At 72.5% G+C, this 55,905-nt stretch carries 55 protein-coding genes (2 of these 55 cut by a window edge); 26 read left to right on the forward strand and 29 right to left on the reverse strand.

Features of this window, described 5'->3' with window-relative positions; genetic code table 11:
* The 4 genes from ACZ6TV_RS14460 to ACZ6TV_RS14475 all read right to left on the reverse strand — a co-directional run.
* On the reverse strand, positions 1-489 hold the 5' portion of the coding sequence (locus ACZ6TV_RS14460) for a VWA domain-containing protein (RefSeq protein ID WP_465297618.1). It extends 672 nt beyond the left edge of the window; only the first 489 of its 1,161 coding nucleotides appear in the window; the start codon lies at positions 487-489; its stop codon lies beyond the left edge, outside the window.
* Positions 490-491: 2 nt separating this feature from the next.
* Positions 492-1,415: an AAA family ATPase gene (locus ACZ6TV_RS14465; protein ID WP_465297619.1), complete on the reverse strand. Its 924-nt coding sequence runs from the start codon at positions 1,413-1,415 to the stop codon at positions 492-494.
* A 70-nt stretch (positions 1,416-1,485) separates the two neighbouring features.
* The gene (locus ACZ6TV_RS14470; protein ID WP_465297620.1) at positions 1,486-2,730 is read right to left on the reverse strand and encodes a S1 family peptidase; all 1,245 of its coding nucleotides are present in this window, start codon (positions 2,728-2,730) and stop codon (positions 1,486-1,488) included.
* A complete protein-coding gene (locus ACZ6TV_RS14475) occupies positions 2,730-3,071 on the reverse strand; it encodes a CU044_2847 family protein (RefSeq protein ID WP_465297621.1) in 342 nt (113 codons plus the stop codon). The genes ACZ6TV_RS14470 and ACZ6TV_RS14475 overlap by 1 nt, the downstream gene beginning before the upstream one ends.
* Before the next feature lie 251 nt (positions 3,072-3,322).
* Here ACZ6TV_RS14475 and ACZ6TV_RS14480 point away from each other — a divergent pair, with 251 nt between their 5' ends.
* The 4 genes from ACZ6TV_RS14480 to ACZ6TV_RS14495 all read left to right on the forward strand — a co-directional run bounded on the left by ACZ6TV_RS14480 (position 3,323) and on the right by ACZ6TV_RS14495 (position 9,103).
* Positions 3,323-4,417, forward strand: a complete 1,095-nt coding sequence (locus tag ACZ6TV_RS14480) for an FG-GAP repeat domain-containing protein (protein ID WP_465297622.1) — start codon at positions 3,323-3,325, stop codon at positions 4,415-4,417.
* 60 nt (positions 4,418-4,477) lie between these two features.
* Positions 4,478-7,048 (forward strand): NACHT domain-containing protein, encoded by a 2,571-nt coding sequence (locus ACZ6TV_RS14485; RefSeq protein ID WP_465297623.1) that lies wholly within the window; start codon positions 4,478-4,480, stop codon positions 7,046-7,048.
* A 251-nt stretch (positions 7,049-7,299) separates the two neighbouring features.
* Entirely contained in the window at positions 7,300-8,097 is a 798-nt protein-coding gene (locus ACZ6TV_RS14490) for an AraC family transcriptional regulator (protein WP_465297624.1), read from the forward strand.
* Between the two features lie 76 nt (positions 8,098-8,173).
* Positions 8,174-9,103, forward strand: coding sequence for an alpha/beta hydrolase (locus ACZ6TV_RS14495; RefSeq protein WP_465297625.1), 930 nt, complete (start codon positions 8,174-8,176; stop codon positions 9,101-9,103).
* Here the strand turns inward: ACZ6TV_RS14495 and ACZ6TV_RS14500 are convergent.
* Positions 9,071-9,934: an NmrA family NAD(P)-binding protein gene (locus tag ACZ6TV_RS14500; RefSeq protein WP_465297626.1), complete on the reverse strand. Its 864-nt coding sequence runs from the start codon at positions 9,932-9,934 to the stop codon at positions 9,071-9,073. The genes ACZ6TV_RS14495 and ACZ6TV_RS14500 overlap by 33 nt on opposite strands.
* 85 nt (positions 9,935-10,019) lie before the next feature.
* Here ACZ6TV_RS14500 and ACZ6TV_RS14505 point away from each other — a divergent pair, with 85 nt between their 5' ends.
* From ACZ6TV_RS14505 to ACZ6TV_RS14515, 3 genes are read left to right on the forward strand one after another with little or no spacing between them, the layout of a single operon-like run.
* On the forward strand, positions 10,020-10,706 hold the full coding sequence (locus ACZ6TV_RS14505) for a TetR/AcrR family transcriptional regulator (protein WP_465297627.1): 687 nt from the start codon (positions 10,020-10,022) through the stop codon (positions 10,704-10,706).
* A gap of 8 nt (positions 10,707-10,714) precedes the next feature.
* Positions 10,715-11,773, forward strand: a complete 1,059-nt coding sequence (locus ACZ6TV_RS14510) for a hypothetical protein (protein ID WP_465297628.1) — start codon at positions 10,715-10,717, stop codon at positions 11,771-11,773.
* Between the two features lie 7 nt (positions 11,774-11,780).
* The gene (locus ACZ6TV_RS14515) at positions 11,781-12,443 is read left to right on the forward strand and encodes a DNA alkylation repair protein (protein WP_465297629.1); all 663 of its coding nucleotides are present in this window, start codon (positions 11,781-11,783) and stop codon (positions 12,441-12,443) included.
* A gap of 54 nt (positions 12,444-12,497) precedes the next feature.
* Here the strand turns inward: ACZ6TV_RS14515 and ACZ6TV_RS14520 are convergent, their stop codons facing one another.
* Positions 12,498-13,067 (reverse strand): hypothetical protein, encoded by a 570-nt coding sequence (locus tag ACZ6TV_RS14520; protein WP_465297630.1) that lies wholly within the window; start codon positions 13,065-13,067, stop codon positions 12,498-12,500.
* A 128-nt stretch (positions 13,068-13,195) separates the two neighbouring features.
* Between ACZ6TV_RS14520 and ACZ6TV_RS14525 the strand changes: the two genes are divergently transcribed.
* Positions 13,196-15,199 (forward strand): DUF4132 domain-containing protein, encoded by a 2,004-nt coding sequence (locus ACZ6TV_RS14525; RefSeq protein ID WP_465297631.1) that lies wholly within the window; start codon positions 13,196-13,198, stop codon positions 15,197-15,199.
* On the opposite strand, the gene ACZ6TV_RS14530 is transcribed toward ACZ6TV_RS14525, so the two are convergent.
* The 7 genes from ACZ6TV_RS14530 to ACZ6TV_RS14560 all read right to left on the reverse strand — a co-directional run bounded on the left by ACZ6TV_RS14530 (position 15,167) and on the right by ACZ6TV_RS14560 (position 23,969).
* Entirely contained in the window at positions 15,167-16,393 is a 1,227-nt protein-coding gene (locus tag ACZ6TV_RS14530; protein WP_465297632.1) for a hypothetical protein, read from the reverse strand. The genes ACZ6TV_RS14525 and ACZ6TV_RS14530 overlap by 33 nt on opposite strands.
* A 165-nt stretch (positions 16,394-16,558) precedes the next feature.
* Positions 16,559-17,623 carry a glycoside hydrolase family 11 protein gene (locus ACZ6TV_RS14535; protein WP_465297633.1) on the reverse strand — a complete coding sequence of 355 codons (1,065 nt, stop codon included), beginning with the start codon at positions 17,621-17,623 and terminating at the stop codon, positions 16,559-16,561.
* Between the two features lie 187 nt (positions 17,624-17,810).
* Positions 17,811-18,803 (reverse strand): ABC transporter permease, encoded by a 993-nt coding sequence (locus tag ACZ6TV_RS14540; protein ID WP_465297634.1) that lies wholly within the window; start codon positions 18,801-18,803, stop codon positions 17,811-17,813.
* Positions 18,800-20,308: a sugar ABC transporter ATP-binding protein gene (locus ACZ6TV_RS14545; protein WP_465297635.1), complete on the reverse strand. Its 1,509-nt coding sequence runs from the start codon at positions 20,306-20,308 to the stop codon at positions 18,800-18,802. Before ACZ6TV_RS14545 ends, ACZ6TV_RS14540 begins: the two co-directional genes overlap by 4 nt.
* Positions 20,308-21,345 (reverse strand): sugar ABC transporter substrate-binding protein, encoded by a 1,038-nt coding sequence (locus ACZ6TV_RS14550; protein ID WP_465297636.1) that lies wholly within the window; start codon positions 21,343-21,345, stop codon positions 20,308-20,310. Before ACZ6TV_RS14550 ends, ACZ6TV_RS14545 begins: the two co-directional genes overlap by 1 nt.
* Positions 21,346-21,365: 20 nt before the next feature.
* Positions 21,366-22,682, reverse strand: a complete 1,317-nt coding sequence (locus ACZ6TV_RS14555; protein WP_465297637.1) for an enolase C-terminal domain-like protein — start codon at positions 22,680-22,682, stop codon at positions 21,366-21,368.
* A 477-nt stretch (positions 22,683-23,159) separates the two neighbouring features.
* Positions 23,160-23,969, reverse strand: a complete 810-nt coding sequence (locus tag ACZ6TV_RS14560; RefSeq protein WP_465297638.1) for a hypothetical protein — start codon at positions 23,967-23,969, stop codon at positions 23,160-23,162.
* 651 nt (positions 23,970-24,620) lie between these two features.
* Between ACZ6TV_RS14560 and ACZ6TV_RS14565 the strand changes: the two genes are divergently transcribed.
* On the forward strand, positions 24,621-26,153 hold the full coding sequence (locus ACZ6TV_RS14565; protein WP_465297639.1) for a penicillin-binding transpeptidase domain-containing protein: 1,533 nt from the start codon (positions 24,621-24,623) through the stop codon (positions 26,151-26,153).
* On the opposite strand, the gene ACZ6TV_RS14570 is transcribed toward ACZ6TV_RS14565, so the two are convergent.
* On the reverse strand, positions 26,150-26,794 hold the full coding sequence (locus tag ACZ6TV_RS14570) for a response regulator transcription factor (RefSeq protein ID WP_465297640.1): 645 nt from the start codon (positions 26,792-26,794) through the stop codon (positions 26,150-26,152). The genes ACZ6TV_RS14565 and ACZ6TV_RS14570 overlap by 4 nt on opposite strands.
* Complete coding sequence (locus ACZ6TV_RS14575) at positions 26,785-28,719, reverse strand: sensor histidine kinase (RefSeq protein WP_465297641.1); 1,935 nt, start codon at positions 28,717-28,719, stop codon at positions 26,785-26,787. The genes ACZ6TV_RS14570 and ACZ6TV_RS14575 overlap by 10 nt, the downstream gene beginning before the upstream one ends.
* A 138-nt stretch (positions 28,720-28,857) precedes the next feature.
* Between ACZ6TV_RS14575 and ACZ6TV_RS14580 the strand changes: the two genes are divergently transcribed.
* A complete protein-coding gene (locus ACZ6TV_RS14580) occupies positions 28,858-29,406 on the forward strand; it encodes a hypothetical protein (RefSeq protein WP_465297642.1) in 549 nt (182 codons plus the stop codon).
* Here ACZ6TV_RS14580 and ACZ6TV_RS14585 read toward each other — a convergent pair.
* Both ACZ6TV_RS14585 and ACZ6TV_RS14590 read right to left on the reverse strand, forming a co-directional pair.
* The gene (locus tag ACZ6TV_RS14585; protein WP_465297643.1) at positions 29,400-29,867 is read right to left on the reverse strand and encodes a hypothetical protein; all 468 of its coding nucleotides are present in this window, start codon (positions 29,865-29,867) and stop codon (positions 29,400-29,402) included. The genes ACZ6TV_RS14580 and ACZ6TV_RS14585 overlap by 7 nt on opposite strands.
* Before the next feature lie 95 nt (positions 29,868-29,962).
* Entirely contained in the window at positions 29,963-30,460 is a 498-nt protein-coding gene (locus tag ACZ6TV_RS14590) for a WapI family immunity protein (protein WP_465297644.1), read from the reverse strand.
* 129 nt (positions 30,461-30,589) lie between these two features.
* Between ACZ6TV_RS14590 and ACZ6TV_RS14595 the strand changes: the two genes are divergently transcribed.
* Both ACZ6TV_RS14595 and ACZ6TV_RS14600 read left to right on the forward strand, forming a co-directional pair.
* Positions 30,590-31,369 (forward strand): hypothetical protein, encoded by a 780-nt coding sequence (locus ACZ6TV_RS14595; protein ID WP_465297645.1) that lies wholly within the window; start codon positions 30,590-30,592, stop codon positions 31,367-31,369.
* 40 nt (positions 31,370-31,409) lie between these two features.
* Positions 31,410-31,880, forward strand: coding sequence for a hypothetical protein (locus tag ACZ6TV_RS14600; RefSeq protein ID WP_465297646.1), 471 nt, complete (start codon positions 31,410-31,412; stop codon positions 31,878-31,880).
* Between the two features lie 57 nt (positions 31,881-31,937).
* Here ACZ6TV_RS14600 and ACZ6TV_RS14605 read toward each other — a convergent pair whose 3' ends face one another.
* From ACZ6TV_RS14605 to ACZ6TV_RS14640, 8 genes are all read right to left on the reverse strand, one after another.
* Positions 31,938-33,026 carry an NHL repeat-containing protein gene (locus ACZ6TV_RS14605; RefSeq protein ID WP_465297647.1) on the reverse strand — a complete coding sequence of 363 codons (1,089 nt, stop codon included), beginning with the start codon at positions 33,024-33,026 and terminating at the stop codon, positions 31,938-31,940.
* A gap of 156 nt (positions 33,027-33,182) precedes the next feature.
* Positions 33,183-33,890: a Clp protease N-terminal domain-containing protein gene (locus ACZ6TV_RS14610; protein WP_465297648.1), complete on the reverse strand. Its 708-nt coding sequence runs from the start codon at positions 33,888-33,890 to the stop codon at positions 33,183-33,185.
* Between the two features lie 32 nt (positions 33,891-33,922).
* Entirely contained in the window at positions 33,923-34,504 is a 582-nt protein-coding gene (locus ACZ6TV_RS14615) for a dihydrofolate reductase family protein (RefSeq protein WP_465297649.1), read from the reverse strand.
* 56 nt (positions 34,505-34,560) lie between these two features.
* On the reverse strand, positions 34,561-35,469 hold the full coding sequence (locus ACZ6TV_RS14620; RefSeq protein WP_465297650.1) for a sigma-70 family RNA polymerase sigma factor: 909 nt from the start codon (positions 35,467-35,469) through the stop codon (positions 34,561-34,563).
* A 78-nt stretch (positions 35,470-35,547) separates the two neighbouring features.
* On the reverse strand, positions 35,548-35,892 hold the full coding sequence (locus tag ACZ6TV_RS14625; RefSeq protein WP_465297651.1) for a putative quinol monooxygenase: 345 nt from the start codon (positions 35,890-35,892) through the stop codon (positions 35,548-35,550).
* A 93-nt stretch (positions 35,893-35,985) separates the two neighbouring features.
* Complete coding sequence (locus ACZ6TV_RS14630; protein WP_465297652.1) at positions 35,986-37,428, reverse strand: MATE family efflux transporter; 1,443 nt, start codon at positions 37,426-37,428, stop codon at positions 35,986-35,988.
* 104 nt (positions 37,429-37,532) lie between these two features.
* The gene (locus ACZ6TV_RS14635) at positions 37,533-37,973 is read right to left on the reverse strand and encodes a MarR family winged helix-turn-helix transcriptional regulator (protein WP_465297653.1); all 441 of its coding nucleotides are present in this window, start codon (positions 37,971-37,973) and stop codon (positions 37,533-37,535) included.
* 88 nt (positions 37,974-38,061) lie between these two features.
* A complete protein-coding gene (locus tag ACZ6TV_RS14640) occupies positions 38,062-41,196 on the reverse strand; it encodes a glycosyl hydrolase family 95 catalytic domain-containing protein (protein WP_465297654.1) in 3,135 nt (1,044 codons plus the stop codon).
* A gap of 259 nt (positions 41,197-41,455) precedes the next feature.
* Between ACZ6TV_RS14640 and ACZ6TV_RS14645 the strand changes: the two genes are divergently transcribed.
* On the forward strand, positions 41,456-43,063 hold the full coding sequence (locus tag ACZ6TV_RS14645) for a methyl-accepting chemotaxis protein (RefSeq protein WP_465297655.1): 1,608 nt from the start codon (positions 41,456-41,458) through the stop codon (positions 43,061-43,063).
* 36 nt (positions 43,064-43,099) lie between these two features.
* Here ACZ6TV_RS14645 and ACZ6TV_RS14650 read toward each other — a convergent pair whose 3' ends face one another.
* On the reverse strand, positions 43,100-43,582 hold the full coding sequence (locus ACZ6TV_RS14650) for an SRPBCC domain-containing protein (RefSeq protein WP_465297656.1): 483 nt from the start codon (positions 43,580-43,582) through the stop codon (positions 43,100-43,102).
* Positions 43,579-43,902 carry an ArsR/SmtB family transcription factor gene (locus tag ACZ6TV_RS14655; RefSeq protein WP_465297657.1) on the reverse strand — a complete coding sequence of 108 codons (324 nt, stop codon included), beginning with the start codon at positions 43,900-43,902 and terminating at the stop codon, positions 43,579-43,581. Before ACZ6TV_RS14655 ends, ACZ6TV_RS14650 begins: the two co-directional genes overlap by 4 nt.
* Before the next feature lie 49 nt (positions 43,903-43,951).
* On the opposite strand from ACZ6TV_RS14655, the gene ACZ6TV_RS14660 reads away from it, so the two are divergent.
* Together ACZ6TV_RS14660 and ACZ6TV_RS14665 are read left to right on the forward strand one after the other, a co-directional pair.
* Complete coding sequence (locus ACZ6TV_RS14660; protein ID WP_465297658.1) at positions 43,952-45,229, forward strand: ankyrin repeat domain-containing protein; 1,278 nt, start codon at positions 43,952-43,954, stop codon at positions 45,227-45,229.
* Between the two features lie 125 nt (positions 45,230-45,354).
* Complete coding sequence (locus ACZ6TV_RS14665; protein ID WP_465297659.1) at positions 45,355-45,861, forward strand: GNAT family N-acetyltransferase; 507 nt, start codon at positions 45,355-45,357, stop codon at positions 45,859-45,861.
* Here the strand turns inward: ACZ6TV_RS14665 and ACZ6TV_RS14670 are convergent.
* Positions 45,831-46,487 carry a response regulator gene (locus ACZ6TV_RS14670; protein ID WP_465297660.1) on the reverse strand — a complete coding sequence of 219 codons (657 nt, stop codon included), beginning with the start codon at positions 46,485-46,487 and terminating at the stop codon, positions 45,831-45,833. The two genes, ACZ6TV_RS14665 and ACZ6TV_RS14670, sit on opposite strands and share 31 nt — an antisense overlap.
* On the reverse strand, positions 46,484-47,608 hold the full coding sequence (locus ACZ6TV_RS14675; protein ID WP_465297661.1) for a sensor histidine kinase: 1,125 nt from the start codon (positions 47,606-47,608) through the stop codon (positions 46,484-46,486). Before ACZ6TV_RS14675 ends, ACZ6TV_RS14670 begins: the two co-directional genes overlap by 4 nt.
* A 111-nt stretch (positions 47,609-47,719) precedes the next feature.
* Between ACZ6TV_RS14675 and ACZ6TV_RS14680 the strand changes: the two genes are divergently transcribed.
* From ACZ6TV_RS14680 to ACZ6TV_RS14730, 11 genes are all read left to right on the forward strand, one after another.
* Positions 47,720-48,268, forward strand: coding sequence for a hypothetical protein (locus tag ACZ6TV_RS14680; RefSeq protein ID WP_465297662.1), 549 nt, complete (start codon positions 47,720-47,722; stop codon positions 48,266-48,268).
* A 9-nt stretch (positions 48,269-48,277) separates the two neighbouring features.
* A complete protein-coding gene (locus ACZ6TV_RS14685; RefSeq protein WP_465297663.1) occupies positions 48,278-49,039 on the forward strand; it encodes a DeoR/GlpR family DNA-binding transcription regulator in 762 nt (253 codons plus the stop codon).
* Positions 49,036-49,989 (forward strand): 1-phosphofructokinase, encoded by a 954-nt coding sequence (gene pfkB / locus ACZ6TV_RS14690; protein ID WP_465297664.1) that lies wholly within the window; start codon positions 49,036-49,038, stop codon positions 49,987-49,989. Before ACZ6TV_RS14685 ends, pfkB begins: the two co-directional genes overlap by 4 nt.
* Before the next feature lie 12 nt (positions 49,990-50,001).
* Positions 50,002-51,150 carry a mannitol-specific PTS transporter subunit IIC gene (mtlA, locus tag ACZ6TV_RS14695; RefSeq protein ID WP_465297665.1) on the forward strand — a complete coding sequence of 383 codons (1,149 nt, stop codon included), beginning with the start codon at positions 50,002-50,004 and terminating at the stop codon, positions 51,148-51,150.
* A gap of 5 nt (positions 51,151-51,155) precedes the next feature.
* Positions 51,156-51,464 (forward strand): PTS lactose transporter subunit IIB, encoded by a 309-nt coding sequence (locus tag ACZ6TV_RS14700; RefSeq protein ID WP_465297666.1) that lies wholly within the window; start codon positions 51,156-51,158, stop codon positions 51,462-51,464.
* Positions 51,457-51,885, forward strand: a complete 429-nt coding sequence (locus ACZ6TV_RS14705; RefSeq protein ID WP_465297667.1) for a PTS mannitol transporter subunit IIA — start codon at positions 51,457-51,459, stop codon at positions 51,883-51,885. The genes ACZ6TV_RS14700 and ACZ6TV_RS14705 overlap by 8 nt, the downstream gene beginning before the upstream one ends.
* Complete coding sequence (locus ACZ6TV_RS14710) at positions 51,882-52,922, forward strand: zinc-dependent dehydrogenase (protein ID WP_465297668.1); 1,041 nt, start codon at positions 51,882-51,884, stop codon at positions 52,920-52,922. The genes ACZ6TV_RS14705 and ACZ6TV_RS14710 overlap by 4 nt, the downstream gene beginning before the upstream one ends.
* A gap of 10 nt (positions 52,923-52,932) precedes the next feature.
* Positions 52,933-53,208, forward strand: a complete 276-nt coding sequence (locus ACZ6TV_RS14715; protein ID WP_465297669.1) for an HPr family phosphocarrier protein — start codon at positions 52,933-52,935, stop codon at positions 53,206-53,208.
* The gene (gene ptsP, locus ACZ6TV_RS14720) at positions 53,201-54,832 is read left to right on the forward strand and encodes a phosphoenolpyruvate--protein phosphotransferase (protein ID WP_465297670.1); all 1,632 of its coding nucleotides are present in this window, start codon (positions 53,201-53,203) and stop codon (positions 54,830-54,832) included. The genes ACZ6TV_RS14715 and ptsP overlap by 8 nt, the downstream gene beginning before the upstream one ends.
* 87 nt (positions 54,833-54,919) lie before the next feature.
* A complete protein-coding gene (locus ACZ6TV_RS14725) occupies positions 54,920-55,114 on the forward strand; it encodes a hypothetical protein (protein WP_465297671.1) in 195 nt (64 codons plus the stop codon).
* 46 nt (positions 55,115-55,160) lie between these two features.
* Positions 55,161-55,905 carry the 5' portion of a hypothetical protein gene (locus ACZ6TV_RS14730; protein ID WP_465297672.1) on the forward strand. The gene runs 125 nt beyond the window's last position, so 745 of the gene's 870 nt are visible here — the first part of the coding sequence; it begins with the start codon at positions 55,161-55,163; the stop codon falls past the right edge of the window.

Consider the following 55,905-nt stretch of genomic DNA (forward strand, 5'->3'; position numbering starts at 1 on the left):
GTGCCGCGTCGGGCGGCGCAGCCCGCGCCACACCTGGACGATCTCGCGTTCGGTCAGCGGGTACTGCGGGGTCAGCACCAACCCGGTGGCCACCCGCCCGGTGCCCGGCGGCGCGGCCGGCAGATGCGGTCCCGGCGGTCCGGACGGCCCGGCAGGCTCGCCCGGCCCAGGGGCGGGCGCCGGGGCCACGGCGGGCGCCGGACCGTCCGCAATGGACGGATGGGCCGCCGCCGCGACCGCCGGTGCTGCGGCGACCGGCACGGCAAGGGTCCATTGTGGAGCTTCCACCCGGGCGAACGCCGCTCGCACCATGTCGGCCTCCGAGGCGGTCTTCGCCCACAGCATCACGCACAGCTCGGTCAGCGCCGCCGCCGACGTCCAGCCGAACCCGGCCGCCAGGGCCCGGCGCAACGCGTCGCAGTCGTCGACGCCGAGCGGCAGGCCCCGCCGCCGGAGCTGGTCGATGAGGGCGTGGACGAACGGCGGCACGCTCAGCGCTCCAGCCGCAGCGCGTCGGCGTGCTGCTTGATGAGCACCCCCGCGTAGGGCAGCCGGTCGCCCGGCCCGGCGCCGGGCGACGCGCCGACGGCCTGCAGGTAGCTGACCCAGTCCAGCAGCTCGCTCAGGCCGGGCTTCTTCGCCAGGTCCAGCGACCGCAGCCGTAGCAGCGTCTCGATCGCCGGCGCGCGGAGCCGCACGTCGCCGATGCCGTGCAGGGCGAGGATCGCGTCGAGCTCGTCGACGGCGTCGGGGAAGCGCACGTGGTGGAACACGCACCGGCGCAGGAACGCGGCCGGCAGTGCCTTCTCCTCGTTGTTCGTGACCACGATGACGGGCCGCAGGTCGGGCCGGTCCGCCGGGACGGCGTGCCGTCCGCCGCCGGCCTCGGGCACGTCGAACGCCAGCTGGTCGATCTCGCGCAGCAGGTCGTTGGGGAAGTCGATGTCGGCCTTGTCGATCTCGTCGATGAGGACCATCGACCGGCGGCCGTGCCCGGCGCGGACGATCGCCCGGCCGAGCGGACCCAGCCGCACGTAGTCGTTCTCGTCCGGGGCCTTACGACCGAAGCCGCGGCCGGCCTGCGTGTCGTACAGGCGGCGCACGGCGTCATAGGTGTACAGCAGGTCCTGGCCGCGGCTGGTCGACTTGACGTACGCCTCCTCCAGGGGGAGACCGAGCGCGTAGGACACGGCGTGCGCGAGCCGCGTCTTGCCCGCGCCCGGGTCGCCCTGCAGCAGCAGCGGCCGGCCGAGCGCGATCGCGACGTTGACCGCCTCCTCCAGCGCGGCGGACGCGCGGTACGGCTCCCGCTCCCGCGTCTCGAACCGCGCCTGCGGCTCCGGCCGGCCGGCCGCCTCGATCTGCCGCCGTTCCGGCAGCTCCGCGAGACGGTCGAACCGGACAGAGGTGTCCACCGAATGGCGTGTGCGCATCAAGACTCCCGGTCGAACCGTAGCGACGTGTCGACGCTGTGGCGGGTGAGCATCAGGCCTCCAGCTCCTCGAGGTAGCCACGCAGCTCGTCGGGCTCGTGGCGGACGCGGTCGATGCAGTCGGCGAGCTCCTCGTACGTGTAGCGCACGTCGAGGTCCTCGCCGATCCGCGCGACGATGTGCGCCGTCCACGCCGCCGCGAGGGGCCGCGGCCAGCGTTTGAACCCGGCGACGTGCACCGTCCACCGTTCCACGTCGTGGCGCGCGAAACGCGGCGGCGGCAGCGCCGTCACGCCGTCCGGGAAGCCGCCGTCCGGGACGCCGAGCAGGAAGAGCATGCACCAGCGTTTCGGTGTGCCGTACGCCTCCCGGACGCGGCGCACCAGCTCGGCGACGTCGGCGGCCGGGGTGCCCCGCACCGACACCGGGCAGATCACGGTCCGGGCCCGCAGCACGTCGGTGTAGCGGGTCACGGCCCGCACGGCCGTGTCGACGGAGTGCAGCTCGGCGCTCAGGTCCAGCCAGTGCTGCCGGGCGATGTCGCCCACGTACTGGCGCAGCCACGCGCACAGGTTCTCCACCACGGCCTGCTCGCCGGCGTCGACCCCGAACACGAGGACGCGCTGCCGGTCGCTGGCCGCCATCGTCTTGAGGATCGCGGTCTTGAGCAGGTCGAGGTCGAAATACGCCGTGTCCAGCAGCTGATGGACGGGCAGCGCCCGGTCCGCCCGGCCGACCGCCGCGCGCAGCCCGAACCTGCGGATGACGTGCGCGACCGGCACCGCGAACAGCACGTTGGCGGCCAGCCCGCCACGGCCCGCGTCGATCCGCTCGCGGACCTGCTCGACGAGCACCCCGACCACCGACCCGTCGACGGTCACCGCGCTGCCGGAGTAGCCGCGGTAGTCCCGCAGCGCCTCGGCGACGTGCAGCTGCAGCACCGTCATCTCCTCACCGCCCTGGTTGACGATGAGGTGGTCGGTGGCGGTCACCGTCCCGGTGAGCTGCGCGTCGTGGTCCTTCGGCCGGGCCGTCACCCGCCAGTCGGCGCGCAGCACCGCGTGCGTCAGCGCCGGCACGACCGCCAGGGACTCCACGACACGCAGCGTCGCCACGTCGATCGTCGGGTCGCGTTCGACGTGGTCGACCGGGAGTCGTACACCCGCCGCCGTGACGAACTCGAGATCCTCCGGCATCCGGTCCCGCACCACGTGGGCCGCGGTGGCGACGATCCGGTCCGTCAGGACGAACCCGCTGCCCAGGTCCCGGCCGCCGGCGAGGATGCGCCCGTCGATCATCAGCTCTGGCCGGTCTCACCGGCCTGGTCCGCGGCCGCCTTGCGGCGCAGCGTGACGGTCACCTCGAACGTGGCACCGGTCGTCGCGCGGGAGACGACGACGCCGGCCTCCGCGTTGAGCGTGACGCCGAACTTCGCCTGCAGCTCCGCGACCTCCCACCCGGACAGGTCGGGCGTGACGTTCGCGGCGACGGCCCGCACGCCGGCGACGACCGCCGACTGCACGTCGGAGATCCGGTCCCGCAGCCGCTCCACGGTCCCGTCCCCCCACGAGATCTCCCGCCCGCCACCGACCTCCACCACCTGCACCACAACACCGTCGGCCACCACCGCGTCGCTCATGGCCACACCGTACCGTCCGATGGATCGCCCTCACTATCGACGGTCCGGGTGGTCGGCGCGGTACGGGCGCCCGGCGGGCAAATGCGCTTCGCCTGAAAGGTCCGTTCTGTACAGTCGAATCAGCCGGTCACGGGGCACACCGACCCGCAGGCGCCGGCGCTGCACAGGCGTCATGTCGTGCCACGAAAGGCATCTGCCGTCGTCCCGGCCGGATCCGGCGGGAGGCATCAATCGTCGTGATCGGAGGATCGATGCCGCGTGCCCTCGTGCCACCGGCGCCGCCCTCTCCCACGAGCTGTCACTGGCCCGGTGGCGCGCCGCCGACCGGCCAGGACCCCCGCATCACCGTCGATGCGTTCACCGGCACGGCCGGGCTCGCCGTGCCGGTGCCGACCACCCCGGCCCGCGACGGCGACCTCGGGCTGGCGCTGACCTACGATTCGCGGGCCGGCAACGGCGACTACGGCATCGGCTTCGCCCTCGACGGACTCGGCCTGCCCGGCTTCCTGCTCGACACACCCGGCGCCGGCCTGTACTACCCGCCGCGCGGCGACGGGCACTACGGCGCGCCGCGCCCGCTGCCGGCCCTCCCCGACACCGCCGGTCCCGGCGTCGTCACCGACCTCGACGGCGACGGAGGCCTGCAGCTGCTCGTCGTCGAGCCGCAGGCCGCCGGGTACTTCCGCCGCGACGCCGGCACCTGGTCGGCGTTCACGCCGCTGAAGGCGACGCCGACGACGCTGACGGCGGCCCGCGGCGAACTCGTCGACCTCGACGGCGACGGCCGCGCCGAGCTGCTCTTCGTCGACCGGACCGGCCTCGTCGTCCACGACAGCCTCGGAACTGCCGGGTTCGGCCCGGCCCGGACCGTGCCGCGGGCGCCGGGCTTCCCCGCCGCGGGCGCGGGCTCGCCGGTGGAGACGGTGCGGTTCGCCGGGATGTTCGGCGACGGGCTCGACCACCGGGTCCGGGTCACCGACGGCGAGGTCCTGGTGTGGCCGAGCCTCGGCCACGGCCGGTTCGCGCCGCCGGCGCGGCTGGCCGGCTTCTCACTGCACCTGCAGACCCGGCCGGGCACCGCCGTCGCCGGCCGGCGACCGTTCCTCGGCCTCGACCTGGGCACCGGCCTCGCGACGAAGTTCGCTGTGAACGCGGCCGGCAACCACACCGCGACGGTCCCGGCGAAGCCCCGCACCGCGACGGTCGAAGGCCCGTCCACGCTCACCTTCACCCTCGCAGACACCCCACCTGACCTGCTCCGCGATGGCCGCCTCGACCCGTCCGCCCTCACCGACGCCGTGCTCGTGCTGACCTACCAGGGTCGCGTCGACTGGGCAGGCCACTGACCCGGACAGCGAGGTGAGGCCGAAGACCGGACGGTGATCCGCCGTCCGTCAGCAGTAGAGGTGCTGGTGCAGTGGTTCGCGGTGTCGTGGGAGTTCGTCCGTCAGCATGCGGGCTGGTTCGTCGGGGGAGGGCCCGTCCTGGCGCTGCTCGCTGCCCTGGGCCGCAGGCTGGTGCGTCGCGGACTCGGCATCGGCATCTGGGAGCTGCTGCTGGCACCGGTGCGCGCCGGCACCCGGGGGCGCATCCTCATCGTGGTCAACACCCGGCGGTATTGCCGCCGGCTGATCAACGACGAGCGCTTCGCCAAGCTGCTCGTGCCGGGGCAGCGCTCGATGCACGTCAAGGTCGACGACGTATTCGTCGACCTGCGCATGGACCGTGCCAGCAACCGGCAGACCGAGTTCACCAACACGACCCTGCTCGAAGCCGGATCGCGGCTGCGGGTCGTAGGCAACCCCGGCTCCGGCAAGACGTCCCTGGTGAAATGGACGCTGCGCAACGCCTGTCGGGTGGCACTGGAGCATCCGTTGCATTCCCGGCTGCCGGTGCACGTGGAGCTGCGGACCCTGCCCGGCCCGCCGGACACGGACGACGTCACCGAACTCGGCACGTGGCTGCTGGGCCTCGTACGCGACCAGGTTTCCCGGGTCGGCGGAGAACGGATGAGCGAATACTTCGACGGGTGCGTCGCCTCCTCCCAGAGCGGCGTGCTGCTGCTCCTGGACGGCCTTGATGAGGTCCGCGCCACCGACAGCGCCCGTGTCCTCGACGCTCTCAACGGACTCGGCCGCCTCCTCGCCGAACGGTCCGCCCGCAACACGATCGTCGTGACGATGCGCAGCCAGTTCCATGAGCAGACAAGCCGGCTGCTGGACGACGAGTATCCCGCCGCGCTGTGGGTGCGGCCCTTCACCCAGGCGGACATCTTCGAGTTCCTCACCAGGTGGTTTCCACGCCGGCACGGCGTCGACCCGGCAGCCGCGGAGATCTACGCGGAGCTCGCCGAACGGCAGAGCCTGCGCGCCATGTGCTCGACGCCGTTGATCCTCGCGATGTATGTGCGCCACCACAAGGGGACCGACAGCCTCGACATGCCCGACACCCGCTCCGGCTTCTACGCCGAGATCGTCAGGGAACTGCTGGTGCAACGCCGGATCCGTCAGCACGACGCCCACGACGCGTCTCGCACGGCGCTGCTCGAACAGCGCCAGACGATCCTCGGGACCGCCGCGTTCGAGAACATGATCGACCCGATGCAGCACACCAACCTGTTGTCCTGGAGCCGGACCGTCGCCATCACCGGTCAACACATCCACACCGGCGATCCCGCCGTCGTCCTGCGCGAACTCGAGGTGAGCACGGGCGTCTTCGCGCAGAGCCGGCTGGACGAGACGTACAACTTCATCCACCAGACCGTGTGCGAATACCTCGCCGCGTTCTGCGCGGCCCAGATCGATCCCGACGGCTGGGACCGTCTCATGGCCGCGCAGCGCGGCTTCATGGTGTCACCGGACGTCGCGGCAAGGACCAGGCTTATGGAGGTCATCCCGTTCGCGGTGGCGCTACTGCCGATCGCCCGCCGCCGAGCCGCGCTCGGCGACGTACTGGCGCTCGGCGACCGGGAGCTGTACGGCCGCTGCGTACTCCAGAGCCAGGTGTACGACCCGGACGGCTGGTCCCGCTACGTCCAGGACGAGTACGCGTTCGTCGCCTCGGGCGACGGTGGCACGTTCGGCAGCCAATGGCTGTCCCGCCTCCGGCTCTTTCAGCAGCTCAACAGCGCAGCGGCGGTGGTCTCCCGCGATCTGCGCCACCGGGTCGCCGCAGTTGCCATGGACGAGCTGTTCGCGGACATGGTCGGCGAGGACAAGCAGCGCCTTGTGCAGGTCTTCGTCGCCTACGCCGAGGAGGACCCGATCGGCGCCGTACGTCTTGCCGAGGTCTGCCACGTCGACATGACCAGGGAGGCGCCGGAGCTGCTCGTGGAATCCTGCGAGACCCCGGCGTTCCTGGCGATGGCGTTGGAGGACGTCCGTACCGGCAGGCGTGATCTCGGGACTTGGGCGCACGTCTTCGTCGAGGCCGCCATGCGCAGGCAACTGGTCGCGCAGACGATGCAGAATCTGCCGGCGTGGCCGTCGCTGGAGGCGGCATACGAGATGGTCCGGCCACGGTGGTCGGGACCGCGGATCGACGGGGTCGTGGACTGCCAGTCGGTCCTGCTCACGCTCGTCACCGCCCAGGAGAGCGAGGTGCACGGCTGGGCGTGGCGTATCAACCATGTCCGGTGCCTCAAACGCGCCGCGTTCTTCGCGAGATCCAGATGGCTCTGGTACCTGATGCCGGTGCTCGTCGTTCCGGAACTGGCGGGAGCCGCCTCGGTCGATGTGATCCGTCCCGGCAGCTTCTGGTGGACGGCATTTGTGTTGGTCATAGGCAGCATTACCATGTACGTCGGTATCTCAGGGGCGTTGGCTTCCGTGCTGTCGAGGGTGCTGGCAAACGTAGCCAGCACGGCGAACACGAGATTGCTGTTCGCCGGATGCACGATCATGTGGCCCGTGCTGCACTGGATGTTGCAGATTCGCCCGCGTGCGTCGTCGCTTTCACGCCTCCTGAGCAGGCCATGATGAGCCATGGGGCCGCGGTGCCTGTCTGACGTGCTGCCGCCGGCTCCGCAGCACACCAGAAACTCCGCAGCGGTCGTGCTCCTTGCGGCGGTCCTGGACCCGGAGGTCCGCGACGGTCCGTGGTGCCCGGCCGAACAAGGTTCCGAGGGCAAGGTCGACGCCGGCGAAGTGACCTTCGCGGGCGACCTGGAAGTCAGGGGCGCGCCGACTGGAGAGGCCACCGACCAGGCAGCGGGTCGTAGCATCGAAGGGTGCGAGCCGCAGCGCCCGGGTGGGGCATCGCCGTCCCGGCGCGACAGCCGGCGGGCGTGGCGATGGCGGGCTTCAGCGACCCGGCGAACGGGCTGGTCGACGTCGCGATGGTCCCGCATCCGGCGGTCATGGTGGCCTTCGACCTCGGCGACGTGCCGTTCGTCGTCGAGGACGGCGACGGCCGGCAGCAGCGCGGCCGCGTCGTCGCCGGGCTCGCGGTCCCCGGCACCAGGGCGAAAGGGCCGGCCGGGAGCTTCGAGTGCCTGCAGGTGCGGCTGTCGCCCGTGGTCGCGCACGCGGTCCTCGGCACCACCTCCGGGCTCGTCTCCCTCGACGACCTCTGGGGACGCGACGCCGAGCGGCTGCAGGAGCGGTTGCGGGCCGCCGGCTCGTGGCACGACCGGTTCGTGATCGTTTCGGATTCGCTGGTACGCCGCCTCGACGCCGGACGAACGGTGGACCCGGAGGTCGCGCACTGCTGGCGGCGGATGACCGCGAGCCGGGGCGCGGCACGGGTCGAGCCGCTGGCCGCGGAGGTCGGCTGGAGCCGCAAACGCCTGTGGTCCCGGTTCCGCTCGCAGATCGGCCTCACGCCGAAGCGCGCCGCGCAGCTCGTCCGCTTCGACCACGCGGCGCACCGCCTCGCCGCCGGGCAGCCCGCTGCCGCGGTGGCCGCGGACAGCGGCTACGCCGACCAGTCCCACCTGCACCGCGAGGTGATGGCGTTCACCGGGGCGACGCCCGCCATCGTGGCCGCCGCCCCGTTCCTCGCCGTCGACGCCACCGCCTGGCCGTGACCTCGCCGCCGCCCAGCTTCCCTCCGGGGAACATTCGTCCAAGCCACGGGCGGGCGCCGGCGGCGACAGTGGGGGCATGACAGGCAGAGCTCCGCTGGGCACCCGCATCCTCAGGGACGACCGGGACTGGGAGGCGCTGACCGCCGACGAGGTGACCGTGCTGCGGGACAGGGCCAACCGGGCCGCGTCGTCCCCGGCGGCGTGGATCGTCACCGGCCGGCCGGACCGTGCCGCCCGCATCGAGGACACCACGATCGACCTGCCCGGCCGGAGGCTGGCGTTGCGCGTACACCGGCCGAAACGCAGGACCGGGAAGCTGCCGCTGATCGTGTCGCTGCACGGTGGTGCCTTCATCGCCGGCACCGCCAGGCAGAACGACTGGCTCAACAGCCACCTCGCGGCCCGGTGCCCGGCGGTGGTGGTGTCGGTGGAGTACCGCCTCGCTCCGCAGCATCCGCTGCCGCGACCCGTCGACGACGGCTACGACACCCTCCTGCGGCTGTCCGGGGACGCCACCGCCGTCGCGGTCATGGGGGAGAGCGCCGGCGGGACGATCGCGGCGCTGATCGCCCTGCGGGCCCGCAAGGACGGACCGCCGTTGCGGGCCCAGGTGCTCAACTACCCGGCGCTGGACTGGACGGACACGATGACCGACTACCCGTCGGTCGCCGCGAACGCCGGCAACCCGACCCTGCCGTTGTCCCGGCTCCGCGCGGCCCGCGCGCTGAGTGTCCCGCCGGACCTCGACCCGCGCACCGTCTCGCCGCTCGCGTTCGACGGCTTCGCGGGGCTGCCACCTGCGCTGATCCTGACCGCCGGGCTGGACCCGCTCGCGGATCACGGGCGCAGGTATGCCGAACGGCTCCGCGACGCCGGCGTCGACGCCAGCCTGCGCTGCTACCCGAGGGCGACCCACGCGTTCCTCAGCACCCCTGGCGTGGTGCCGGCCGCCCGGGCCGCGCGCCGCGAGATCTCAGCCTTCCTGAGGTCCCTGCTGCACGATTAGGTCCCCGACGGTCCGCGGGGCGCGGCCGAGGAGGCGCCCCAGCGCCGGGTCGACGCCTGCGAAGCGGCCCTCCCGCGCCGCCTGGAAGATCGACAGCGTGAACCGGGCCATGAACTCCTGGGCGCCGGCGGCGACCCGCTCGGCGACGAAGTCCTCGTCGTCGACGACGACCCGGGTGATGTCGCGGCCGGTCAGCTCCGAGGCGGTCACGGCGATGTCGTCGAACGTGACCGCGCTCGGGGCGGTGAGCGTGACCGGGCCGTCGGACGCGGTCCCGCCGGCCAGGATGACCGCGGCCGCCTCGGCGGCGTCGGCGCGGTCGGTCCAGGAGACGGGGCCGTCCGCCGGGGCGGCGATGACGCCGGTCTCGCGCCACGGTCCGAGCAGCCACCCGAGGCTGTGCGCGTAGAACCCGTTGCGCAGGGACGTCCAGGCGACCCCGCGGTCCGCGAGCATCGCCTCGGTGGCCGCGTGGTGCCGGGCCGGCTGGAACGGGTTGCCGGACCCCGCTCCCTGATGGCTGGTGTACAGGATGCGCGATGCGCCCGCGGCGACGGCGGCCTCGATCGCGGTGCGGTGCAGGGCCACGGAGTCGCCGTGCGGGTCGTTGGAGGAGACGAGCAGGACCTGGTCGGCGCCCTCGAAGGAGTCGCGCAGGGCGGCCGGGTCGTCGTACGCCCCGCGCCGCACCCGCACGCCGCGGTCGGCGAAGTGCTGGGCCTTGCCGGTGTCGCGGACGCTGACGCCGATCCGGTCCGCCGGGACGAGCTTGAGCAGGTGCTCGACGGTGGCGCCGTTGAGTGCGCCGGTCGCGCCGGTGATGACGATCATGAGAGGACTCCCGATATCGACGATACGGATGTGCTGATATCAAGGATAGCATCACCGTTAGCTTGATCGTGATATCGTCGATATCGTGGATGAGGCACGCGAGCGGACCCGGACGCAGCTGGTCGAAGTCGCCGCCCGGCTCCTCGCCGAAGGCGGGCCCGACGCCGTGACCACCAGGTCCGTCGCGCTCGCCGCCGGCCTGCAGGCACCCGCGATCTACCGCCTGTTCGGCGACAAGGACGGGCTGCTCGACGCCGTCGTCGCGCACGGGCTCGCCACGTACACCGGGCAGAAGCGTCTCGACCCGGCCGCCGACCCCGTCGAGGCGCTGCGCGCCGGCTGGGACCTGCACGTCGGCTTCGGCGTGGCGAACCCGGAGCTGTTCCGCCTCATGCACACGGCCCGCCGCACCCCGGGCGGCCGCGCCGCCGTCGAGGCCGGTGAGCGGGTCCTGCGGGAGCGGGTGCACCGGGTCGCCGCCGCCGGCCGCCTGCGCGTCACCGAACGCCGCGCCACGGAGCTCATCCGCTCGACCGGCAACGGCGTCGTACACACCCTGATCGAGCAACCGGAGCACGAACGCGACCTCGGGCTCGCCGACACCGCCTGGGCCGCCGTGTGCGCTATCGTCCTCACTGAAGCGCCGGCGCTGGACACCGGCCCGTCAGCCGCGGCCGTCACGCTGCGCGCCGCCCTGCCCGACCTGCCCGGCTTCAGCCCCGCGGAGCGTTCACTGCTCGGCGAGTGGCTGGCCCGGATCGCCGAGGAGTAGTCACCAGCATGGCCCAGCCTTCACTCGCCGGACAGGTCGACGCGCTGCTCGCCGCGATGGCGGCCCGCGACGCGCAAGGCTTCATGGCCGCGATCCCCGCCATCGGGCAGGCGGTGCCCGACGCCGCACCCGAGGAGGTCCAGGCCGCGCTGATCCGGCTGCAGCCCGCCCTCGAGCTGCCCTTCGGCACCGCCGGCGACCTCGCCCAGCTGGTCGGCGCCATGGCCGGCTACGGCACCGACCCGACCGCCGTCGTGCCGATCCTCGTGGACCGCGCCGCGGAAGCCATGGAGTCCGCCGCCCGGTTCGCCGAGCTGTACCGTGCCGCCTTCCCCGCGCTGGGTGAGCCACCGCGACCCGACGAGCACGACGAGATCGGCCCGGCCGCGGAGCGCTTCGCCGGCGCCGCGCACGGCCTCGACGCGCGTGCCGCCGAGATGCTCGTCCAGGCCTGGTTCTGCGCCGATGCGTGGGTGCAGCCGGTGCTGTACCTGTGCCAGCGCGCCGACGTGCGGGCGATGCTGCCGCAGCGGGACCGGCTCACCGCCGCGATCGAACCGGTCCGCGAGGTCTACGGCACCCCCGACTGGCTGGCCGGGCTGCTCCGCGTCCTGGACGACGAGCCGCTGCTGGTCCTGGACCGCGGCTTCGCCGGCACCGGCCGCGGCTTCCGCGTCACGATCGGCGGCATCGGCGACAACTTCCAGCTGCACACGCTGCTCGCCGCGGCCCTCATCGGCGACCTGCTGCCGGGCCGCCCGCCGACCCCGGCCGAGGTCGCCGCCGCCGGCACCGGCGACGACCTCCAACCACCCGGCGGCCTGCGCGGCAACTGGAACCTCGTCGACGCGCACGGCGCCTGGATCTGGAACGAGGGCACCCCAGCCGACATCCCGCACCTCGACGGCGTCCGGGTGGTCGTGCTGGAGCCCGAGCCGTATGCCCGCAGCTGGGACACGGGCCGCCAGTACCCGCTGATGACCCCGCTGCTGCGGGTGGACGCACCCGTCCCGCCCGACGAGGCCGCCGGATGGCTCCGCCGGGTCAAGCCGTCGGCCGGACGGTAGGCGCGGCATGGCTGAGACGACGGTGACCGGGGTGATGACCGCACTCGCCGCGCTCGAGGACCCGAAGGCGCGGCAGGTCAACGAGCGCCACGGCGACGACCACGGGGTCAACCTCGGCAAGCTCCGCGCCCTGGCGAAGGAGCTGAAGACACAGCAGGACCTCGCGGTGCAGCTGTGGGCGACCGGCGACACCGCCGCGCGGCTGCTGGCCCTGCTGACCTGCCGCCCCAAGGCGTTCGACCCCGCCGCGCTGGACGCGATGCTGCGCGAGGCCCGCGCGCCCAAGGTGCACGACTGGCTGGTCAACTACGTGGTGAAGAAGAGCCCGCACTGCGAGGCGCTGCGGGTGGCCTGGTTCGCCGACGCCGACCCGGTCGTCGCCAGCGCCGGCTGGGCCCTCACCACCGACCGCGTCGCCAGGCGCCCCGACGGCCTCGACCTCGACGCGCTGCTCGACCGCATCGAGGAGCGGATGAAGGACGCCCCGGACCGGCTGCAGTGGGCGATGAACCACTGCCTCGCCCAGATCGGCATCTCACACCCTGCCCTGCGCACCCGCGCCGTCGACATCGGCGAGCGCCTCGAAGTGCTCAAGGACTACCCGACCCCGCCGAACTGCACGTCACCGTACGCACCCATCTGGATCGCCGAGATGGTCCGCCGCCAGTGACCACGCCGCCGTCCTGACCCGGCACGCAATGACCGGCCGGCAGGCTCCGCGGAACTAGCCGCCGACGGCCGGGGCCGCAGCCACCGCGCGGGTGTCGTCACCGCGTGGCACCCCGATGGGCGCTACGCGGCGCGCCGATGTGAACCTCCCCGTGTGCGGCGAACGGCGCGCAGCCTGCCGGCGCAGGGCGGCGAGCGCCTCCGCCGCGGGCCGGTGCGCCGCCAGCTGCCGAAGCACGAAGACCGCGACGACGAGCGAGGCGACGTACAGCGTGAACGGCACAGCCAGCAGACCCCACCCCGGCATCAGCAGACCGCAGGCGGCCGCGGTCACCGCGTTGACGGCGACGTAGAACCAGGCGAGCCCCCGTCCGAGCCGGTAGGCCCAGAGCCGATCGCCGCGCAACCCGAAGCAGGCCACACCGGTCGCGATCGTGCACCCCACTGAGGCGAACATGTCGGCGATCCAGACCGTCCGGCCGGCCGCGCCGAGCAGCAGCACGTCGAGCGGCCCCAGGAGCGGCCCGGCGTTGAGGATCGTGACCACCCAGAGGGCCCCGCGGACCAGCACCGACCCGACGAGCCCCGCCAGCAGCCAGCCGCCCGCCCATCCATTTTTGAACACGTTCAGATCGTAGTTCACCACTGCCCAAGCGCAATGCGCCGCCGCTCACACCCGACGTTCGTGCCGTCGGCGACGGAACGGGTTGCCGCGGCGACCCAGCCCAGCTCCGTCGGCTACGGTTCGCGACCATGGAGGTTGCGGACCCGACCGTCATGGCCTGGGAGGACGGCGAGCGGGAGCTGTGGTGGTCGCGGGCGGCGGCGCTGGAGCACGGGCGCGAGGAGCCCGCCTGGGTCACGGCCGCGACCAGCGCGAACACGCTCGCCGACCTCACCCCGGCGCAGCTGTCGTGGCTGCTCGTCAAGGGGCCCGAGGCGCCGGCGCGGGCGCTGCTCAACGCGTCGCTGCTGCTCGTCAGGGCCAGGCAGCAGATGGACCTGGACCGGGTCGCGGTCGCGCGGTTCGAGCTGGACGCGTTGCCGCTCGCGCTGCACGACGCGCGTGAGCACGCGGACCGGCTGGGCTGGCTGGTGCTGCCGTTCCGGGGGCCGGAGCCGGCGACGCTGGTCGCGGGGTGGCTGCGGCATCTCGGGTCGGCGCGGCAGTGGGCGCGGCTGTGGCTGCACCGGCACCCCGAGGCGGCCGCGCGGGCGCTGGTCCCGGCCGCCGCGGGACGGCCGGGCAGGGCGCGGCAACAGGCTGAGGACGCCCTGCACCTGCTGGCCAGGTCGGACCACCGGCAGACCGTGCTCAAGGTCGCGGAGGCGTACACCGCGATCAAGGCCCTGCTCGAGAACGGCCCCACGCGGAAGGGGACGGACCGGGCCCGGCTGGCGGCGCCACCGGAACCCCCGCCCGGCGACCCCGCTCCCCACCTCAGCGAGGTGCCCCGGTTCGTGGCGTCGTCGTCGGCCGCGCAGCCGTTGGTACACCTGCCGGAGCCGGAATCAGAGCGCGCCGGCGGCGAGGCGTTGCTGCGGCAGTGGCTGGCCGACGGGATGCCGGCCGCCGACGCGTGGGTGCTGCTGGCCCAGGCCCACGCCGGCGACGACGCCACGATGGACCTGCTGGCGCCGCATGTACGGTCATGGCCCGCCCGCAGCCGCTACGCTCGCGCCGTCGACGGGTTCGCCGTGCTGGCGACGGTGGGCACGGACGTTGCGCTGCGCCACCTGCTGGCCATCGAGGCGGGTATGTCCGGCGGTCCGACCAACGAGCGGGCCCTGGCCTACCTCACCCAGGCCGCCGCGCTGCGCGGGCTGTCGGTGACGCAGCTGGCGGACCGGCTGACGGTCACCCACGGCCTCGACGCGGGCATCACGCTGGACTACGGGCCGCGCGTGTTCACGGTCGTCACCGACGAGCACCTCACCCCGCACGTCGTCGACGCCGCCGGGCGACGGTTGGCGCGGCCGCCGAAGCCGGGCGTCAGGGACACGAATCCCGAGGCGTACCAACGCTTCCAGCAACTGAAGAAGGACCTGCGGGCGACCGTCGCGGCGCAGGTCAGCCGCCTGCAAGGGGACATGCTCGCCCGGCGGCTCCGCCCGGCCCGGGACCTGCCGGAGGTCCTGCTGCCGCACCCGGTCCTGGGACCGGTCGCGCGGCGGCTGCTGTGGGGCGAGTACGACGAGCACGGCCACCTCCGCAGGGCGCTGCGGATCGCGGAGGACGGCGGCTTCGCCGACATCACCGACACGACCGCGCTCGTGGACGGCGCCGCGCGGCTCGGGATCGTGCACCCCGCGGACCTGGGCGACGACCTGGCACAGTGGGCGCGGATCGGCACCGACTACGAGATCCTGCCGCCGTTCCCGCAGCTGCACCGCCCGGTGCAGGTGCTGACCCCGGCGCAGCGGACCGCGACGAGCCTGCCGGGCTTCGGGCCGCTGCCGGCGGCCCGGCTCGCGGCGCTGGTGCAGTCCGGCGGCTGGCAGGGCAACGGCTACCACCATTCGAGCCGGGTGCACACCCAGCTGGCGCACGAGCTGCCGGGCGGGCAGGCCCTCGTGGTCGAGCTGGAGCCAGGTCTGCCGTCGCTCATGTACGGCGCGACCGGCGAGCTGCACGTCACCGAGATCTGGGCCGACGACGCCTGGTCGGACCACCTGCAGCTGACCCGGCACATCCCGCTGGGGACGTGTGACGCGGCGGCGCTGTCAGAGCTCCTCGTCGAGCTGCGAGCCGGCTGAGATCGCCGGCGGGTCCGCGTCGCCCTTCTTGCGCTTGAACGGCGCCGCGACCTTCCCGGCAACGGTGGTAGCGGCGCCGGAAACGGTGGTCGCGGCACCCGAGACCGCACCGCCGACGGTACTAGCGGCACCGGCGACAGTGCCGGCAACGGTGGTAGCCGCGCCGGAGATCGCGCCGCCGACAGCCCCGGCACCGGTCTTGATCGCCTGCGCCGAACCGCCCACCCAGGTCCCGGTCGAGCGGGCCGCGTCCTGCAGCGCGACGAGCGCCCGGTTCGGCTCGCCGTCCTTCTCCGGCTTCTGCTTGATCTCGTTCGCGAGATGCGGCGGGAACTGCGCCGGCGCCTCCGGGAACGCCTCCTGCGCGGCGTCGACGACCTGGCGCCCGAACACGAAGCGGGTGACCCCGCCGACCAGGGCCCCCACGCCGTACTCGACCGCCGCCTGCTGTTTCGCGCCCAGCCCGGCCCGCACGTTCTCGAGCCGGCCGGTCTGCACGCCGCGCACGAGGTCCTGTGCGGCGCCGGCCGGCAGCGAGTGCGCGAGCGTCTCGGCCCAGTGCGACCAGTTCCGCTGACCGGTCGCGATGCTCTTGCCGAGATCCACCGGACCCGACGACCGGGCGAGGTCGGCGGCCATCGCCGCGATCTGGTTCTGCCCGACGCGGCCGTTCGACAGGCCGTAGACGAGGGTACGGGCCTGGGCCTGGTCGAGGGTCATGCCGTGGATGTCGGCCAGCGCGAGGGCGTAGAGCGCGGTGATCTCGAACTGCAGCTGCTCGTCGCCGGCCGGCAGCAGGTTCGCCACCCGCTGCGCACCCACCTTGGCCGCGCCGACAGCGGCCTCCTTCGCCGCGGCCTTCGCAGCTTCCTTCGCGGCCTTCTTCCCCGCCTCGCGGGCGACGCTCTTGGCGCCCGTGGCCGCCGCGCCCGCGACGGGGATCAGGGCGATGGCGACGTCCAGCGCGATGGTCCCGGCCGTCACGAGGCCGCCCGCGACGCTGATGGCGGTGATGTACTGGCGCTCGAGGATGCCGATGACCTCTTCGGGTGTCGCGTCGGGGCTGCGGCGGCGCACCCACCGCACATACCTGCGGGCGACGGCGTGCCGTCCTTTGACCGCGGTCTCGATCCCGCGCTCCGCGACCTCGTCGGTGAGCTCGGCCTCGAGGGTGACCGTCTCGATGTCAGTCAAGGCTCATCTCTCCACAGTCGAAGGGTCGCCGGCGAAGGACGCCGTGACCTGCTCGATGGATGAGCCTACTGCGGAGCCCGCCGCCGAGATCTGGGTCTCTCGGCGGCATTCCCGGGTCCGAAAAGATGACCGCGCCGGAGACGGGCCCCGGCGCGGTCCGGAAGGTCAGCGGCAGGCGGCGCCGTTGAGGGTGAACCCGCTCGGCGCGCCGGCGTTGCCGGTGTGGTTGGCCTGGAACCCGATCGACGTCGAGGCGCCCGGCGCGAGGGAGCCGTTGTAGCTGACGTTGGACGCGGTGACCTGGCCGCTGCTGGGCGAGTACGTGGCGCTCCAGCCGGAGGTGATCGTCTGCCCGCCCGCGAGGTTGAACCGCAGCGACCAGCCGTTGATGGGTGTCGTGCCGGTGTTGGTGATGGTGATGGTGTCCGTCAGGCCGGTGTTCCAGGCGTTGACGGCGTTCGTCACCTGGCACGCCGCGGTGCCGCCCGGCGGCGGGCTCGACGTGCCCTGCGAGGGCCGCGGCGACGAGGTGGTCGGGCCGGGGCCGGGGCCTTCGCTGACCGTGATGCTGGAGCTGCCGCTGCTCTGGTAGCCCTCGGTGGCGAGGATCTGGTAGTCGTGCGTGCCGAGGTTCAGCCCGAGGCCCGCCCAGGCGTTGAAGTGGTTGGCGGTGGTGATGGTGCCGCCGGTCCGCTTCTGCTGCCGGACGCTCCAGTACTGGTAGAACGTCGCGGTGCCGATGATGGAGGGCTGGTTCACCCGCTGCGTGCGGTAGATGTCGTACGTGCTGCCGTCGGTGGTCACCGAGCCGAGCCGCTGCGCGCCGGTGCTCGGGTTGTAGCTGCCGAAGTTCTCCACCACGTAGTACTCGATGAGCGGATTGAGCGTCCACCCGTACAGCGCGAGGTAGCCGTTGCCGTTGACGTTGAACGTGCCGGAGTAGTTCACCGTGTGGCTGGAGCCGGGTTTCCAGCCCTTGCCGACCACGGTGTTGTTCATGTTGCTCCACTGGACGCTGTACGAGCCGCCGGCGCCCAGCGTCATGCTGACGTTGCCGGTGTCCTTCCAGTAGGAGAAGAAGTAGCCGTTGTGCGTGCCGGTGGTGTTCGCGGTGACGGTCCGGTCGGCCTCGGCGCTGGCGGTGCCGGTGGTCAGCGCGACCACGCCGGCGGCGACGAGGACGGAGCACGCCGCGCCGGCCAGCAGCAGGCGTCTGAAGTGGGGGTTCATGCTGCTCCCTTCGATGCAGTCAGGGGGCAACTGTCGCCGAAAGGGGCAGCGTCGTTCGGTGCCGGCCGTTTCGAAAGTCGGGGGCGGGCCTGAGCTGCCACTTCACACCGGGCCGGGCCGGCACGCCGTGAAAGTTTCGCAAGGTGTGGTGGGCGGCGACCGCCAAGACACCGCCCACCACACCGGTCTAGGAGTCCTGCGCCTTGCCTGTGGTGACCCGGGCGAGGACCAGGGCGACGAGGATGATCAGGCCGTACACCGCCTGGATCCACTGCGCGGAGACACCCGCGAGGGTCAGGATGTTGTTGATCAGGCCCAGGACGAGCACGCCGCACAGCGCGCCGAACAGGGTGCCCTTGCCGCCGTCCATGCTCACGCCGCCGATGACCGCGGCGGCGAAGACGGTGAAGATCATGCCCTGGCCCTGGGCGGCGGCGACCGAGCCGAGGCGGCCGGTCATGAGCAGGCCGGCGAGGGCGGCGAGGGTGCCGCCGACCATGAAGACGATCCAGATGACGCGGTCGCTGCGGATGCCGGCGGCGCGGGCGGCGTCGACGTTGCCGCCGATGGCGTAGACGGCGCGGCCGTGGCGGAACCAGCCGAGGACCGCGATCCCGATCGCGAAGAGCAGCCCGCACAGCCAGATCGACACGGGCAGCCCGAGCCACGTGGCGTTGCCGAGGTACAGCACCGACGGCGGCAGCTCGAACAGGTTCTGCCCGCCGGTGATGCCGATCTGCAGGCCGCGCAGGACGATGAGCATGCCGAGCGTGACGATGAACGCGGACAGCCCGAACCGCAGGATCAGCAGCCCGTTGAGCGCGCCGACGAGCAGCCCGACCAGCAGGATGATCGGCACCGCGAGGGCCGACGGCCACGACGTGCCGAGGCCGTTGCTGGCGGCGGGGATGACCAGCGCGACGCCGAGCGCCGGCGCGAGACCGACGGTCGACTCCAGGGACAGGTCGAACCGGCCGCCGATCAGGATGATCGTCTCGGCGAGGACCAGCAGCGACAGCTCGGTCTGCTGCTGCAGGACGTTGACGATGTTGGCGCTGGACAGAAAGACGGGGTCGACGACCGCGCCGACGACGAGCAGCAGCAGGATCGCCGGGACGAGGGTCAGGTCCCGCATCCTGGCCAGGCGGATCCCGGACAGCCGGGCCGGGACTGTGGTCATGACGAGACTCCTTCGACGGCGGCGACCACCTCGGTGTCGCTCCACCCGGCGGGCAGGGCCGCGACGACGCGGCCGTGGAACATGACGAGGACCCGGTCGCAGTGCCGCAGGTCGTCGAGCTCGTCGGAGACCATGAGCACCGCCGTCCCGGATGCGGCAGCGGCACGGACGGCGCCGAGCAGCGACTCCTTGGAGCGCACGTCGACCCCGGCGGTCGGGTTGATGAGGACCAGCACCTGGGGCGAGGTGCTCAGCGCGCGGGCCAGGACGACCTTCTGCGCGTTGCCGCCCGACAGGCTGCTCACCGGCGCGGACGGCCCTTCGGCCCGGATGTCGTAGCGCTCGATGAACCCGCTCGCCGTTTCCCGCAGACGCCGCGGCGCCACGTAGCCGAACCGCCCGAAGGTCGAGGCGATCGGCAGCGTCGCGTTCTCCGCCACCGACAGCAGCGGGATGAGCCCCTCGCGGTGCCGGTCCTGCGGCACCAAGCCGATCCCGGCGGCGAGCGCGGCGGGCACGCTCCCCGGCGGCACCGGCCGGTCCGCCACGCTGACGGTCCCGGACGCCGGGCGCCGCAGCCCGCCGACGGTCTCGGCGAGGGCGACCTTGCCGCTGCTGCCGGAGCCGGTGACCCCGACGATCTCGCCGGCTTTCACGTCGGCGTCGATGCCATGGTACGAACCGGGTAGCGTCAGTCCGGTCAGCCGCAGCGCGACCGGGGCCGACGGATCGGCCGGTGGCCCCGGTCGCACCGAGGTCAGCCCGGCCGCCTCGCCGGTCATCGCCGCGACCAGGGCGTCGTGGTCGACCTCGGAGACCGGCGCTGTCAGTACATGACGGGCGTCCCGCAACACGGTGACGGTGTCGCAGACCGCGTAGACCTCCTGCAGGTGGTGCGAGATGAACAGCATCGTCACCCCGGTCGCGGACAACGCCCGCAGCCTGCCGAAGAGCCGGTCGATGGCGGTCGCGTCGAGGCGGGCGGTCGGCTCGTCGAGGATGATGAAGCGGGCGCCCTGCGACAGGGCCCGGGCGATCTCGACGAGCTGCCGCTGCTCGACGCCGAGGTCCCCGGCGCGGGCGGCGGGGGAGACGTCGACGGCGTATTCGTCGAGCAGCCGCGCGGCCCGGCGGCGCAGCGCACCCCAGCGGACGACGTCGCCCTGCCGGTTGAGGAACAGATTCTCCGCCACCGACAGCTCGGGGATGATCGTGGAGCGCTGGAAGACGCACGCGACCCGGCGGCGCCAAGCGGCCCGGTCCGCCACCGGCGGGGCGGGCCGGCCGTCGAAGGCGATCGCGCCGGCGTCGGGGCTCTGCAGGCCGGTGAGCAGCGACACGAGCGTCGACTTGCCCGCGCCGTTGCGGCCCACGAGGGCGTGGGTGCTGCCGGGCGCGACCGTGACCGACACGCCGTGCAGTGCCGTGGTCGCGCCGAAGCGTTTGCTCGTGTGGACGGCCTCCACCGCCGGGACGACGGTGGAGGCGCCGGTGACGTCGGTCATCACTTGCCGATCTGGTTGCCCCACAACGCCGAGTCATCGACGTTGTCCTTGGTGACGAGCGGGGCGGGCAGCTGGTCCTCCAGCAGGCCGTCGCGGACCTGGACGATGGTGCTGTCGTGGTCGGTCTTGCCGGGCTGGAAGGTCTTGCCGTCGACCGCGGCCTTCGCGTAGAAGAGCGCGTATTTCGCGTACAGGTCGGCGGGCTGGGACACGGTCGCGTCGATCTCGCCCTTGCGGATCGCCTCGAACTCCTGCGGGATGCCGTCGTTGGACACGATGAAGATGTGCTTCGGGTCGCTCGGCGGCACGAGGAGGTTCTTGGTCCGCAGCAGCTGCAGCGTCGGGGCGAGGAACACGCCGCCGGCCTGCATGTAGATGCCGTTGATGTCGGGGTGCTGGGCCAGGCGCGTCTGCAGCGCCGCCGACGCCTTCGCGCCCTCCCAGTCGGTCGGCTCGGCGAAGACGGTGATGCCGGGGAACTTGCTCTGCATGCACTCGGCGAACGCCTCGGACCGGTCCCGGCCGTTGACGCTGGACAGCGACCCCTGGAACTCGACGACCTTGCCCTTGCCGCCGAGCTTGGCACCGAGGAACTCGCAGGCCTTCTGCCCGTAGGCGCGGTTGTCGGCGCGGACGACCATGAAGACGTTGCCCTTGTCGGGGCGGGTGTCGACGGTGACGACCGGGATCTTCTTCTGCTCCAGCTGGGTCAGCGTGGTCGCGATCGCGCCGGTGTCCTGCGGCGCCATCACGATCGCCTTCGCGCCCTGGCTGGTGAGCGCCTGCGTGTTCGCGACGAGCTTGGCGATGTCGTTCTGCGAGTTCGTCGGCGTCATCAGGTTGAGGCCGGAGTCCTTCGCGTACTGCGGGATGTACTTGGCGTAGGAGTTCCAGAAGTCGGAGTCGGCGCGCGGCAGGTCGACGGCGATCGGCTTGGCGTCAGCGTTGGCGGTGCTGCCGGGTTCCTTCGCGGAGTCGCAGGCGGTGAGTGAGACGACCAGGGCGGTGGCCAGGACGGCCGGTCGCAACAGCTTCATGGCGGTTTCCTTCGATTCCTTCAGGGGGTGTTCCAGACGGGGCCGTCCGGGAAGGCGTAACGGGCGCGGCTCGATGCCCGCATCGTGGAGCTGAACCCTGGTGCGAGCGGCGCCAGGTAGTGCCCCCGGTGCACGCGCACCGGGTCGGTGAAGTGCTCGTGCAGGTGGTCGACGTACTCGATGACCCGGTTGTCCATGGACCGGGACACCGCGACGTAGTCGAACATCGACAGGTGCTGGACGAGCTCGCAGAGCCCGACCCCGCCCGCGTGCGGGCACACCGGCACGCCGAACTTCGCCGCGAGCAGCAGGATCGCGACGTTCTCGTTGACCCCGGCGACGCGGGCGGCGTCGAGCTGGACGAACGAGACCGCGTTGAGCTGCAGCAGCTGCTTGAACACGACCCGGTTCTGGACGTGCTCACCGGTCGCGACGGGGACCGGCGCGATCCGCCGCGCGATCTCCGCGTGCCCGACGACGTCGTCGGGGGAGGTCGGCTCCTCCACCCACCACGGGTCGAACGGCTGCAGGGCACGGACCCAGTCGACGGCCGTGCCGACGTCCCACCGCTGGTTGGCGTCGACGGCGATCCGTACGTCCGGGCCGCACACCTCGCGGGCGATCCGCATCCTGCGCAGGTCGTCGTCGAGGTCGGCGCCGACCTTGAGCTTGATCTGCGTGAACCCGTCGCGCACCGCCTGCCGGCAGAGCCCGGTGAGCTTGGCGTCGTCGTAGCCGAGCCAGCCGGGTGAGGTGGCGTACGCCGGGTAACCCCGCTCGAGCAGCGTCTGGATCCGCTCCTCCCGGCCGTCCTCGCCCCGGCGGAGGAGCTTGAGGGCCTCCTGCGGGGTCAGCGCGTCGGACAGGTACCGGAAGTCGACGAGGTCGACGAGCTCCTCGGCCGGCATCGACGACAGCAGCCGCCACAGCGGCAACCCGGCCCGCTTCGCCTTCAGGTCCCACAGCGCGTTGACGACCGCGGAGATCGCCATGTGCATGACGCCCTTCTCCGGGCCGAGCCAGCGCAGCTGCGAGTCGTAGACGAGCTCCCGGTACAGGCCGCCGAGATCGTCGAGGATCTCCTTCACCAGACGTCCGACGAGATAGGGCGCCAGCGCCCGGATCGCGGCGGTCTGCACCTCGTTGCCACGGCCGATCGTGAACGCGAACCCGTGCCCCTCCTCCTGGTCCGTCTTGCCCGCGCCGTCGCCGGTACGGATGACCACGTAGGCGGCCGAATAGTCGGGATCGGGGTTCATGGCGTCGGAGCCGTCGAGATCCCTGGAGGTCGGGAACCGCACGTCGTAGGTGTCCAGCGACACGAATCGGTTGGTCATGGCCCCTCCCTCGCCGCTGTTTCGAAGACATCCGATGTCTAGCAGGCTCCGCCCGCCGACGGCAAGGGGTAAAATCTTGGAGGCTGTCGCTTTTGTTCGTCCGGACAGAAGTTCGGAACCCTTCTTGACGAAGTCATACCTCCGATGTTCACTCTGTGTCGAGGGTTGTCCATGGTTCGATGAGCGGACCCACCGCTCGCAGACCTGCGGACGACATCCTGCAAGGCGACGCCGACGCTGAGCAGGGTAGGCACCCCGGTCGCGGAAGGCGCCTTTCGCGACCGGCGTGCGCTGTGCTGTGCTGGGCCAGCTCCGGCGGCCCGCCGCCGGGCCGGGGGATGCTCACCCCGGACCCCCAATGCGCCACTGCGTGGCGCACTGCCTGCGCTGCCGCGCGGCAGCCTCCGCGCGTGCGCGCGGCATCCCTGCCGCCCCCGCGACCCGGCGAATCTCGTGGATCGTCCTGACGCTCGAGTCTCAGTCCGCCTGTGCGAGGTGCACCCGCAGCGCGTCGAGGCGCGCTGCCAGGTCGGGCGCCACCGCCCGCAGGCCGGCGTCGACGTCGCGGGTGTCGAGCCGGCCGCTCCACAGCACGTTCCGGGCGCGCTCCAGCGCCTCGACCGCCGCCCGCGGCCGCCCGGCCGCGAGCAGGCAGGCGGCGGCGTGCGTGGCGAGCCCGTTGCGCTGCTGGAGCGCGTGCTCGCCGCTGCGCCTGGACAGTGCCCTGCCCGCGACCATCGGCAACATCCCGACCGCCGCCGCGTAGGCATCGGCCGCCTGCTCCCAGTCACCCAGGTTCGCACGGGTCCGGCCCAGCACGGCCGCCGCCTGGACGCGGGTCGCGACCGCGGCGGCGGGCGCCCGCCGCGCGCCGTCCCACGCCGCGAAGGCCGCGTGCAGGTCGTCGGCATCGCCGGCCAGCTCGAACCTGGCGTACAGGGCATCGGCCAGGTTGAGCAGCAGGTGCCCCCGATGCGAATGGCCGGCCGGGACCTCGTCGAGCACGGCCCGCACGGTGGAGACGCTCCGGTCCAGTTCCTGCCGGTCGCCGGTGCGCACCGCCAGCTCCCGCAGCGTCGCGGCCCAGTTGGCCAGGTAGAAGATCCGCTCCGGCTCCAGGGTGGAGGCCACCTGCACGGCGTCGTCGAGCAGCGCGACCGCCTCCGTCAGGTCGCGCAGGTCGCCGAAGCGGCGGTATCTGGCCGAGAGCGACCCGCTGAGGTTCGAAAGCCGGCGGGCCCGGTCGATGTCGCCCGGCCCGGTGGCATCGACGGCCGAGCGGAACATCGCGACTGCCTCGTCCGAGTGGCTTTGCCGTCCCGAGCGTTCGAACCTGTGCAGCAGCGAGTTGCCCAGGTTGGACCGCCGGACCCCGAGAGCGGGATCGTCCGATTCCGTGAGCCGGTGCGCCGGGATCGGGACGACAGCGCGTCACCGAGGGTGCACAGGTAGGTCACCGTGGCGGGGACGTCTGCCGCATCGGGCCGCGCGGTACGAAGGTGGGCGATGGCCTCGATGAGATCCGCCAGGGCGCCGGCGCTGATGTAACGCGTCCGCAAGGCCCGGGCCAGATGGATGCGGACGGCGGTCGAGCGTGTGCCGGGCGTCGGGAGGAAGGTGAGGGCCCTCCTGCCCGACGCGATGGTCTCGTCCAGGTGATCCGCGCGTCGGCTGCGATCGGACCTGTCCACCAGCGCGAGCACGTACAGGACGACCATGGGTTCGAAGTCGGGGTGCGCCGCCGGCATCGCTGCGAGCACGGAGCGGATCGCCTCGAGGTCAGGCGGGCGGGCCATCACCGGTTGCCTACCGGGTGAGGGTGCGGGACCGGTCGCCGTCCGGGAACACGAACGGCCGGCATCGCAGCAGCGTAGAGCAGATCGGGCAGCGGCGGGTCCCGGTGATCGATAGCATTCGGCTCTTCGCGGTGGGCGAGCGGTGGGGGAGCCGGTGAACGAGTCGATCATCGAGTCGGGGCACGGGCCCGAGACGGGCCGGCGGCGTGGAGCGGTGGTGCTGGCGGTCGTCGTCGCGGTCGTCGCCGTCGCCGGGATCGTCGTGTGGCGTGTCCAGGACGAGGGCCGGCCCGCCGGGCGGGCGGCGGCCGCGGTGCGGGCGTCGGTGCTGTACGCGGCCGACGGCACGACGGTGGTCGCGCGGTTCGACACCGAGGACCCCCGTGAGGCGTGCCTGCGGGTCCCGGTCAACGACTGGGGGTACTACTGCGACTTCGTGGTGGCGTGGTGGCAGGAGCAGGAGGCGTTCGGCGTCGACCGGGCGGAGCGGACGGACCGGCTGCGGCGCGGTGGGTACCGCATCGGCGGCTCCCTCGACCCGCGGCTGCAGGCGAACGCGAAGCAGCGGGTGGACGCGGTCCTGCCGGTCACCGATCCGAAGGTGTTCTCCCTCGCCACGATCGAACCCGGCACCGGCCTGATCAGGACGATGGCGGTGAACCGCAACTTCCGCCGGCCGCCCGGCGCGGTCCCGGCGGTGAGCCCGACCGTGCAGGGGCAGCTGTGGCGGCCCGCGGGACCGGACGTCGTCGACCCCCTCGTCTCCGGCGACCGGAACATGCCCGGGGCGGCGGCCGGGGCGCCGTTCATGATGTTCACCCTCGCGGCGGCGCTGGACAGCGGGCTGAAGCTCAACCACGCGATCGACACGAAGCGGGTGTACGTGTCGAAGTACCGCATCGACCCGGCGAGCCCGGCGGCCTGCGAAGGCGGGTACTACTGTCCGACGAACACGGGCGATCCCGCGTACCTGTCGGGGCGGCGCACCATGTGGGACGCGTTCGGGCACTCGGTGGTGACCTACTTCGTGGCGCTGCAGGAGCGGATCGGCGCGGAGAAGGCGATCGCCATGGCCGAGCGGCTGGGCATCGTCTTCCGCGCCGAGGAGGACAAGCAGCTGAGCCGGGCGGCCGGCGCGGCGTGGGGCGCCTTCACCCTCGGCGTGTCGTCGACCACCGCCCTGGACCTGGCCAACGCGTACGCGACCCTGGCCGCCGACGGCACCCGCTGCGACCCGCTCCCGGTCGCCGAGGTCACCGACGCCGCCGGCCGGCCGGTCACCGGGGCCGGGCCGAGCTGCGAGGCGGTGCTCCGCCCGGAGGTGGCCAGGGCCGCGATCGACGCCGGCCGGTGCCCGGTCGGGGACCGCTCCGCGTTCGGGGACCGCTGCGGCGCCGCGACGGTCACGACGGTCCGGGACACCGTCGGCCGCCCGGTGGCCGGGCAGCTCGGCCTGACCGGCAACCGCCGCACGTTCTCCATGGTCGTCGCCGGACCCCAGCTGGTCACCGCGGGCATGATCGCGACGTCGCCGCGGGCCGACACCACCCAGGTCGAGATCGGGGAGGGCGTGCCGGAGCGGGCCACCGGCACGATCGCCGGCGTCCAGCACGACGGCCTGGCCCCGCTGCCGGTCCGCGACTTCACCGCACCGCCGCAGGAGTTCGCCGGTTAGGCGCGCAGGAAGGTGAGCACGGCGAGGACCCGGCGGTGCTCGCGTTCGTGCTGGATGAGGCCGAGTTTCGTGAAGATGGACGTCACGTGCGCCTCGACGGTCTTGACCGCGAGGTGCAGGTCGGCCGCGACCGCCACGTTCGACAGGCCCTGGGCCATGAGCGCGAGGACGGCGCGTTCGCGGTCGGTGAGGGCGTCCAGGGGATCGCGTTCGCGGCGGCGGGCGACGAGCCTGGCGACGAGCTCGGGGTCGATGACGGTGTCGCCGGCCGCGACCCGGCGCAGGTCCACGGCGAACGCGGTCAGGTCGGACACGCGGTCCTTCAGCAGGTAGCCGACGCCGCCGTCGAACTCGGTGATGAGCCGTAGCGCGTGGTGGACCTCGACGTACTGGGACAGCAGCATCAGCCCCACGCCGGGTGCGAGCGCGCGGATCGCGGCGGCGGTCTCGATGCCCTCGGCGGTGAACCCGGGCGGCATCCGCAGGTCGATGACGGCCACGTCCGGCGGGTCGGCGCGGACCTGGGCGAGCAGCGCGGCACCGTCACCGGCCTGGCCCGTGACGGTGCACCCGGCGTCGGCCAGGATGCGGGCCATGCCCTCGCGGAAGAGGACACCGTCGTCGGCGAGCATCACGCGCACGGGATCACCGTCCGCAGCCGGGTGCCGGACGGTCCGCTGTCGACGGTGAGCCGGGCGTCGAGGATCGCGAGCCGGTCCATGAGCCCTTCCAGGCCGCTGCCGGGCCGGACCGCGGCGCCGCCGGAGCCGTCGTCGGTGACCTCCACGACGAGGCCGGCCGCCGTGAGCCCGACGGTCACCGTGACGACCGTGGCGGCGGCGTGCTTGGCGGCGTTCGTCAGGCCCTCGCTGATCACGAAGTACGCGGTCGCCTCCACCTCCGCGGGCAGCCGCCGCCCGATCGACACGGCGAGCCGGACCGGCACCGGCGACCGGTCGGCGAGGAACCCGATCGCGGCCTCCAGCCCGTCCTGGGTCAGGACCGCGGGGTGCAGCCCGCGGGCCATCTCCCGCAGCTCCGCCGTCGCCTCCAGCAGCTGCGCCCGGACCGAGGACGCCTGGGCGGCGACGTCGGTGGCGCCCGCGGCCGCCGCCGAGCGGACCACGCCGCCGAGCTCCATCGCGACCGTCACCAGGCGCTGCTGGGCGCCGTCGTGCAGGTCGCGTTCCAGCCGGCGCCGGGCGGCGTCCCCGGCCGCGACCAGGCGCTGTGCGGTCGCCCGCAGCTCCAGGACGAGGCCGGCCTGGGCGGCCAGGTCGCCGACGAGACGCCGGTCGGTGGTGGACAGCTGGTCGCCCGGGGCCTTGGTGACGGTGAGCGCGCCGCGGAACCCGCCGTCGTGCCGTACGGGGATCGCCAGGAGCGAGCCGAGCGGCCGGGCCGACGCCGGCAGGGGAGACGACGCCGGCCAGATCGCCACCGCCCGCAGCGAGTCCGGCGGGCCGGTCCACAGCACGACCTCCCGGGCGCCGACGGCGTCGGCGACGGTGGTGCAGATCCCCTCGAGCAGCCCGCCCGCCGGCGCCGTCAGGTGCGCCGACAGTCGGGCCAGCGCCTCGTAGGGCGTCGACCTGCGGCCGTACACGAGCCGGTCCGCGATCCGCTGGACCCGCCGCCGCAAGGGTTCGAACGCGACCGCGACGACACCGGTCGCCGCCAGGGACAGCAGCGTCCCGTGCCCGTCGACGAGCCGGCCGACGCCGGTCACCATGACGGCGTAGCCGGCGGTCACCACGGCGGCCATCGCCCCGAACACGAGGGACCGGTTGATGACGGGGTCGATGTCGTACAGGCGGTACTTGAGGATCGCCGCGCCGGCCGCGGCCGCGATCAGCGGTGCGGTCAGCGTGCCGGGGACCGGCGACCGGAATACGAGCAGGCCCGCGACCATCACCGCGGCGGACACCGTGACCGCGTACACGAACCAGCGCAGCTGCCGGGCCTCGTCGCCGCGGGCCGTGCGCAGCCGGACGACGACGCACGCCGCCCAGGTCAGCTGGAACAGCAGGTACCCGACCGGCCGCGCCACCGCGTAGAACGCCTCGGCGGCCGCGGCGCCCGGCACGTGCAGCGGATGCGCGGCGACCAGGCCGGTCCGCGCGTACTCGACCGGCCACAGCGCCGACACGCCGGACAGCATGACGCCGACGGCGGCGAGCACGGCGACGACCGGCCGCCACGCCCGTGACGGCAGCCGCCCGTCCGGGAAGCCCATCACGGTCACGCCGATCAGCACGAGCACGACCGGCAGCGGCCACACGCCGCACCAGCCGACCCACGACGCGCCCGGCAGCGGACCGGGATGCAGCCCGTACTGCCGGCCGGCGAACATGACCGCGTGCGCGACGCCGGTGGCGACGAACAGCCGCCCCTCGGCGTTGCGGGGACTGCGCCGCAGCACGAACAGCCCGACCGCCGTGAACGAGACCGCGATGAGCCCGTTGTGCAGGTTCCCCACGTGCCAGCCGAGCACGGACCCGCCGGCGACCAGCAGGGTCGTCGCCGCACCCGCCGCCGCCCGGGCATACGTCCCGTCCCGCGCCACGGTGTCATCGTGCCAGCGCGGACGCCGGCGGACAGCAGGGTTAACCCGGCAATGTCGCAGGGGCGGCCCCGATGCCCCCGGACGGTCCGTGCGGCGACGGTACCGGTGGGGAAGCGACCCGATCCGGAGGAGCCCGCCATGACCGACCGACCCGCCACGCCCGCCGACCGGGTGCTGACCGCGTCACTGTTCTTCGCCCCGGTGATCTACCTGATCGCCGACGTCCTCTACGCCGTCCGCGGCTGGGACGACCCGGCCGCCGCCGTCGTCCACGTGCTCGGCGCCACGGCGTACATCATCCTCCTGCTGAAGCTCGTGGACCTCGGGCGGGGCGTCCTCGCCGCGCTCCTGCTCGTGGTGGGTGCGCTCGGCGCCGCCGGCAACGTCGCCTACGGCTTCAACACGATCCACGTCTCCCTCGGCGACACCGACCTGGTCGACGCGTCCGGCGCCGCGACCCTGATCAAGCCGCTCGGCCTGTTCTTCCCGCTGACGCTGCTGCTGGGCGCGGCCGTGCTGCGCCGCACCCAGCCGCTGTGGGCGGTGGTCCTGCTCGCCGTCGCCGGTGCCGCCTGGCCGGTCGCGCACATCGCGAACATCGGCTGGCTCGCGGTCCTGGTCAACGTCGCGCTGGTGGCGGTGTTCGCCGCCGTCGCCGTGCGGGCACCGGCCGACTCAGCTCAGTAGTTCTGGTCGACGGTGCCGACGTCGGAGTACGAGCCGTTGGGGTTCTGCACCTGGAGGACGGCGTGGGCGTGCGTGATGCTCGGGTCGGCAGGGGTCTGGAAGTACACGCTCCACGGGTTCAGCGCCCCGTTCGGCGCGCAGACCGTGCCGCCGTTGCGGTAGTTGACCATGACGTGGGCGGCGTTGTAGGTCTCCAGCCGCATCCGGGCGCACGTCCCCGAGGCGTTGTTGATGTACAGCGTGCCGGACAGGATCGCGCTGATCTGGCCGGCGGTGTTGTCCCAGCCGAGCACGCCGCTGTTCGTGGGGGCGCCGAGCAGCCAGTTGTTGCCGCCGAAGTCGAGGTTCGGCTCGGTGATCCTGACCGGGTCGGTGCTGACGATGACCGCGTTCGCCGGCGCACCGGCCAGGCCGGCGGCCAGGGCGGCGCCCGCGGCCACGACGGCGAGCTTCTTCATCATGTCGGTCTCCTTCAAGGTGGGGCGCGCCCGTTGCGGCGCGCCCGACCACCGTGCACGGCGGCCCTTCGGCAGACCTTCGGGAAACCTTCGGTGGGTCAGCGCACGGGGAACGGTCCGCAGTCGGCGGCCCACGCGCCGGCCGCCGCGGCGAGCTCGTCGAGGCCCAGGTCCAGGACGAGGAAGTACGAGTACGTGTCCTGCCGGACCCCGGGCGGGAGCGCCTCGAGGGAGAAGTGGATCCGGACCGCGGCCCGGTCCGCGGTCCGCTCCCGCAGGCTGAACGCGAGGTTCGGCTCGGTGTAGGTGCGGAAGTGCGGCTCGGGCGGCCACGAATCGTCGGCCCAGACGGCGACCGGCCGGATCACGCCCTCGACGACGCCGCGGAGCCAGGCGCCCACCGTGCGGGCCTCCCAGGTGGTCAGGCACGGATCCGTGAAGTCCCACGCCGTCCCGTCGCAGGCGGTGACACGGCCCTGGACGATGAGCCAGTTCGCGTCCCAGTCGGTGCCCGGCGCGGCGTCCGGGTTCGCGCCGAACTGGTACGCGATCGGCCGCAGCTCGACCGTGGCACCGTCCGAGGACGTCAGCTTCACCGGTGCAGTATGCCGCGACGTCGTACGGCGGCCGCACCGTGCCACGCCTTCGGTGGATTGACGGCCCGTCCGCCCGCCCGCACCCTGGTCGGACACGTTCCGCAGCGGTGCTCAAGGGGTGACCGTTCGATGCCGTACCGTCACCGCGCGTACATCGCCGTCGCTGTCCTCGTCGCGGCCGTGCTGGTGTGGGTCGCGCCGCGGGTGTCCGCGCAGGCCCGCCCGGCCGGCGGACTCAGCGTGCTGTTCGTCGGCAACAGCCTGCTCGGCTCGATGACCCGCGCCACCGGCGAGAGCACGCCCACGCTGGTGCGCCGTCTCGCCGCTGCGGCGGGCCGGCCGATCGACGTCACCGAGGTCATCCACTCCGGCTACACGCTGCAGCAGACCTGGGACGGCGGCCTGGTCGCGCCCGCCCTGCGGGACGGCAGGCGATACGACTTCGTCGTGCTGCAGGAGTACAGCACCCTCGTCGCCACGAACCTTCCCGCGGCGGAGAGGACGCTGCGCCAGACGTACGAGCCGAACCTCCGCGGCGCGCTGAAGCCCGGCGGCCGCGTCGTGCTCTTCAAGAACTGGGCCCTCGTCGACCCCGCGCCGTTCCCGTCGACCGCCGCGGCCAACGAGACGATCGACCGCAACTACGCGGCCCTGTCGGCCGCCCTGGCGACGCCGCACGTGACCGCCCCGATCGCCGACGAGTTCGAGACCCTCATCGCCGTCCACGGCGCGGGGTTCCTCATCGACCCCGACGGCAAGCACCCCAACGACACCGCCAGGTACCTCGACGCGGTCACCCTGTACGGCATCGTGTCCGGAGAGTCGCCCCGCGACCTCGCCGACCTGTACCTGCCGCCGCCTGTCGCCGCGGAGCTCCGCGCCGTCGCCGCCGCCGCGATCGGGGACTGACGGCAGCGGCCCAGGGCGGGACACTGGCCGTATGCGGGCGATGCAACGACCATGGACCAAGCGCGAGTTGCTGGTGATGCTGGCCGCCGTGTGGGTCGGCGGGATCGCGCTGCTCGTGCTGGCCTGGCACAGCGACAACGAGGACCAGCGGATACGCGACGCGCGGGAGTGCGCGCCGGCCGAGGTGTTCACGCCGGCGAGGTGCGTGACCGTGCTGGACGGGTCGCTGGTCGAGCTCACCCACTCCCTGGCGCGGGTGGAGGTCGAAGGGCGTCAGCTCACCATGAGCACGATCATCTCCCAGAACGTCCCGCCCGCTGGTGGCCGGCCGGTGCGGGTGACGCTGTACCGGGGCAAGCCCATCCACATCGACGCGGATCACCTCGCGGTCGACGCCGACGACGAGCCGTCGGACAACCGCCCGCTCCTGCTCGCCGGCGGCGGGTTCCTCCTGGTCGTCGGCACCGCGCGCGTCGTCACGGGGCTGTGGCGCACGAAGGCCGGGGCCTGATGCCGGTGGCCCCTGCGGATCCGGCGACGCCGGGTTCCGCAGGGGCCGGGTGGGAAGCTACGCGGGGGTGACGCAGACCGGGTTGGTGGCCGCGATCCCGTACGGGTTCCCGAACGTCGGCAGCGACGCCGGCGCCGCGTTGTCCGACACCAGGGTCCGCGCCCCGGTGGTCGGGTTGACGCTCAGCACCGCGCGGTTGGAGAGGTCCACGACGAGGATGCTGCCGCAGACGACGACCAGGTCGCCGAGCGAGCCGAAGCTGGGGCCGCCCGCCGGTGCCGTGTTCCGCGACACCCAGCTGCGGACGCCGGTCACCGGGTCGACCCGGATGATGCGGCCACCGCCGTTGCCGCCCTGGTCGGCGACCAGGATGTCGCCGTTGGTGTCGAGCGTCAGGGTGCTGTTGGTCATGAAGTTCGGCGCGCCGTTCGGTGCCCCGTTCGCCGAGACCTGGGTCCGGGCGCCGGTCACCTTGTCGACCCGGATGACGCCGTTGCGGTCCATCACGAAGATGTCGCCATTCGGCGTGACCGCCACGTCGGCCGGGCGGTCGAACGACGGGCCGCCCACCGGGCCCTGGTTGCGCGACAGCGTGGTGCGCGCACCGGTCACCGGGTCCACCCGGATGATGCCGCCGTTGCCGCTGGCGAACGCCCCGAGGTCGGCGACCAAAATGTTGCCGTCGGGCTCGACCGCGATGCCGTACGGCGTGACGAAATCCGGCCCGCCGGCCGGTGCGCTGTTGCTCGACACGAGGGTGCGGACGCCGGTCGACGGGTCGACCCGGACGACGGCAGGGGTGCGGACGCCGTTGATGCCGAGCTCGAACGCCTCGGCGACCAGCAGGTCGCCGGTGGCGTCGAAGGTGACGCCCATCGGGGCCTGCAGGTCGGGCCCGCCGGCCGGGGTGTGGTTGTCGGTCACCAGCGTGCGGTTGCCGGTGCCCTTGTCGACCCGCAGCACCATGCCGTTGACCGACCAGTCCGGCGGGGAGTTGTCGGTCACGTAGATGCGGGTCAGGTCCACCGGCCCCGGCGGCGGGACCGGTGGGGGATCGTCGGTCGTCGCGCCGGCCGGTGCGGGGCAGACCGCGAGGACGAGCGCGGCGCCGGCGGTGGCCAGGACGAGCCTGGTGGTGTGCTGCATGATGTTCACCTCTCGTAGGGCCGGCCGGGAGTGGCCGGCACCGGAGAGCACGCAGCTGTTGTCTGGCGCGGTTCAGGAGCACGTACGGGATGTGTAAGCGCCGATGTGCCCGGGCGCTCCACGAAGGGGCACCCACGCACATCGGCGTCCGGGTGGCTACGGCTCGGTCGACGCGGCGAGGACGGCCGTCTCGGTGGTGGCCTTGTCGACGCCGAGGCCGGCGAGGACGCCCGTGCCGTCCTCGAGCTCCAGGATCGCGAGCAGGATGTGCTCGGTGCCCAGGTGGGTGTGGTTCATCCGCAGGGCCTCGCGGAAGGTCAGCTCGAGGGCCTTCTTGGCGTGCGCGTCGAACGGGATGAGCGCGGGCACGGCGTCGGCCGCGCCCGGCAGCGTCGCGGTGGCGGTCTGCCGGACGGTGTCCAGGGAGACGCCCTGCGCGACGATCGCCCGGGCGCCGAGGGAGGTGGGGTCCGCGGCCAGGCCGATCACCAGGTGGGCGACGCCGATCTGGTCGTTGCCGCGGGCGCGGGCCTCTTCCTGGGAGGTCACGACGACCTTGCGGGCCCGGTCGGTGTAGCGGCTGAACCCCTGGCTGGCGTCCAGGTCCGACGCCTCGCCCTTGGGGACGAACCGCTTCTGGGCCGCCTGCTTCGTGACGCCCATGCTGCGGCCGATCTCCGTCCAGGAGGCGCCGGAGCGGCGTGCCTGGTCGACGAAGTGCCCGATCAGGTGATCCGCCACGTCGCCGAGGTGATCGGCCGTCAGCACGGCGTTGGTGAGCTGGTCGAGGGCCGCGGGGTGGGTCTTCTTGATGGCTTCGATCAGGTCGTCGAGCCGGACCGAGCCGGCGATGGATTCCGTCATGCGTCAACCATAGGTTGACGATCCGTCGACCGTCAACTCAAGGTTGACGGGTGATGAAGCGGCCGGGTGCGGACGTGCCGGGTGAGGTGCGCCGCGCCGGCCGGCTCCACCGACTCCGTCCGCAGGTGGACGGGCGGGCCACCGGCCGGGAAGAGCCGTGAGCCGGTGCCGAGGATCGTGGGGAAGGTCAGCAGCCGGTACTCGTCGACCAGGTCCGCGGCCATCAGCGCGTGCACGACGCTCAGGCTGCCCGTGACGACGACGTCGCGCTGCTCGCGCCTGACGGCGTCGAGCAGGTCACCGCCGAGCGGGCGCGAGTTGGCCCACGCGGACGTGTCGGTCAGGGTGCGGGAGGCGACCAGCTTCGGCACGGCGTTCATCCGCCGGGAGAACGGGTCGTCGCGAGTGGGCCACAGCCGCGAGAACAGCTGCCACGTGGTGCGGCCCAGCAGCATGACACCGTCGTCGAGGAGGCTGCCGAGCCGGAACTTGTCGCCGGCGACGGTGTCCGGGCCGTGCCGGAACGCCCAGCCACCGGCCGGGGTGCCGGCCGAGCCGTCCGGGTCGGACACGATCCCGTCCAGGGTGACGAACTGGATGACGATGACGCTCACGATGGGTTCCCTTCGGTCGGTGGTTCGCCGGTACGTACCGGCGCCACCGCCCGAACTCATCGCGGCGGCGGTGGGGAAAATCCGTCGAGGACCGCCGGATCGGCGAAGACGACGTTCCGCGCGATCCGGCCGTCCACGACGGTGAGCACCTGCAGCGAGTGCGGCAGGTGTACGCCGCCCGCCCGCACGACGGACGCCAGGAACGCGGGTTGCCCGTTGGCGGTGACCCGCGCCGTCGCCCAGGAGGTGCCCCGCATCAGGAAGACCCGCTCCATGAAGCGACCGTAGTCGTGGCTTCCGCGGTACCAGAGCGGCACCGGCGGCATCTCGAGCACGGCGTCATCGGTGAGCAGCCGCACGAGGCCCGGCACGTCGGCGGCCTCGAACGCGCGCAGATAGCGGTCGACGACGCCCCTCGTCCCGGGGTCGTCCGGCTCCCGGACCTCGCCGGCCCGCTCCTCGCCGAGCGCCGCGCGGGCCCGCTGCAACGCGCTGTTGACCGCCGGGACCGTCGTGTCCAGCTGCGCGGCCACCTCGGCGGCGCTGAACTGCAACACCTCACGCAGCAGCAGCGCCGCCCGCTGCCGCGCCGACAGGGTCTGCATCGCCGCGACGAGAGCGAGCCGCAGGTCGGTCCGCGCGTCGACGTCGCACCGCGCGTCGGGGAACGGCTGCAGCCAGGGGATGTCGAGCGCGGGCGAGAGCGGCGCCTGCGGGTCGTCGCTCGGCGCACCGAGCCCCGACGGCAACGGCCGCCGCGCCCTGCCGTCCAGCGCGGTCAGGCAGACGTTGGTGGCGATGCGGTACAGCCACGTCCGCACCGACGCGCGCTCGCCGTCATACCGGTCCCGGGCCTTCCACGCCCGCAGCATCGTCTCCTGCACGAGATCCTCGGCCTCGTGGAACGAGCCCAGCATCCGGTAGCAGTAGGCGGTCAGCTCGCCACGGTACGACTCCAGCTCCACAACTCCGCAGCGTAGTCACACCAGCAGGCGCACCACGGTGACCGGCCCGACCGGATCCCGCGCCACCGCGATTCGGCGCTACAGCGCGGAATACGGCGTGAAGAGGCGGACCGGGCCGCCGGCGAGGTTGGCCCGGAGCTCGGGGCTCGGGTCGCCGAGCAGCTCACCGGTCACCGTGCCGGTGGCCATGACCGCCTCCATGAGCCCGCCGATGTTCGTCGCGTGCTCGATCAGCGCCGCGGAGTCCCTGTACCGCTCGAGCACCATGCACTCGGACTCGTCGGCGTTGAAGTGGACCTCGTACTGCAGCGTGCCGGTGTCCTTGGTCCGCACGATCTCCATGCACCGCGCGGAGAGGCGCTTGAACTCCTCGACCTTCCCCGCGTGGAACGTGAACCGGGCGATCCCCTGAAGCTCGCTCACCGCTGTACCTCCCTGTGCCTGCCGTTGCCGTCGCCCCTGGGACGGAGCCGCCCCGCGATTCTCGACACCTCGAATCGAGGCGGGGCAGCCCGATCAGGCGTCGGCGTGTTCGAGGGCTTCCTCGGCGCGTTCCGGGCTGCCGAGCGCGAGGCCTTCGTCGATCGCGCGGCGGGAGGCGAGCCACAGCACGACGCCGGCGAGGAGGACCAGGGTCTCGGTGACGGTGAGTGCCCAGATGATGCCGGGCAGGCCGAGCCACAGGTTGCCGAGCAGGACGATCGGGATGAACAGGACGCCCTGGGTGACGGACATGACGGTGGCCGCCACGGCGCGGCCGGTGGCCTGGAACAGGGAGGTGATGAGGCCGGTGAAGCCGTTCGCGACCATCGCGACCAGCTGGGCGGTGAGGATCGTGACGCCGGTGGTGAGGACCGAGTGGTCCGCGACGAACGCCGTGAAGACCTGTTCGCGGAAGGCGAGGACGAGCACGGAGAAGGTCAGGGCGACGCCGCCCACCGCGACGGCCGAGCCGCGCAGCGCGGCCGTGAGGCGGGCCTTGTCGCCTTTGCCGTAGGAGTACGCCAGCAGCGGCAGGACGCCGAGGGTCAAGCCCATCACGAGGAACTCGGGGACCTGGGCGATGCGGACCGCGACACCCATCGCGGCGACGGGGCCGTCGCCGTACGCGGCGGCGAGGTTGTTGAGCACCAGGGAGGTGACGATGAGGAAGGCGGACTGCAGGAGCGTACCGACGCCGACGCCGAGCACGGGGGACAGCACGGTGCGGGAGAGCGTGAACCAGCGCGGCGCGACGCTCATGTACTGGCTGTTGCGGGTCAGCCACACGCCGAAGTAGGTGGCGACGCCGAGGTTCGCCAGGCCCATCGCCAGCGCGGCGCCGGCGACGCCCCAGTGCAGGACGAGGATGAACAGCGCGTCGAGCACGAGGTTGGCGATCGTGGACGCGATGAGGCCGATCATGACCTGCCGTGCGGCGCCTTCCGCCCGTACGAGCTGCTCGAGGCACATGGCGGCGGCGAGGACCGGCACGAAGGCGAGCATGACGCCGACGAAGGCCCTGGTCGCGGGCACGGCGGCGGCGTCGGCGCCGAGCAGGCCGACGAGCGGGTGCAGCAGGAGCAGCCCGGTCCCGCCGATCACGGCGCCGGAGACGACCGAGCCCCAGACGGCGAACGACGTGACGTGCCGGATCTCCGCGCCGCGGGAGGGGTCGTGCTCGGCCGCGCCGAGCAGTCGTGAGACCAGCGCGCCGCCGCCGACGCCGAAGACGTTGCCGATGGCCATGACGAGGCCGAGGATCGGCGCCCCGAACGTGACCGCGGCGAGCAGCGCCGTGTCGTGCAACGAGCCGATGAACCCGGCGTTGATGAGGTTGTAGACGGCGCCGACGATCATCGCCGTCGCCATCGGTACGCACAGGTGCACGAGCGCACGCACGATCGGTGCCGACGAGAGGTACCAGCGGTTGGTGCCGACGGCGTCGGCCGCCGGCGATTCGAGGGTCGAGGTGCTCATGACCTCTCCTTTCACGGCAGATCAGGATTTTTCGGGCAGGGTCGAGCGCACGCCGACGGAACGCCGGTGCGGCGTGGGGTGTGCGGTGGTTGCGGGGGCGGCGGCTACGACCGCGTCGGTTGCGGCAGCTCCGCGGTGATCTTCGAGAGCAGTGCGTGCAGCGCGGCCCGCTCGTCCTCGTCCAGCGGGGCGAGGATCGTCTCCTCGGCGGCCGCCATCGCGGTGTCGAACCCGGCGATCAGCGCGGCACCGGCCGGCGTCGCGTGGACCCGCTTGCTGCGCTCGTTGGCCGGGTCGGTCCGCCGCTCGACCAGCTCGCGGCGCTCGAGCCCCTGCAGTAGGCTCGACACGCTCGCCGCGCTGGTCCGGGTGATCTCGGCGATGTCGCGCTGGATCGCGCCGGGGTTCTGCACCAGGTATCCGAGCACGAAGCCCTGCTCGTGGCTGAGCTCACGGGCCCGGATCCAGTCCTCGCCCGCCTTGCGCTGAGCCCATCCGATCCAGCGCAGCAGGTCGAGCGTGGTGGTGAGCCGGGGTGCGTCCATGTTTAGAACTCTAAGAGTTAGAGATCTAACAGTCAACCCTCAAACAAAAAGGCGGGGCGGGCCCACCGGCCCGCCCCGCTGCGACACGTCAGGAAGAGAGGTTGAACTTCTCCCACGGGCCGATCGCGTCGCGGTTGGCGATGAGCGCGGCGGCGCCGGCGCTCTCCGCGACGACGTACTTGTTGTTGACGGTCGCCTGCAGGCTGACGGTGCCGTCGGAGTTGCGGATCAGCCGGAACGTCTCCCACGCGCCGGCCGTCGGCCGGTTGGCCACGAGCGGGTTGGCGCCCGCGTTCTCCGCGCAGACGAACTGGCCGTTGGCCTTGGCCTTCAGGGCGACGGTGCCGTTGCCCAGGTCGACGACCTCGAACAGCTCCGCGGTGCCGACCGTGGTCTTGTTCGCGATCAGCGCTCCGGACCCGGCGGTGACGTACCGGCTGTTGACCTGCGCCATCAGCGACTGCCCGGCGACCGGCGGGGTGCCACCGGTGATGATCCGCAGGGCGTCGACCATGCCGACCGAGGTCGTCTTGTTGACGATCCGGATGGTGTGGGTGCCGTTGGTCAGGCCCGTCTTGCTGTACACCACCTGCTGCACCTGGCGGGCGCCTGACGCGTTCAGGTTGACGTTGGCCTGGAACGCGCCGTCGATGTAGACGTCGACGTTGCCCATGTCGCTGAACCGCTCCGACAGCACCTCGACGCCGGTGCCGGTGAACGTGTAGCTGGCGGCGGCGTTGACGGTGTTCGAGTGGTGGGTGTCGTCGTTGTAGTCGCCGTAGCCGCGGCCGGTCGTGAGGTGCCAGTTCGCGTCGTACGTCAGCGCCGTGTTGTTCACCAGGCCCGGCGTGCCGGCGCCGCCGGTGCCGAGCGTGGACGCGGTGCCCGACAGGGACTTGACGCCGTTGTTGGCGGTGCCCGACAGCGACGTCGAGGTGTAGGACGTCAACGGCTTCGCGGTCCGCTCGACGATGTACACCGTGTTGGCGGCGGTGGCGAAGGTGACCTCACCGGCGGTCGACGTGGTCAGCGTGACGTTGTCCGACGCGCGCCGGACGCGGATCTCCGCGGTGCCCCACGGGTTCACCACCCGCGCCTGCTTGCCGTAGAGGCTCTTGATCCCCACGTACTTCGTCTCGTTGCCCTCACGCTCCGAGCTGACCTGGAAGCCGTCCTTCGCCAGCAGCGTGAACTTCCCGGCGAAGTTCGCGTCGTTCGGCGCCGCCGGGAACACCCGGATCTTGTCGTTGTACGACTGCAGCAGCGTCTCGTTCATCGCCGCGAGGTGCACGCCGAGGTACTCGAACACGCCGTTGGTGTTGTTGGTCATGCCGTTGGGGTAGTTCTGATACCGCTGCAGCATCAGCTTCATGCCCGACAGCGCCTGGTCGCCGAGGCCGAGCCGGGCCGCCTGGACCGCGTCGTTCGCCCACACGTTGCTGTACGGGTTCGGCCGCGTGTTCCAGCTGTTGAGCGCGGTCTGGTAGTCCGGCGCGCCGATGCCCGTCAGGTCGTACGGCCAGATCAGCTCCGACGTGACGTTCTCACCGTTGCGCTGCTGCGCCGGCGCGGGCGGGTCGTGCGGCAGCCACGCACCGTTGCTGGTCTTGTACGGCTCGATCCGGTCGAGCACGTTCTGCCATCCGGCGCGCAGCCCCGAGTCCAGGCCGAGCTGGTTGCTGACCTGGATGGTGAGCGGGAACAGCAGCCGCACCGCGGCGAGGTCCGTGATCGCGTTCTTCACGTCCCAGTACGTCTCGTGCGCGTTCGACGTCGCCATGTAGTAGCGGCCGGTGCCGGAGTCGTAGCTGAGCTTCGACTGGTAGAACTTCACCGCTTCCTTCATGTACGGATACGCCGTGTTCTGCAGGTACGCGGTGTCGTTGGTGTACCGGTACTGCAGGTACATGTTGTAGGCGGCCTCGGTGCCGGTGGAGTAGATGTCGTTGACGTAGTCGCTGCCGACGGTGCCGCGCGCGTTGCCGTCCCAGCCCATCGTCTCCGGCACCCACAACCCGTCGATCGCGTACCTGGTCTGGGTATAGGCCTTCAACGCGTTGAGATTGCGGCTGTACAGCCTGTTCTCGGTCGCGAACAGATCGACGTGGTTCGAGGCGAGGAACGAGTTGTAGACGTCCCGCTGATTCCAGAACCAGTAGCCGTTGCTCCACTTCGTGCGGTCCTCGGTCGCCCGGAACGCGCCGTTGATGAAGTGCATCGGATAGTTGCCGTAGCCACCCGCGGCGATCATGTACGTCGACAGGTAGTACACGTTCTCCAGGTAGTCGCCGGTACCGGCGGCGCCGGAGTACTGCACGAACGACTTCGCCCAGAACGCGTGCCACCAGTTGCGGTAGTTGTTCAGGTTGGTCAGGTAGCCGGTGCTCTTCGCCGAGGCGAGCTGGTTGCGCGCCTGCGTGACGGAGTTCGCGCCGGGGGAGTTGACCCGGCTCGCCGCCGTGAACCAGATCGTGTAGCTGGACGTCGGCGTGATGTTCAGCCGCACCCGCGTGCCGTTGACGACCTGCGTGCTGTACGCGGCGCCCTCCACCGTCGCGGCGAGCGTGTAGCCGAAGTTGTTCGGGTCGTTCTGCCCGCGGCTGAACCCGGCGGCGGTCGCGTCGGCGAACGTGCTGACCTGCTTCCACGTGTCGAGGTTCGGCACGTCGGCGCTGTTGGTCACCGAGTTCGGGTCCCACATGCTCAGGTCGAGGGTGGTGGTGCCCTGCCCGGTGCGGCCGTCCTCGACGTGCACGCCCATGACCTCGGTCCCGGGCACGCCCATGACCGTGACGGTGCGGTTCGAGTCGTACTTCGTCGTCAGCGTCCCGTCGTACAGCGACAGCCGCTGCTGATAGCTGCTGACCCCAGCGTCGAGACCGGGGCTGGTGTTGAGGTTGACCAGGCCGGCCGCGTACGCCGACTGCGGCGACAGGTCCACGCCGGAGACCTGCATCGTGAGCCCGTTGGCGTTCCAGACCATCGCGCCGGTCTTGCCGTTGCCGACGGTGAGCCCGTACAGCGGGTTCGTCTGCGGGCTGTTGTACACGAGGTCGTGCTTGCTCAGATAGGAGCCGTAGTTGACGTCGAGCGCTCCGGTGCCGGGGTTGAACGCCTCGTCGGTCGTCGACGCGGTCGCGTTCTGGCCGTGGATCAGAGTGACGAGCGTGCCCATCAGGACGGTGGCGGCCGCCAGGAGGGCGAGTCGGCGGGGCTTGCCCACAGAAACTCTCCTTCGCATACGTTGCAGCGGGAACCTCGCGCCGTCGAGTCCCATGTGACATGCAGTTAACATTGGACGTCTTCCTTCGTCAATGCCTGCAACGTCCGATGTACCCGCGATCATGCGGCCATCGGTTCCCGATACATGGGATGTATCGCTGCGTGACTGGGCGCACCCTCAGCTCACGGCGCCGGCCGCCGATCCCCACTGTGGCACGAGATCCGTGCGGCTGAACCAGGAATCGAAGGTGACCGGCGCGATGCGACGTTGGCGGATCACGACCCGCATCCTCCTGCTCGCCGCGATCGGCACCCTGGTCTCCGGCGTACTGCTCGCGACCGCGGTCACCGGCTTCGGCACCCAGCGCACCGCGAGCGAGCAGACCACCCGCGCGATGCGGCTGTCCGCGGTGGTCCTCGAGGCGAAGTTCCGCGTCGCGGACATCTCCGGCTGGCAGACCGGCTACGCGTTCGACTACGACCGCGGCGTACCGAACGCGCTCGACGACACCGTCGGCCAGCGCAAGGAGTTCCTCATCGCCGCCGACGCCCTGCGCGCGGCGTTCGCCACCACCGCCGGCGCCGCCCTCACCGCCGACGAGCAGACCCTGCTGCGACAGGCCGTCGCCGCGTTCGACCGCTTCATGGCCATCGACGACGAGATGATCGCCGGCTACCGGACCGGCACCCCCGAGGCGAAGGCCGCCGCCGACGACCTCGCCTCCGGCGACTCGATCACCGCGTTCAGCGACGCCGCCACCGCGACCAACGACCTCGCCGCCCACGTCACCGCCCGGGGCCTCGCCGTCGCCGCCGACGCCGCCGCCACCGCCGACCGCAGCCGCAGGGTCATGTGGCTCACCGGCCTCACCGGCCTCATCCTCGCCGTGACCAGCGCCCTCGTCGTGATCCGCGGCATCGCCCGGCCGCTGCGCGCCCTCGACGCCCGCCTCACCGACATCGCCGACGGCGACGGCGACCTCACCGCCCGCCTCGACGAGCGCGGCCGCGACGAGCTCGCCACGATCGCCGCCGCCTTCAACCGCTTCGCCGCCGGCCTCGCCGACGCGATGCGCTCCGTCGACGACCGCGCCCACGTCGTCGCCGCCTCCTCGGGACAGCTGACCGAGGTGTCCGCGGCGCTGCAGGTGTCGGCCACCGACTCCGCGACCCGCGCCGCCGCCGTCACCAGCGCCACCGGCGAGATCTCCCGCAGCGTGCAGACCGTCGCCGCCGGCACCGAGCAGATGGGCGCATCCATCGCCGAGATCTCCGCCAGCGCCCACGAGGCGGCCCGGGTCGCGGCCAACGCCGGTACGCTCGCCTCCGCCGTCACCGCCACCGTCGACAAGCTCGACGGGTCCAGCCGGCAGATCGGCGACATGGCCGAGGTCATCAGCGGCATCGCCCGGCAGACCAACCTCCTGGCGCTCAACGCGAGCATCGAGGCGGCCCGCGCCGGCCGGCACGGCCTCGGCTTCGCCGTCGTCGCCGGCGAGGTGAAGGACCTCGCCGGCGAGACCGCCCGCGCCACCGACGACATCGCCGCCCGCATCACCGCCATCCAGGCCGACACGACCGGCGCGGTCGCCGCGATCAACGAGATCGCCGACGTCATCACCAGGATCTGCGAGCTGCAGACGACGATCGCGTCCGCCATCGAGCAGCAGACCGCCACCACCGCCCAGATGAGCCGCACCATCACCGGCGTCGCCACCAGCAGCGACGACGCGTCCCGGGAGGTCGCCGCCGTCGCCTCCGCCGCCCGCACCACCACCGACGGCGTCACCGGCATCGGCACCGCGGCCGGCGACCTCTCCCGCGTCTCCGCCGACCTGCAGGCCCTGGTCCGCCGGTTCCGCTACTGACGATCATTCCCGGCGTCGCCCGCATCACCTTCGTGGTCAGCCCGTCATCGCGGTGCCGGTCTCCACGAGCGTCTTGAGGTCACTGAGAATCCACGGCCAGCCACCACCGGCGCCCATGTCCTCCAGCTCGCCCGCCAGCATCGACGCCAGACCCGGCTCGTCACCGATCTCGTGGGTCACCGTCAGCGAGGTGACCCCGTCCTTGCCCTCTTTCAGCTCGTACGTCAGCCGCGTGAACCCCTCGGGCACGTGGTTCGGGTCCATCAGCATCCGCCACGTCTGCACGAGCCGGAATGGCGCCTCGACCTCGACGATCTCACCGTCGACACCGAGCTCGGGCGCGCCCGCGGCGATCATGCCCTCGTTCGACATGCCCCGGAACTCACCGCCCGGGCGCAGCTCCATGTGGTTGGCGCCGCGGTACCCGTACCGCGAGGTCCACTCGGGGGTGGTGATCGCGTCCCAGATCTTCTGCGGGGTCGCCTTGATGTAGACCTTGTAAATCTGCGTGCTGCTCACGGGTTGTCCCCTTCGAGTTCGGCCTTCAGTTCCAGCAGTGCGGTCACGTGGTGCTCGGTGTACTTGTCGATCCACCGGTCGTGCACCTGGCGGATCGGGATCGGGTTGAGGAAGTGCAACTTCTCCCGCCCCATCCGGCGGGTCACGACCAGCCCTGCCTCTTCGAGCACCTTCAGGTGCTTCATGACTCCGAAGCGCGACATCTCCAGCTCCGACTCCAACTCCGTCAACGTGCGGCCGTCACGCGCGAAGAGCAGGTCAAGCAGGAAACGCCGACTCGCATCGGCAAGAGCCTTGAAGACGCGGTCGTCGTCATCCACCACCCAAAGTTATGTGACCAAAAGGTCACATGTCAAGCCGTGATCTCCGGTGTCCGGGCGGCAGCAGCTGCGGCTGTTCGCGACCGCGGAGGAGCCGGACCGTGTCGACCGCGAGCTGGCCTTCGACGACGAAAGCGACGGCAGCCGGGCCTGGTACGAGGGAGGCGACCTGACCGCGCAGCGGCATCTGTGGGACGCCCGCCGTGCCGGTGACCTGCTGGCGTACCACGGCATGGACGGCATTCCGGGTGTCACGGGGCCGGTGGAGGTGAGCGCGACCGCGACCCGCGTGCAGGAGCTGCAGGACACCGGCTGGCTCGACGAGGCATGGGATCTGCTCGGCGTCGACGTTCCCGCGATGCCGGAGCGTTGGCACCGGGACCGGCGGTCAGTGATGACATCGGGCTTCTGGTGCCGGTTGCCGGAGATGGTCAACGCGATCCGCCGCGCCGGTGTCTCGGCCGGTGTCGACAGGGTGACGGCGGGCTACGGCGATACGTCGTTCCTGGCGTTCGAAGGTGTCACGGCCGAGCGGATGCGGCTGGTGTTCCTCGGCGGCTGGTATCCAAGGCCCGGCCCGCACGTGCCGCTCGACCGCCTCGGTGTCCCGATCGACGCGCTGCTGCTCAGGCTCGGCCTGCTCATCCCGGACGAGCTGCACCCACTCGTGCACGCCGCGTTCTTCCCGGGCGCCGACGTGCGGCCCGCCGGCCCTCCATCGGTGGTGTCGCCGCCGCCGGTACGGGTGCGCTGCCGCTCCGAATGGCACGAGGTACGCATGGACGGCGGCGCGATTCGGAGCCCGCACAGTGAGGAGGAACGGCGCCGGGAGACGGTGCTGCGCGCGCTCGGCGGGACCGTGGACGGGTGCTTCGCGGTCGAGGTGGCGTGGCGCTCCGGCGTGGGCCGGCTCCCTCGGCAGCTGCGGCAGTTGCGGCGGGAACTGACGCAGCGGGCGCTGCACGGCGACGCCGACGGTGTGACCGCGCTGCTCGACGCGGGTGTCGACCCGCACGTCCGCGACGACCGGGGCCGCACGCTGCTGCACCTGGCGGCGCACCTGGACGACCCGGCGCTCCTGCGGCGGCTGCTCGACGCGGGCCTGGACGTGAACGCCCGCGACGTCCATGGCGTCGCCCCGCTGCCCGCCGCCGTGCACGGTATGGGCAGCGTCGAGGTGATCCGCACCCTGATCGCCGCGGGCGCGGACGTCGACGACACCGTCGCCTGTTACGAGCACCTGAGGGTGCCGGTCGCGGACTGGGCCGAGCGGGCGAGACCGGCCGACCGTGAAGCCCTCGGCCCTCTCCTGCGACGGGCGCCGTGAAGGCGTTCGGCGGGTTTGTCCGTCAGGGACGATATCGAGCAATCTGACGGTCGTGTGGGAATGGGGGGTCTGCTGTGCCGATGATCCGGGTGCCGTTGCCGCGGTTGGTGGGGGACGGGGTGCGGTTGCGGAGCTGGGATGAGGGGGACGTCGCGGGGCTGGTGGCGGCGTTCGGTGATCCGGTGATGCGGCGGTTCTCGTGGCGGGACGAGCCGATGACGGAGGCGGACGCGCGGGAGCACCTCGCCGGGATGGAGGCGGCGCTGCGGCAGGGCGAGGCGTTCCACCTGGCGGTGGTCGACGCGGGCGGGCCGGGCGCGCTGCTCGGTGGGGTTTCGCTGCACGAGATCCGGCTGGACCGGGGCACGGCGGCGGTCGGGTACTGGCTCGGGCCGCGGGGCCGGGGGCGGGGTGCGGCGACGCGGGCGGTGCGGCTGATCGCCGGGTGGGCGTTCGGCGAGCTGGGGCTGGCCAGGTTGGAGCTGACGTGCGGCCCGGACAACGCGGCGTCGCAGCGGGTCGCGGAGCGGTGCGGGTTCGTCCGTGAGGGGCTGCTGCGGTCGCAGGTGCCGTTCCAGGGTGGGCGCCGGGACAGTGTGATCTACGGGCTGCTGCCGGGCGAGCCGGTGTAGGGGTCGGGGAGGCCCTGGGCGGCGATGGCTGCCTGGACGCGGCTGCGCAGGCCGAGCTTGGCCAGGACGCGGCTGACGTGGGTCTTCGTGGTGGCCTCCGCGATGCCGAGGCGGGTGGCGATCTCGGCGTTGGAGAGGCCGTCGCCGAGGCAGCGCAGGACGTCGCGTTCGCGGTCGGTGAGGCTGGCGAGGTCGACCGGGGGCGCGGGTGGGCCGGCGAAGGTGGCGATGACCCGGCGGGTGACGGCGGGGGCCATGACGCCGTCGCCGCGGGCGACCGCCCGGACCGCGGCGAGGAGGTCGGCGGCGGAGGCGTCCTTGAGCAGGAAGCCGGCGGCGCCGGCGCGCAGGGCGCCGAAGACGTATTCGTCGAGGTCGAACGTGGTCAGGATGAGCACGCCGGGGACGCCGAGGCCGACGATGGAGCGGGTGGCGGCGATGCCGTCGAGGCGGGGCATGCGCACGTCGAGGACGACGACGTCGGGGCGGAGCGAGTCGGCGAGGTCGACCGCCTGCTGTCCGTCGGCCGCCTCGCCGACCACCTCCAGGTCGGGTGCGGAGCCGAGGATGAGGACGAGGCCCGCGCGGACCGCGGGTTGGTCGTCGGCGACGAGGACCCGGATCACACGGTGACCCGGCGTGGCAGGCTGGCCGAGACCAGCCAGCGGTCGTCGCACGGGCCCGCGGACAGGGACCCGCCGAGCAGCTCGGCCCGCTCCCGCATGCCGATCACGCCGGCGCCCGTACCATCCGAACCGCCGGAAGAAGTCCCGAGGACGGACGAGACCGTGATGTCCACAGTGGACGGCGCATAGAGAACGGCGACGGACACGGGGCCGCCGGATCCGTGTTTCAGGGCGTTGGTGAGGGACTCCTGCACGATTCGGTAGGCGGCCAGGTCCACCGAGGTCGGGAGGTCGGCGGGCTCACCTCGTACCGACACCGCGACCGGCAGTCCGGAACGCCGGGCCCTGCCCGCGAGGTCCTCGAGGTCGGCCAGGCCCGCGGTGACGTCCTCGGCGGCGGACCCGGCCGCGGGGTCGCGGAGGAACCCGACCAGCTGGCGCATCTCGGCCAGGCCGCGGACGCTGTTCTCGCGGATGACCTGCAGCGCGTCGCGGGTCTTCGCCGGGCCGAGGTCGGCGCTGAGCGCGGCGGTCGCGTGGATGGCGACGGCGCTGAGGTGGTTGGCGATGACGTCGTGCAGTTCGCGGGCCATGCGGGCGCGTTCGCCGGCGACGGCGTTGGCCCGGTCCAGCTCGGCGAGCCGGGCCAGCTGCCGGGCGATGGAGGCCTGCTCCCGGTGGTGCCGCACGTGGGTGCCGGTGAGGACCGGGACGACGGTGACCAAGGCCAGGAGGAGCCCCAGGCCGAGCGCCTGCACGTCGCGGAACACGGCCAGCGCGACCATGGCGGTGATCACGGAGCCGGCGACCGAGCAGGCGAGCAGCGCCCGGGCCAGGGACTGCTTGCCGTGCACGCACGCGTCGTAGAGGACCTGCGTGTAGACCAGCGGCGTGGCCAGCGACGGGCCGACGATCACGTCGAACGTGACGGCGGCGGTGCCGATGAGGACCGAGGCGAGGGGAGCGGTGCGCCGCAGCAGCATCGCCGCGCAGCACACCACGAGGGGTGGCACCAGCCAGCCGGCGCCCCATTGCTGCTGGTACTGCCCGGTGACGAGCATCAGCAGGCCGAGGGTCAGGCCGGCGCCGGCGAGCGCCAGGTCGACGATCCGTCCTTTCACCCCCCGATTCCATCACTACGGACGCACCATCCGATATGCGACGAAGGATGTACGCGCGAGCCGTCGCCACGGCCGACGCGATCGCGGGATCGGCACGGAACGCTCAGTGACATGGTCATCGGATTCATCATCGGTTGTGAGATCGCGTTCTGGGTCGTGCTCGGGTTGGGGCTGCTGCTGCGGTACCCGCTGCGGATGCCGCGGACCGGTGCGGTGGTCCTGGTGCTCGTGCCCGTGGTCGACCTGGTGCTGCTGATCGCGTGCGCCGTCGATCTGGGTGGCGGCGCCACGGCCGGCTCGCGGCACGCTCTCGCCGCGCTGTACCTGGGGTTCTCCGTCGCGTTCGGGCACTCCATGGTCCGCTGGGCGGATGTGCGGTTCGCGCACCGCTTCGCCGGCGGCCCGAAACCACAGAAACCCACGGACAAGCGGGCGCACGAGTGGCGGCTGTTCGGCCTGGCGGCGATCGCGTGGGCGCTGACCTGCGTGTTGCTCGGCGCGGGGATCTGGTGGATCGGCGACCCGGCGCGCACGGCGGCGCTGAAGGCGGGCGTGGGACAGGTGTCGATGGTGCTTGCCATCTGGTTCGTGACCGGGCCACTCTTGACTTCCAACAAAAGCGGGCGTAAACAAAGCACAAGCAAAACGAAACGGAGGTGAAACAACACGATGTACGCCGAAGAACGGCAGCAGGAGATCCTCCGGATCGCCCGCGCGCAGGGCCGGGTCGAGGTTGCGGGCCTGGCCGACGAGCTCAACGTCACGACGGAGACCATCCGCCGCGACCTCACCATGCTGGAGCGGGCCGGGGTCCTGCGCCGGGTGCACGGCGGCGCGATCCCGGTCGAGCGGATCGGCTTCGAGCCGGCCCTCGCGACCCGCGACGCGGTCCTCATCGAGGAGAAGGAGCGCATCGCCAAGGTCGCGCTCGCCGAGGTGCCCGAGGAGGGCGCCATCATCCTCGACGCGGGCACCACCACCGCCCGCCTGGCCTCGCTGCTGCCCGCCGACCGGGAGCTGACCGTGGTGGTCAACTCCCCGGTCATCGCCACGACGCTCGGCGTCCGGTCCAACCTCAACGTGCTGCTGCTCGGCGGGCGGGTCCGCGGCAAGACCCTCGCCACCGTCGACGACTGGTCGCTGCGGCCGCTCGCGGACCTGTACGTCGACGTGGCGTTCCTCGGCACCAACGGCATCTCCGTCGAGCGCGGCCTCACCACCCCGGACCCGGCCGAGGCCGCCGTGAAGCGGGCGATGATCCGCGCCGCCCGCCGCACGGTCCTGCTCGCCGACCACACCAAGCTCGGCAACGACTACCTGGCCCGCTTCGGCGAGCTCGCCGACCTGGACCTGCTCATCACCGACACGGTCGCCGACAGCGACCTCGTCGGCGACCTGGAGGCCGCCGGTGTGAGGGTGACCCGGGCATGATCGTCACCGTCACGCTCAACCCCAGCCTCGACCGGGCCGTGGAGGTCGAGGCGCTCACCCGCGGCGAGGTCATCCGGGCCACCGCCGCCCACCTCGACCCCGGCGGCAAGGGCGTCAACGTGTCCCGCGCCCTGCTCGCCAACGGCGTGCCGTCCGTCGCGGTCCTGCCGTGCGGCGGCGACGAGGGCAGCCAGCTCGTCCGGCTGCTCAAGGCCGAGGGCGTCGAGGTCCTCGCCGTCCCGATCACCGGGCGGACCCGCTCCAACATCACCCTGGCCGAGCCCGACGGCACCGTGACCAAGGTCAACGAGCCCGGACCCGCGATGTTCCGCGCCGAGTTCGACGAGATCACCGACCGCGTCCTGACCCGCGCCGGCAGCGCCGACTGGGTCGTGCTCTGCGGCAGCGTCCCCCCGGGGCTGCCGACCGACGCCTACGCCCAGCTGTGCCGGCGGCTGCGCGCCGCGGGCATCCGGGTCGCCGTGGACACCAGCGGACCCGCGCTGCGCGAGGCGGCGACCGCCGGGGCGACCCTGCTCAAACCCAACCGGGACGAGCTCGCCGAGGTGATCGGCGCGCCGCTGCCGGACCTCGCGGCCGTCGTCGAGGCCGCCCAGCAGCTGCGCACCTGGGGCGCCGGGACCGTGGTGGCCAGCCTCGGCGCCGACGGTGCCGTCCTCGTCGACGCCGACGGGGTCGTCACCGGCACCTGCCCCGTCGCCCGGCCCCGCAGCACCGTCGGCGCCGGCGACGCCCTCCTCGCCGGGTTCCTCGCCGCCGGCGCGCACGGCGCGGCCGCCCTCGCCGAAGGACTCGCGTGGGGCGCCGCCGCGGTCAGCCTCCCCGGCAGCCGGATGCCCGGCCCCGCCGACCTGATCCGCCACAACGTCACCATCCACCCCCAGCCGGACCAGCTCCGCCCCCTGCTGCGCTCCGGTCCGCCCTCCTGAAGGAGAACCCCCGTGTCGACCTACACCCCGCAGGTCCAAGGCGGCGGCTTCAAGGCCTCCGTGCAACGCGTGGGCGGCTACCTGGCCGCCATGGTCATGCCCAACATCGGCGCCTTCATCGCGTGGGGGCTGATCACGGCCCTGTTCATCCCGACCGGCTGGCTGCCCAACGAGAAGCTCGCCGGCCTCGTCGGACCGATGATCAGCGTGCTGCTGCCCGTCCTCATCGGCTACACCGGCGGCCGGCTCGTGCACGGCCAGCGCGGCGCGGTCGTCGGCGCGGTCGCCACCATGGGCCTCGTCATCGGCGCCGACGTCCCGATGTTCCTCGGCGCGATGATCATCGGCCCGCTGACCGCGTACCTCCTGAAGCTGTTCGACGGGCTGGTCGAGAACCGGATCCGGCCCGGCTTCGAGATGCTGGTGGACAACTTCAGCGCCGGCATCATCGGCGGCGCGATGGCCATCGGCGGCGTGTACGGCATCGGCCCCGTCGTCGAGTGGCTCACCAAGCGCGCCGGCTCGGGCGTGGACTGGCTCGTCGACAAGGACCTGCTGCCGCTCACCTCGGTGCTGGTCGAGCCGGCCAAGGTGCTGTTCCTCAACAACGCCATCAACCACGGCGTGCTCGGCCCGCTCGGCGTCGCCGAGGCCGCCGACAAGGGCAAGTCGATCCTGTTCATGATCGAGTCGAACCCCGGCCCGGGCCTCGGCCTGCTGCTCGCGTTCATGCTCTTCGGCCCCCGCGCGCTGCGGCCCAGCGTCCCGGCCGCGATCATCGTGCAGTTCCTCGGCGGCATCCACGAGATCTACTTCCCGTACGTGCTGATGAAGCCGAAGCTGATCCTCGCCATGATCGCCGGTGGCGCCGCGGGCGTCGGCACGTTCATGGTCACCGGCGCAGGTCTCGTCGCCACCCCGGCACCCGGCAGCATCTTCGCCTACATGGCGGTCACCCCGAAGGGCGGCTACTTCGTCGTCCTGCTCGGCATCGCGATCTCCGCCGCGGTCACCTTCGCCGTCGCGTCGCTCCTGCTGGGCTTCGGCCGCGGCGAACCGCCGGCCGGCTCCGAGGACGACGACGCGGCCGGCGCGGTGGCGGCGACCGACGCCGAAGTCGTCGAAGCAGGCCCCGCGCACACCACCCGCCAGGAGGTATAGCGAACATGCCCACCATCAACGGCACCGCGATCAAAAAGGTCGTCGTCGCGTGCGACGCCGGCATGGGCAGCAGCGTCATGCTCGCCAGCACCCTGCGCCGGCAGCTGTCGAAGAACGCCGTCACCGTCGAGCACACCCCGGTCAACCAGATCCCCGCCGACGCCGACGTGGTCATCTGCCACCAGGGCCTCGCCGCCCGGGCCCGGGTCAGCGCCCCCGACAAGGTGATCGTGCCCATCATGGTGTTCATCGGCGACCCAGCGGTGACGAAGGTGGTCAACGCCGTCCAGCGCGGCGGTGAGCTCAGTGGGTGACCTGCTCACCGAGGACGCGATCCGGCTCCAGGAGCGGGCCGGATCGCGGGACGAGGCGATCCGCCGCTGCGGCGAGGTCCTCGTCGAGGTCGGCGCCGTCAGCCCCGACTACGTGGACGCCATGCTCGCCCGCGAGCAGAGCATCTCCACCTACATCGGCGAGGGCGTCGCCATCCCGCACGGCACGCTCAACAGCAAGGAGTCGGTGCGCCGCGACGCCCTCGCGGTGCTGCGCTTCCCCGGCGGCGTCGACTGGGACGGCAACGACGTCCGCGTCTGTGTCGCCATCGCCGCCGCCGGGGACGGCCACGTCGACATCCTCGCCTCCCTCGCGGAGGTGCTGATGGACCCCGACGACGCCGCGGCACTGCGCAACGCCACCGATCCGGCCGCTGTACTGAAACTCCTGGAGAAGTCGTGAAAGTCCTGACCTTCCATGCCCCCGGCGACGTCCGCATCGAGGACGCCCCGGAGCCCGCCCCCGGCCCCGCCGACGTGAAGATCCGCGTCCGGGCCTGCTCCACCTGCGGCACCGACGTGAAGATCTACAACCACGGCCACCACCACATCGTGCCGCCCCGGGTCATGGGCCACGAGATCGCCGGTGAGGTCGTCGAGGTCGGCGCCGACGTCACCGGCTGGGCCGAGGGCGACCGCGTCCAGGTCATCGCGGCGATCCCGTGCGGCCGCTGCGGCGAGTGCACCCGCGGGCACATGACCGTCTGCTCCAACCAGGTGTCGATGGGTTACCACTTCGACGGCGGCTTCGCCGAGTACATGGTCGTGCCGCACAACGTCCTGGACGTCGACGGGCTCAACCGCATCCCCGACGGCGTCAGCTATGCCGAGGCGTCCGTCGCCGAACCCCTGGCGTGCGTCCTCAACGGCCAGAACCTCGCCCGCGTCGGCGACGGCGACGACGTGGTCGTCGTCGGCTCCGGCCCGATCGGCTGCCTGCACGTCCGGCTCGCCCGCGCCCGCGGCGCCAACCGGGTCTTCCTCGTCGACCTCAACCGGGAGCGCCTCGACCTCGCCGCCGCGCTCGTCCAGCCCGACGCGGCGATCTGCGGCGCCGAGACCGACGTCGTCGACGCGGTCCTGAAGCTCACCGAGGGCCGCGGCGCGGACGTCGTCATCACCGCCGCCGCGTCCGGCGCCGCCCAGGAGCAGGCCCTGCAGATGACCGCCCGGCAGGGCCGGATCAGCTTCTTCGGCGGCCTGCCCAAGGACAAGCCCGTCGTCGCCGTCGACTCCAACGTCGTGCACTACCGCGAGCTCACCATCGTCGGCGCCAACGGCTCCAGCCCCGCCCACAACAAGGAGGCGCTGCGGCTCATCGCGTCCGGCGCCGTCCCCGTCGCCGACCTCATCACCCACCGCCTGCCCCTCGCGGACGCCCTCGACGCCTTCGGGATCGTCGCCCGCGGCGAGGCCATCAAGGTCACCATCGAACCGTAGGAGGTCGTCGATGCCCACCAGGACCGTCCTCGTCGGCTCCGCCAGCGGCCTGCACGCGCGCCCCGCCGCGCTGTTCGTCGCCGCCGCCGCGAAACAGCCGGTGCAGGTCACCATCCGTACCGGCGAGAAGAAGCCAGTCCCGGCCCGTAGCATGCTGTCCGTGTTGTCACTCGGCGCGAAGAAGGGGACCGAGGTGACCCTGGAAGCCGACGGCGACGGGGCGCAGGCCGCCGTCGATGCCCTGGCGGACCTGCTGGCGCGGGACCTGGACGCCGAAGATGCCTGAGCTGCACGGCATCGGCGTCAGCCCCGGACGCGCCGCGGGGCCGGTCCACCGGCTGGCCCCGCCGCCCCCGCTGCCGCCCGCGCCGACGGTCATCGACGTCGCCGTGGAGCACGCCGCCGCCCGGACGGCGGTCGCCTCCGTCGTCGCCGACCTGACCCGCCGGGCCGACGCCGCCGCGGACGCCACCGCCGCCGAGGTGCTGCGCGCGCAGGTCCTGATGGCCGACGACGAGATGCTGCTCGAGGCGGTGGACGCGGCGATCGACGGTGGGGCCGCGGCCCCCCACGCGTTCGCGGCCGCGCTCGCCGAGCACCGGGCCGCGTTCGAGGCCGCCGGGGGATACCTCGCCGAGCGGGTCAGCGACCTCGACGACCTCCGCGACCGGCTGGTCGCCTCCTGCCTGGGCCTGCCGATGCCGGGGGTGCCGTCACCCGGCCACCCGTTCATCCTGGTGGCCCGCGACCTCGCCCCGGCGGACACGGCCGGCCTCGACCCCGCCGTCGTCCTCGGCCTGATCACCGCCGAGGGCGGGCCGACCAGCCACACCGCCATCCTGGCCCGCACCCTCGGCATCCCCGCTGTGGTGCGCTGCGCGTCCGTGCTGGACGTCGAGGACGGCGTCCAGGTCAGCCTCGACGGCTCCAGCGGCGCCGTCGCGGTCGGCCTGTCGGACCTGTCCGTCAGGTCGGTCAACGACGCGCAGCGGGCCCTGCTGGAGCGCCGCTCCGCCTCGACCGGGCCGGGTGCGACCGCCGACAGGCACCCCGTCGCGCTGCTGGCCAACATCGGCTCCGCCCGGGACCTGGCCCCCGGTGTCGAGGGCGTCGGCCTGTTCCGCACCGAGCTGCTGTACCTCGACCGCACCGAACCACCCTCGTTCGACGAGCAGGTCGCCGCCTACCGGGAGGTGTTCGCCGCCCTGCCCGGGTGCAAGGTCGTCGTGCGGACCCTCGACGCCGGCGCCGACAAGCCCCTGCCGTTCCTGCGCCTCGCGGAAGAGCCCAACCCGGCGCTGGGCATCCGGGGGCTGCGCGTGGCCCGCACCATGCCGTCGGTCCTGGACACGCAGCTGTCCGCGATCGCCGCGGCCGCCGCCGACACCTCCGCCGACGTGTGGGTCATGGCCCCGATGGTCGCCACCGCCGCCGAGGCGTCCTCCTTCGCCGCCGACTGCCGCGCCGCCGGCCTGCGCACCACCGGCGTCATGATCGAGGTCCCGGCCGCCGCCCTGCGCGCCGGCACCGTCCTGCGTGACGTCGACTTCCTCAGCATCGGCACCAACGACCTCAGCCAGTACACCTTCGCCGCCGACCGCATGTGCGGCGACCTGGCCGAACTGCTCGACCCCTGGCAGCCGGCCCTGATCTCGCTCATCGCGGCCTGCGCCGCCGCCGGCCGCGAAGCCGGCAAACCCGTCGGCGTCTGCGGCGAATCGGCCGCCGACCCGGACTTCGCCCTCGTCCTCGTCGGCCTCGGCGTCACCAGCCTGTCGATGGCGGCCCGCAGCATCCCCGCGGTCCGTGAGGCGCTCGCCGCCCACACCTACGACGCGTGCGTCCAGTTCGCCAAGGCCGCCCTCGCCGCCGACACCCCCGCCGCGGCCCGGGCCACCGTCCGTCCCTGAATCTGCGTGTTCGTCCGTATTTCGGCCGCTGGAATCAGGTGTTCAGCCGACACCGCGATATCCAGCAGCTATGAGATCGTTGCCAACGTGTTATCCGAACGCGTTGCCGAGCCCGACGCCCTGACCGATCACGGCACGCTCAGGACGTTTCTGGGCCCGTGCCTGCTCGTCGCGGCGGCGGTGATGTCCCTCGCGGGCATCGGCGTCGCCGCCACCAACCGCCTGTCCGCGCCCCCGTCCTGCACCCGCACGACCCCGGCGGCCAGGCCCGGCTGCCCGTGACCGCCCACATGTGACCGGCACCACAATTGCCACTAGAGTCGCGCTCATGACGACCCTGACAGGGCGGTTGAGCGGACACCCGGCGGCCGCGACGCTGTGGCTCGCGGCGGCGGGCGTGCTGGTCGCGGCGGCGACGGTCGCGCGGCACGTCGGGTTCGACGTCCTGCGGCAGCGCGCCGAGGTCATGGTCGCGGTCGTGGCCGTCCTCGTGCTGCTCGCCGCGATCCCGGTCGGCCCCGCGGCGGCACACAGCGGCCGGGCGGCCGTCGTCCGGGCGGCGGTCGGGTGCGTGGTCGCGCTCGAGACGCTCGGCGTGGCCCAGGTGCTCCGGGTCGTCCCGCCGATCACCCACGACGGGGCACCCCGCACCGGCGACGCCACGACGGTCCTCGCCGTGTGGGCCGGGCTGCTCGGGCTCGTCCTGCTCGCGACGGTCCGCGCGACCAGCCGCCGCACCGGCGACCTGCCGGGCGTCGCGATGGCGGCCGCGTGCGGCTTCGCGGGCGGCGCGGCGTGGCTCGCGGCGGCGGCGCTGCTGCCCGGGGTCGCGTCCAGCACCGTGCCCGCCCTCCTCGCCATGACGGCCGTCGCCGGCGTGGCCGTGCACCGCCTCGCACGCCGCGGCGGTACGGCGACCGGCAGCGCGAACGGCGGTGCGAACGGCAGCGCGACCCTCGTCGTGGCAGCGGTCGCGGCGATGGTCACCGCGACCGTCGTGGCCGCCGCGATCGACGGGCTCCTCCCGCTCGGCCACGCCTGGATCCGCAACAGCGCGCCGCCGTGGCAGAGCG

The organism is Dactylosporangium sp. NPDC051087 (assembly GCF_055586325.1).

Bases quoted from the DNA above. Each gene is read 5' to 3' on its own strand.
- ACZ6TV_RS14470 (WP_465297620.1), bottom strand. From the start codon at position 2,730: ATGATCGACGGGCGCATCCTCGCCGGCGGCCGGGACCTGGGCAGCGGG.
- ACZ6TV_RS14475 (WP_465297621.1), bottom strand. From the start codon at position 3,071: ATGAGCGACGCGGTGGTGGCCGACGGTGTTGTGGTGCAGGTGGTGGAG.
- ACZ6TV_RS14480 (WP_465297622.1), top strand. From the start codon at position 3,323: ATGCCGCGTGCCCTCGTGCCACCGGCGCCGCCCTCTCCCACGAGCTGT.
- ACZ6TV_RS14495 (WP_465297625.1), top strand. From the start codon at position 8,174: ATGACAGGCAGAGCTCCGCTGGGCACCCGCATCCTCAGGGACGACCGG.
- ACZ6TV_RS14500 (WP_465297626.1), bottom strand. From the start codon at position 9,934: ATGATCGTCATCACCGGCGCGACCGGCGCACTCAACGGCGCCACCGTC.
- ACZ6TV_RS14510 (WP_465297628.1), top strand. From the start codon at position 10,715: ATGGCCCAGCCTTCACTCGCCGGACAGGTCGACGCGCTGCTCGCCGCG.
- ACZ6TV_RS14515 (WP_465297629.1), top strand. From the start codon at position 11,781: ATGGCTGAGACGACGGTGACCGGGGTGATGACCGCACTCGCCGCGCTC.
- ACZ6TV_RS14525 (WP_465297631.1), top strand. From the start codon at position 13,196: ATGGAGGTTGCGGACCCGACCGTCATGGCCTGGGAGGACGGCGAGCGG.
- ACZ6TV_RS14535 (WP_465297633.1), bottom strand. From the start codon at position 17,623: ATGAACCCCCACTTCAGACGCCTGCTGCTGGCCGGCGCGGCGTGCTCC.
- ACZ6TV_RS14540 (WP_465297634.1), bottom strand. From the start codon at position 18,803: ATGACCACAGTCCCGGCCCGGCTGTCCGGGATCCGCCTGGCCAGGATG.
- ACZ6TV_RS14545 (WP_465297635.1), bottom strand. From the start codon at position 20,308: ATGACCGACGTCACCGGCGCCTCCACCGTCGTCCCGGCGGTGGAGGCC.
- ACZ6TV_RS14550 (WP_465297636.1), bottom strand. From the start codon at position 21,345: ATGAAGCTGTTGCGACCGGCCGTCCTGGCCACCGCCCTGGTCGTCTCA.
- ACZ6TV_RS14555 (WP_465297637.1), bottom strand. From the start codon at position 22,682: ATGACCAACCGATTCGTGTCGCTGGACACCTACGACGTGCGGTTCCCG.
- ACZ6TV_RS14560 (WP_465297638.1), bottom strand. From the start codon at position 23,969: ATGTTCCGCTCGGCCGTCGATGCCACCGGGCCGGGCGACATCGACCGG.
- ACZ6TV_RS14580 (WP_465297642.1), top strand. From the start codon at position 28,858: ATGACCGACCGACCCGCCACGCCCGCCGACCGGGTGCTGACCGCGTCA.
- ACZ6TV_RS14585 (WP_465297643.1), bottom strand. From the start codon at position 29,867: ATGATGAAGAAGCTCGCCGTCGTGGCCGCGGGCGCCGCCCTGGCCGCC.
- ACZ6TV_RS14595 (WP_465297645.1), top strand. From the start codon at position 30,590: ATGCCGTACCGTCACCGCGCGTACATCGCCGTCGCTGTCCTCGTCGCG.
- ACZ6TV_RS14600 (WP_465297646.1), top strand. From the start codon at position 31,410: ATGCAACGACCATGGACCAAGCGCGAGTTGCTGGTGATGCTGGCCGCC.
- ACZ6TV_RS14605 (WP_465297647.1), bottom strand. From the start codon at position 33,026: ATGCAGCACACCACCAGGCTCGTCCTGGCCACCGCCGGCGCCGCGCTC.
- ACZ6TV_RS14610 (WP_465297648.1), bottom strand. From the start codon at position 33,890: ATGACGGAATCCATCGCCGGCTCGGTCCGGCTCGACGACCTGATCGAA.
- ACZ6TV_RS14630 (WP_465297652.1), bottom strand. From the start codon at position 37,428: ATGAGCACCTCGACCCTCGAATCGCCGGCGGCCGACGCCGTCGGCACC.
- ACZ6TV_RS14635 (WP_465297653.1), bottom strand. From the start codon at position 37,973: ATGGACGCACCCCGGCTCACCACCACGCTCGACCTGCTGCGCTGGATC.
- ACZ6TV_RS14645 (WP_465297655.1), top strand. From the start codon at position 41,456: ATGCGACGTTGGCGGATCACGACCCGCATCCTCCTGCTCGCCGCGATC.
- ACZ6TV_RS14680 (WP_465297662.1), top strand. From the start codon at position 47,720: ATGGTCATCGGATTCATCATCGGTTGTGAGATCGCGTTCTGGGTCGTG.
- ACZ6TV_RS14685 (WP_465297663.1), top strand. From the start codon at position 48,278: ATGTACGCCGAAGAACGGCAGCAGGAGATCCTCCGGATCGCCCGCGCG.
- pfkB (WP_465297664.1), top strand. From the start codon at position 49,036: ATGATCGTCACCGTCACGCTCAACCCCAGCCTCGACCGGGCCGTGGAG.
- ACZ6TV_RS14700 (WP_465297666.1), top strand. From the start codon at position 51,156: ATGCCCACCATCAACGGCACCGCGATCAAAAAGGTCGTCGTCGCGTGC.
- ACZ6TV_RS14715 (WP_465297669.1), top strand. From the start codon at position 52,933: ATGCCCACCAGGACCGTCCTCGTCGGCTCCGCCAGCGGCCTGCACGCG.
- ptsP (WP_465297670.1), top strand. From the start codon at position 53,201: ATGCCTGAGCTGCACGGCATCGGCGTCAGCCCCGGACGCGCCGCGGGG.